We start from the raw sequence: 55784 nt of genomic DNA on the forward strand, positions 1-55784 counted from the left end.
GAGGGCTGCGGGCCCCTTGGGCGGCCTTGTCGGCGGAGGCGGCCTTCTTCCACGCCCAGCGGCGTGCCGGCCGGCCGCCGTCGTCTGGAGCCGCCCTGCCCTTCATGATCGAGGCGCTGGCCGAAGATGGCCAACCCTACGAGACCGAGTGCCCTTACCCGTCCGTCTCGCCGGATTCGGCGACCTGGAGCCTGACACCGTGGTCGGGCCCGACATTTCAATGTCTCGGCGCGCCTGTGACGGCGTCCTGGGACGGCCTGATCGCCGCCCTCGATGGCGGCCGCCTTGTCCTGATGCTGATGATGCTCTCGCCGGGCTTCTTTGCACCGGACGCCGCCGGCGTGGTCCAGCTTGCAGCGGGTTCGCCCGACCCGGCGATCCGCCACGCGGTGCTGGCCGTCGGTCACGGAGAGGTGGACGGCGAGCCCGCCGTCCTGATCCGCAACAGCTGGGGTGGCGCGTGGGGCCTTGAGGGGCATGGCTGGCTGCCCCGCTCCTATGTCATCACCGGCCTGTTCGGCATGGCCCTGTTTGAGGAGAATACCATTGTACCTGCCCGTCCCGTCGCAGCCTGACTGCGCCACAGCCTGGCGTGAGGGCCTGCGCGCGGTTCTAGCCGCCGGAGGCGACGCCAGCAACGTCGTGCTCGATATAGCCGACCCTCTCGCCGGCTCCACCCTCGCCGACCCGGTGGTCGCCGCCGTCGACGCCTTCCTCAGGGACAAAGACAAGAAACGCATAGAGACGGTGGCCAACACCATCTTCCCGCAGGCCCTCTATCGGCGCCACGGCGCCGAGGGCCTCTATGAGCACTTCATCACACAGGTTCTTCCGGTGGCCGGCAAGGGCGACAGGTGGTCCGGCTACTATTTCGAGCGAATGATCAACCTCGGCACGGGCAAAGGGGGGTCCGTCAACCAACTGGCCGACATCATTGACCGACTGTCCGATCCGGCGGTCACGGCGCGCAACAAGTATGAGTTCGCGATCTTCGACCCGGCCCGCGACGTCTCGCGCGTTTCTTACGGCGGCCAATGCCTGAGCCACGGCAGCTTCAAGCCTCGCCGTTCGGCTGACGGAGAACGCCTCGACCTGACCGTGATGTACCGCAATCACTATTATGTAGAGAAGCTGCTCGGCAATCTGATCGGCCTGGGGCGTCTGATGGCGTTCGTCGCCAAGGAGTCGGGCCGAGGCGTTGGGTCGCTCACCATCGTGTCGACCCACGCGGAAGCCGACCAGAAGCGCGGCGAGGTACAGGCCCTGCTGAAGGCCTGTGACGCCCTGGCCTAGGCGCAGCCGGCCGCGGCGAAGAGCGGCGGGGTTTCTGACAGGCCGTAGAGGGTCTGCATGCCGGCGATGAACTCTGACTGGCCGCCATAGCTGGGATGGCGCACGGCGTGCGCGTCAATGCCGAGATCGGTCAGGGCGTAACTGGCGTCCCGGCCGATGGCGACCATGCGTTCTGGCCGGATCATATCGATCAACGCCTCCAGCAGAGGCCAGGCGGCCTGCCTTTCCGCTCGCGTATGACACCGGTTTGACATCGGCTCTCCCGCCTCGTGAGGATGGAAGGGAAAGACGTTCCACAGAATGACTGGCTGTCGGACCTGCTCCAGCACTCGCCACACGACCGCTGCGGTGCGTTCGGCGACGATGGGCCCATGGGTCGCCCGAAGCAGGATGGCGTCGTTAAACAGGGCGCCGGCGGAGGCCAGGTGGACCTCGTCGGTAAGGGGGACGCCCGTTCGGCGCCCGCCCCGGTAGCCGAGATCTCTCCCAATCCACATCGTGGTCACCCCGCCCTCCAGAGCGTGGTCCAGCACAAGACGCAGATTCTCTCGGCGTCGGGCTGCCGCGTCCTCCAGGTCGTGTACTTCGCAGCGATCGCGCCACGGATTGAACACATGCGGCAGGATGGCGCTTTCAAGCGCGGAAACGAAGTCGGTCGGCGTCATGACGGCAGGGGCTCTATACGCAATTGCCGATTGTCGAAATCCACGATCACCCGGCCCTGGCGATGAATCCTGAGAAAACGGAATGCGGCGTAGCCCTGCAGGAGCGCTTCCTCCCACAACCACAGCGGACAGACCTCTGGTTCATAGCCCTCCGCGAACTGGCGCACCTGCTTGAGAACGCCGATCGGCATCTCGCCAGCCCGCATTCCCTCGAAATACTGCAGGGACGCCGCCTGACCGAACACCCAGGTGGAGATACCCTCCTCGATCAGGACGGCGCGCGCCCCGTCCTCGTTCTCATCCATCTTCGGGTCGCTCTTCCGCTTAAGCCGCAGAAGGGCGCGGATCACGGGCGACCACCCCAGCACAGCGACGAACGCGAAATGAAATACGTCGTGAAACCGATAGTCGTCCGGCTCATGGGCGTTGTCGGTCAGGCGGTCCCCGATGAAGAGGTTGTTGCACCGCTGGAAGACGAACGCCTGACCGCGGACGGTCTTCTCGAAAATCTCGATCACGAGGGTCCGCGGCAATCGTTCGTCCGCGTCGAACCTTTCATCGAACGCCTCGGGATAGGCCCGGATGTCAGGCCACCGATCCTGCGTCTTGTACAGATTCTTGATGGCGGCGCTTTCCAGCGTCATCCCCGCCTCCCGCGAAGCCTTCAGCATAAGTTTGAAAATGCGTGTCAGCGAAAGGGGAAGGACATCCCCACCTGAAACGATCTCGCCGGTCCGATGCGCCCTGACCAGCCCGCCGACCTCGTCGGCCAAGGCCAAAAGGGTTGTTTCGAACTGGGCGGGCGCTTGCCTCGTTCGGGGGATGTTATGCGACTGAAGGGCTTCAAAGCTGAGGTCCGGAATTTCCACGCCGGTCCATTCCGCGTCATCGCGCACCAAATGGGCCGCCACGGCGTTTAAGCTGACGCCGCCACGACTGGCGACGGCGGCCAAGTACCAGAGCACATCCCCCAACTCGTCCGCCACGGCGTCGGCATAGGCGCGTGAGGCGGCCTTATCTCTCTGCTTCTTCTTGAGCTCGCTCAGAAGGCTTCCGGTCTCGCCGAACAAGCCCAAGAGCGGGAAGGCCAGCGACTGACCCTCGACGCCCCGGTCTGTCCGAGCCGCTCCGTTCGCATAATCAGCGATGGTCAGGGTCGGATATTGTTCCTGCAACGGTCGCCCCTCCCAAGGTCGGTTTCGACCGTGACCGATTCCCAGGTGGGACGCCACGTTCGCCGAACCCTGATCGGATCAAAGTCTATGGTTGCGAGGAAAAGGACAATGTCAGAGCCGGGTGGGCGCAAACGGCCTGCACAGCCACGCGCCGTCCTGACCACGGCAAAACCCGCGAATCAGCGCTGTGCCCCATATGTGCCCCAAAACGGAATTGCGAAGGGGCCGCCAAAAGGCGACCCCTTCAAAACCATTCCAAATCAATGATTTAGATGGTCGGAGCGACAGGATTCGAACCTGCGACCCCTTGACCCCCAGTCAAGTGCGCTACCAGGCTGCGCCACGCTCCGAAGGCGCTCCCTATAGACGGGGGGACCGCTGTCCGCAAACGCTAAAACGACTTTTCCACCTACCGTGAAAGAACGGCGTCCAGACGCGCTTTGGCCTGCTCCAGATCGGCCAGAACCTGATGCAATTTCGAGGTTTCGGCCCGCGCGACATCGGAAGTCGCCGTAGCGAACGTGACATCGCCGTCGTCGATCAGTGCAGCGGCCTCCGCCCCGATCAGCTTTTTCAGCCCCTGTTCCTTGTGCAGACGCTGGACGCCGCGAATCGTCAGCCCATCGTCGTGCAGCAGGCGTTTGACCGCCTTCAGCACCGCGATGTCCTGGGGCCGATAGAAGCGACGCCCGCCAGCCCGTTTCACAGGCGTGACGAAATCGAACTTCGTTTCCCAGAACCTCAGGACATGCTGCGGCGCGCCGACCTCTTCGGCCGCTTCAGAAATGGTTCGGAAGGCGTCGGCGCTCTTGGCCACCGCGATCAGGCCTCGACGACGGCGTCGTGAACCCGGCTTTTCATGATCTGTGAGGCGCGGAAGCTGATGACCCGGCGCGGGTTGATCGCCGCCGGTTCGCCCGTCTTGGGATTGCGGCCCATCCGTGCGCGCTTCTCACGCACCTGAAAGACGCCGAAGCCGGACAGTTTCACCGTCTCGCCGCGCTCAAGCGATTCGACGATCAGTTCCAGGGTGCGCTCGACCAGGCTGGAGCATTCCTGACGCGACAGGCCGACCTCTTCATGCACGGCTTCGCACAAGTCGGCGCGCGTCACGGTCTGTTGGCCTGCCATCGTATCCCCGCTGTCATGCGATCCGCTCGCATCCATAGGGGCGCAAAGCCCCCGAAAAATCAATGCCTCGATGTCGATTACAGCCGAAGCGCGCAGGCACCCCAGGTCAGGCCGCCGCCCATGGCCTCAAGCAGCACCATATCGCCCTTCTTGATCCGCCCGTCTTGGATCGCAGCGTCCAGCGCCAGCGGGATCGAGGCGGCCGAGGTGTTGGCGTGGGTCGCGACGGTCGAGATCACCTTGTTCTCGTCCAGACCTAGCCGGTCGCCGACGCCCTTGATGATTCGCTGGTTGGCCTGGTGCGGCACGAACCAGTCGACGTCCGCGATCTGGATGTTTGCGGCGGCGCAGGCGGCGGTTATGCCTTCGGCAATATTCACGACGGCATGACGGAAGACCTGGTTTCCGGCCATGCGGAGGTGGCCAACGGTGCCGGTCGTCGCGGGGCCGCCATCGACATAGAGCAGGTCGGTCTTGGACCCGTCGGCCCGTAAGGCGAAGCCCAGCATGCCCTGGTCGTCCGATGTCCCCTGCCCTTCGCGCGGTTCCAGCACCACGGCGCCGGCCCCGTCGCCGAACAGGACGCAGGTGGTCCGGTCGGTCCAGTCCATCAGCCGCGTCATCTCTTCGGCCCCAATAACGAGGGCGCATTTCGACAGGCCGCGCGCCACGAATCCGTCGGCGACGCTGAGCGCATAGACGAAACCGGAGCAGACGGCCTGAACATCAAAGGCGATGCCGACGCCCGCGCCCAGCTTGGCCTGGACGATCGACGCGACCGCCGGGAAGGTCATGTCGGGCGTTGTGGTGGCCACGATAATCAGATCGACGTCGGACGCCGCCTTGCCCGCGTCGGCGAGCGCCTTCCTGGCGGCCTCGACCGCCAGATCGCTGGTCGGCTGGTCGTCGCGCGCCTTATGACGTTGCTTGATGCCGGTGCGCTCCTGAATCCATTCGTCGGATGTGTCGACGAACTTGGCCAGGTCGGCGTTGGTGACGATCTCCTCCGGCAGATAGGAGCCGACGCCGGTCACGGCGCTGCGGGTGACGGTCACTGGAGGGGTTCTCCCACGGCTGCGGCGGGCTTGGCGGCATGATCGAACACCGCGTCCAGCTTGCCCAGGTTGTCCCCCACCTTGCTCATATAGTCGCTGCGGGCCAGATCGACAGCGATGCGGATGGCGTTGCCGAAGCCCTTGGCGTCGGCGCCGCCGTGGCTCTTCACGACAATGCCGTTTAGGCCCAACAGAGGGCCGCCGTTGATGGCGCTGGGGTCGATCTTCTGGCGCATCTTCTTCAACGCCGGCATGGCGATGACGGCGCCCAGCTTGGATTGCAGGTTGGAGGTCAGGGCCTCTTTCAACAGGGCGGAAATATAGCGCGCCGTGCCTTCGGCGGTCTTTAGCGCGATGTTGCCGGTGAAGCCGTCGGTCACCACCACGTCCACCGTGCCCTTGGCGATATCGTCGCCCTCGACGAAGCCATGATAGTTCAGGTCGAACGGCCCATCGCGCAGGATGGCGTGCGCCTCCTTGACCTGTTCGTTGCCCTTCATGTCTTCCGAACCGACGTTCAACAGGCCGATAGTCGGGCGCGCGACGCCGCGCACGGCCGACTGGAAAGCTTCGCCCATGATGGCGAACTCGACCAGCTGCTCCGCATCGCTGCCGATGTTGGCGCCGACGTCCAGAACCGCCGTGTGGCCCTTGAAGGTGGGCCAGCTGGCGACGATGGCCGGACGCTCAAGCCCGGGCGCAGACATCCGCAGAATCAGTTTCGAGATCGCCATCAGGGCGCCGGTGTTGCCGGCCGAGACGACGCCGGCCGCCTGGCCCGTCTTCACCGCCTCGATGGCGTTCCAAAGGCTGGAGCCCTTGCCGCGCCGCATGGCCTGGGCCGGCTTTTCGTCCATGGCCACGACCTTGTCGGTGTGATGGATTTCGCAGACGTCCGCCGCCAGGCCGCAACGCGCCAACTCCGGCGCGATCTTGGCCTCGTCGCCATGCAGCAGGAAGCGCACCCCCTCGCCATCGTGGGTGCGGATATAGCTGCGGATGCCGGGAACGACGACGGAGGGCCCGTGATCGCCGCCCATGGCGTCAAGCGAGATCGTAACTGGGGCTGGCAAATGGACCTCTTATGGCCGCGTCGTCTTGTCGCGCGACGCTTGGCAGGATGCGCTGGACGATAGCGCCGAAGCCGGGGGATGCAACCACCCGGCCCCTACGTCAACCTCAGCCTTGGTCGTCTTTGGGCTTGAGCGCCTTCAGGGCCGCGAACGGCGAAATCTCCGTCGGCTCCTCAGGTTGCACGAACTCCGCGCCCGGCTTGCGCGGGAACGGATCAAGCGAGAGCACCAACTGTTCGACCGCATACTGGCCCAGGTCGATCTTGCCGTCCTCGATCACGTCGGCGTCGTCTTCATCCAGCGTGACCTCGATCTCGTCGGTTTCCTCGGGCTTGGCTTCGACAAGCTGAATGGAAAAACGCCGATCCACATCGACCGGCAAGGGTTCCAGGGTCAGGCCGCAAGTCTGCACCGCATGCGCGGTCACCCTGCCCTTCATCGTCCATTCGCTGGTCGACGGCGTCGGCTTGATCTCAAGATCGACGGCGAAATCATCCAGCCCCTGAAGATCCAGGCTACGGGCGATTCGCTTGCGGGTCTCCGCATCCGGTTCAAGCCGGCGGCTCAGGCCCGCGCCGATCTGATTGACCCGCACCGTTTCGCTGTAGGGGAGCGTCGCGCTCATCTCTTTCAAACTTCCGCCCATGCTGGCGTCGCCAGCACCTTGTTGAAATCCTGCGCCGCCAGGGCTGCGCGTGTCGTCAGCGCATAACGCGCCAATGTGTCCGCATGGGGCGCTTGCGGATCCGCGTAGACATTCTTCGCCATCGCCTCGGCCAGAACCGTCGCATCGCCGGCGCGCAGCGGCTGCTCATAGGCGTTCATCCGGCCATACAGGGCCTCTCCCAGTTTACGCATCTTCTTGCCGACGGCGACGTCGCCCACGCCTTCCTCCCGCAAGACGTGATCCAGCGCCGAGACATAGACGTCGAAGACCGCCTGAGCCGCATCTTGGCCCTGAGCCGTGTTTTCATCGCGTAGCCGCAGCACCAGCAACAGCACATGCAGCGTGTAGAGTTCGAATCGCGCGTCGATGCGGTCGTCGACCGCCAGGCGCGTGTAGAAGGCCGGATTGCGGGCCTGGCTGACGGCCTTGGCGTAGAGATCGTCGCCGAGACGGACGCCGGATCGGGGTTTGAACAGGTTTTTCAGCATGGGTTCCAACAGCCCCTTTTCCGCCGCGCCGTTGAACTAGGACGCAGGTCCGTCTAGGTCAAAGACCTTGTTCTCTCGCAGGCGCCCGACCATGTCCCGTTTCGTCCCGCTTTTCGTCGCTGTTTCGCTGGCCGGCCTGTCCGCCGCCTGCGCCCCGACCATCGGCTCCAACGGCTTCCAGGCCATCGACGCCAAGCCGCAAGACGTGGTCGCCGGCACGGACACCAAGGAAACCGTCCTCGCCAAGCTGGGTTCGCCTTCGACCACCTCGACGTTCGAGCCTGATCAGGTCTGGTATTACATCAGCCAGACGACTGAGAAATATACATACAACCTGCCCAAGGTTTCGACCCGCACGGTGACCGAGATCACCTTCGTCCCGCAGGGCGATCAGGTGGCGTCGGTGCGGACTCTCGGCCTGACGGACGGCGAGCAGATCGCCATGAACAGCAACGAGACGCCGACGCGCGGTCGCGAGCTGACCGTTCTGGAACAACTGCTGGGCAACGTCGGCCGTGGCCAACTGCCCCGCACCGAGGACGACACCCCCGGCCAGCGCCGCCCCGACTAAGGCGGCTCATCGCCCCAAAAGCAAAGACGCCCCGGAGATCGCTCTCCGGGGCGTTGTCGTAAGGGCTGTATGTTTCAGCCTAGCCGATGGTCCCGCTCGCCAGCACCGCCAGCAGCAGCAAGGCGACGATGTTGGTGATCTTGATCATCGGGTTCACCGCCGGACCCGACGTGTCCTTGTAGGGATCGCCCACCGTATCGCCGGTCACGGCCGCCTTGTGGGCCTCCGAACCCTTGCCGTGGACGACGCCGTTCTTGTCGGTGAAACCTTCCTCGATCACCTTCTTGGCGTTATCCCACGCGCCGCCGCCCGACGTCATGGAAATGGCGACGAACAGGCCGGTGACGATCACACCCATCAGCATGGCGCCGAGAGCGGCAAAGGCGTTCGCCTTGTCCGAAATGCCCAGCACCGCGACGAACAGGACGATCGGCGACAGCACTGGCAACAGAGACGGCACGATCATCTCGCGGATCGCCGCCTTCGTCAGGATGTCGACCGCCCGGCCGTATTCCGGCTTTACCTGATAGGTCATGATGCCGGGGTTCTCGCGGAACTGGCGCCGCACTTCCGCGACGACTGATTCGGCGGCGCGTCCCACCGCCATCATCGACATCCCGCCGAAGAGGAAAGGCAGCAGCCCCCCGAACAGCAGGCCGACGACGACGTAGGGATTGGTCAGATCAAAAGCGATCTCTCCCATACCTGCAAAGAAGGGATAGTCCGCCGGGTTGGCCGAGAAATACTGCAAATCCGACGTATAGGCGGCGAACAGCACCAGCGCGCCGAGGCCCGCCGAACCGATGGCATAGCCCTTGGTCACGGCCTTGGTCGTGTTGCCCACGGCGTCCAGGGCATCCGTCGAATGCCGCACATCGCTCGGCAGGCCCGCCATTTCGGCGATGCCGCCGGCGTTGTCGGTGACGGGCCCGAACGCGTCCAGCGCCACGATCATCCCCGCCACGCCCAGCATGGTCGTGGTGGCGATGGCGATGCCGAACAGGCCGGCCAGCTGGAAGCTGGCCACGATGCCGACGATGATCGTCAGCGCCGGCAGCGCCGTCGCCTCAAGCGAGACGGCCAGGCCCTGAATGACGTTGGTGCCGTGCCCGGACACAGAGGCGTTGGCGACCGATCGCACCGGACGGAAGCCGGATCCGGTGTAGTATTCGGTCACGACCACGATCGCCGCCGTCACCGCCAACCCGACCATGCCGGACCAGAACAGCGCCATCGGCTGGATCTCCAGACCGCTGGCCGTGACGATCGGCCCCGTCACCATCTGGTCGATCACCAACCAGACCGCGCCGATGGACAGGACGCCCGTGACGATCAGGCCCTGATAAAGGGCGCCCATGATGTTCTTGGACTTGCCCAACCGGACGAAGAAGCTGCCGACGATGGAGGTCACGATGCACACCGCGCAGATCGCCAGCGGCAGCACCATCATCAGATCCACATAGGGCTGCCCCCGGAAGAAGATCGCGGCCAGCACCATGGTCGCAACGGTCGTCACGGCATAGGTCTCGAACAGGTCGGCCGCCATACCGGCGCAGTCGCCGACGTTGTCACCCACGTTGTCGGCGATGGTCGCGGCGTTGCGAGGATCGTCTTCGGGAATACCCGCTTCGACCTTGCCCACCATGTCGCCGCCCACGTCGGCGCCCTTGGTGAAGATGCCGCCGCCCAGGCGCGCGAAGATCGAGATCAGCGAGGCCCCGAAGCCCAGCGCCACCAGCCCGTCGATCACCTCGCGGCCCGTTGAGGGCAAGCCCAGATGCTGGGTCAGCACGATGTAGTAGCCTGACACCCCAATCAGGGCGCCGCCTGCCACGAACATGCCCGTGATGGCGCCCGAGCGGAACGCCAGGTTCAATCCCTTGGACAGGCTTTCGGACGCCGCCTGAGCCGTGCGCACATTGGCCCGCACCGAGATCAGCATCCCGGCATAACCGGCCGCGCCGGACAGGACGGCGCCGATCAGGAAGCCGATGGCGGCGTAAGCGCCGATCAGGAAATAGGCGGCGATCAGGATCACGATCCCGACGATGCCGATGGTCAGATATTGCCGCTTCAGATAGGCCGAGGCGCCTTCCTGGATCGCGGCGGCGATCTCTCGCATCTTGTCGTTGCCGGTGCTCGCCTTCATCAGCACGGCGGTCTGAGCGGCGCCATACAGCACCGCCAGCACACCGGCCGCGAAGACCAGCGTAAGTGAGTTCGTCATTGGCGTTTCCATGCCCTTGCAAACAGGCGCGCAGGCCTTGGCGCGGTCGGGCGTTATCGCCTCTGTCCGCCTTCCGGTCCCCCCGCACGCGGCGAACGCGTCAGTGCGTTCTTTGGGATTTGCTAAGGGAGCCTGTCATGGCAGGCGGAGTGACGCAACAGCGGTCGGTCAGCCGGGTCAGCGGGCGGTCTGCATGCCCGTGCGGCGACGCGGCGACTGGCTGACCACCTCGACGCGCCGAACGGAGCCGCGCCCCGAGATCGCCGCAGACGCGGCCACCAGCGAGGCGGACAGGGCCCGCTCGTCCAGGCGTGTCCAGTCGCCGGGCACGGTGAAGGGCGTCTTGTGCGCCGCGCGGACGACGGCGTCGCGGAAAAAGGCCTCCTTGGGCTTCATCTGCTCGACGGTCTTGCCGGCGCCCAGTTCGAGCCGGAGGGCGACGAACACGTAATTGCGCAAACGCCCGTCCTCAATGACGGGCAGGCCGAGCCCTGCGATGCTCAGGGCTGCCGGCGCGGACTCCGTTTCGCTGCCGGACGCGGAAGCGCGACTGGCGACGGCGCCCGTCAGGGCGGCGGTTCCGGCTGCGATCAGGGTTCTACGGTCCATGACGACATCCTGCCCGACGGGCGTTAGGATTCCCTTGCCACGTCAGCCGTGGGTCCAGCCGTTTCTGGACATCGGCACGGGCTGACCGTCGTAAAGAACCGTCAGGCCCTGACCTGCGGTGACTTCGCCGACGCGGGTCAGGCGAATCAGTCGGCGCTCGGCCTCGCGACGCAGGGCGTCTCCGTGGCGAGGATGGGCGCTGAAGGCGATCTCATAGTCGTCGCCGCCGCTGGCGAGGTCTTCCAGCGACAGCTGCGGATCGACCCGGTCGTCGAACCAGGCCTGGGCGGCAGCGGACAGCGGCAGGACGTTCAGATTGAGCGACACGCCGACCCTGCTGGCCTGCGCAATGTGGGCCAGGTCGGCGGCCAGGCCGTCAGACACATCGACGGATGCTGTGGCGTACTCGCGCACAATGTCGGCGAAGTCGGTCCGGGGCGTGGGCATCCGGTAGTGGCTGACCAAGGCTTCCATCCGCTCGGGCGCCAGAGCCAACTGTCCTTGCGCCGCCTTGAGGCCCAGAAGGCCGTCGCCTATCACACCGGTGACGAAGACGAGGTCGCCGACCTGCGCGCCGGCGCGAGAAACGCTCTTGCCCGTCGGGGCCCACCCCAAGGCCGTCAGAGAGAAGGACAGCGAGCCGGGTGTCCTGACCGTGTCGCCGCCCAGCAGGTGAACGCCGAACCGCGCCTGATCTTCAGCCAGTCCGGCGGCGAAGGCCTCACGCTCGGGCCAGCCGCAGCGCTCGGACCAGAAGCAGGACAGCAGATAGCCGAACGGCTCTGAGCCCTTGGCGGCCAGGTCCGACAGATTGACCCGCAGCAGCTTCCTGGCGACCGTGTCCAGCGGATCGTCAGGCAGGAAATGCACCCCCTCGACGATGGCGTCTTTGGTCAGAACGAGGTCATAGCCGGGGCGTGACGGCAGCGCCGCCACATCGTCGGCCAGCCCCCTGCCCCACTCGGGATGGGCAAGAGGCTTGAACAGCCGCTCGATCGTCTCGAACTCGCCCGCGACGTCGAGCGCCGGCATTATTTGCGGGTGTCTTTGGCCACGCCGTCCAGCGCCGCATTGACGAAGCGCGCCTCGGCGTCGTCGAAGAAGGCCTTGGCCAGTTCGACATATTCGTCGATCACGACCTCGCGCGGCGTCTCGGGATGCTTGATCAGCTCCCAGGCGCCCGAACGCAGCAGGGCGCGCAGGGTGGCGTCGATCCGCTCCAGCTTCCAGTTGGAGGCCAGGCGGGCCTTGATAGCCGTGTCGATGTCGCGCTGGCTTTCGATCACGCCGCGCACGATGTCGGCGAAATAGGCCTCATCGGCCTCGGCCAGGGCTTGGCCCTCGATATCGGCGTCGAAGCGGAAGTTGGAGAATTCGGTGATCACCGTCTCCACGCCCTCGCCGGCCAGTTCCATCTGATACAGGGCCTGGACGACGGCGAGACGCGACACTGTGCGAGCGCGACGCTGTTTGGAGCTCAGATTGGGCTCGGCGCGCTGCTTTTCGGCTTCGGCGAGTTGTTCGAGGACGGCTTTGACGCTGTTCGGTTCAGTCATGCGCCGACGCCATGACGCAACCGCTTCTTCAATGCAATGAGGTCCAGGCACGCCTTGGCCGCGCCGCCGCCCTTATCCCCTTCCGAAAGACGGGCCCGATACCAGGCCTGATCTTCGTCCTCGGTCGTCAGGATGCCGTTGCCGATGATGACGCCCTTGACGCCGAGAGCCATGATGCCGGCCGCCGACTGATCGGAGACGATTTCGAAATGGTAGGTCTCGCCACGGATGATCGTGCCCAGCGCGACATAGCCGTCATAGCGGGGGGCGGTCGGAAAGCGGCCCGCCTCCTCGGCCAGGGCGATGGCCGGCGGCACCTCCAGCGCGCCGGGCACGGTGATGACATCGAAGTCGGCGCCACGCGCCTTCAGCGTCTCCTTGGCCCCTTCCAGCAGGGCGTCGGCCAGGTCGTCGTAGAAGCGCGCCTCGACGATCAGAATACGGGGGGCTTCGGTCACGCCTTGGTTTCTCCATCCATGTCGCGCCAGCCGACGATGCGCAGGCCGTAGCCTTCCAGCGCCGTCGGCTCGGGTCGCGTCGAACTCATCACGATCATATCCCTGACACCCAGATCCAGCAGGATCTGAGCTCCCACGCCATAGGCGCGCAACGAGCGATCCATCGCCGCCGGCTTGTCCGCGCCCGCCAGCCGTTCGGCCAGCGAGTTCAGCGACGGATCGCGCAGGAAGACGACGACGCCGGGACCGTCATGGTCGGTGATCTGTTTCAGGGCGCTGGGCACATAGTCCTGGCGCGCCTCGACGTGACCCAGCAGGTCGCAGGCGAAGTCCACCTGGTGCATCCGCACCAGAGTCGGTTTGGCCGGATCGATCCGTCCCTTGACCAGGGCCACGTGCTCGGCGCCCTCGATCGTGTTCCTGTACAGCATCAGGCGGAACGGTCCGCCGTGAACGCTCTCGAACGGCGTATCCATGATCCGCTCGACGAAGCGTTCGGTGCGACGGCGATAGGCGATCAGGTCGGCGATGGTGCCGATCTTCAGCCCGTGCAGCTGGGCGAAGGCGACCAGATCGGGCATCCGCGCCATGTCGCCGTCGTCCTTGATGATCTCGCAGATCACCCCGGCGGGGGTCAGGCCGGCCATGCGACTGATATCCACAGCCGCCTCGGTGTGGCCGGCGCGGACCAGAACGCCGCCGTCGCGGGCCACCAGGGGGAAGATGTGGCCGGGCGAGACGATGTCGTCCATGCCCTTGGACGCATCGGTCGCCACATGAATGGTGCGCGAGCGGTCGGCGGCCGAGATGCCGGTCGTCACGCCGTCCTTGGCCTCGATCGAGACGGTGAAGGCAGTCTTCATGCTCTCGCGGTTGTCGGCGGCCATCGGCGGCAGGCGCAGTTGCTGTGCGCGTTCGGCGGTCAGAGCCAGGCACACCAGGCCGCGCGCCTGGCGGATCATGAAGTTGATCTGGTCCGGCGTTGCGAACTGGGCGGGGATGATGATGTCCCCTTCGTTCTCACGATCCTCGGCGTCCACCAGGATGTAGGGCCGGCCGTTGCGGGCGTCTTCCAGAATGTCCTCAATCGGACTGATGGGGCTGTCGTTCATGTTGGCGGCCTGGGCTTGCATCACGCGGTCTCCTGCCACCGCGCGAGGTATCGCGCCAGCATGTCGATCTCCAGATTGACCGGATCGCCCACTTTCAAGCGCCCCAAGGTCGTCACGTCCCAAGTGTGCGGAATGATGTTCAGCGAGAAGACCTGACCCTCGACGGCGTTTACGGTCAGAGACACGCCATCCACCGTGATCGACCCCTTGGTGGCGATATAGCGATGTAGTGGCGCCGGAGCCTCGACCTCGATCCGGTGCGATCCGCCTTCGGGCGTGATCGAAATCACCCGGCCAAGACCGTCGACGTGGCCGGACACGACATGGCCGCCCATCTCGTCGCCCAGTTTGGCGGCCCGCTCCAGATTGACGCCGTCGCCGGTCTTCCAGGCGCCTAGGGTGGTCTTGGACAAGGTCTCGTTCGACACCTCGACGGCGAACCAATCGGCGCCTTTTTCGGTCACCGTCAGGCAGCAGCCCGCATGGCTGATGGAGGCGCCCAAGTCGATGCCGTCGGTGTTCCAGGCGGTCTCGATCTCGTAACGGCGGTCGCGATCGGTCTCGCGAACCTCGCGGACGCGGCCGATGTCGGTGACGATGCCGGTGAACATTTGGACTCTGGACCCCTTGGGAGAAAAATACCGTCTAATTCGTCTAATCGTCTAATTGGACGGCGTCAGAGACGGGCGTAGCGTTCCCACAGATCGTCCCCGACGGGCTCGACGCCCAGGCGACGGAACTTGGGGGCGTCGGCCAGCTTTGCAAGAGCCAGGGCGGCGATGCAGGGCCGCCCCTCCCCGCCCAGCAGGATCGGGGCGCGAAACCACTCCAACGCATCGACGGCATTGGCGCGAAGAAATGAGGCCGCGACCTGGCCGCCGCCTTCGATCAGAACAGATGTGGCGCCGGCGGCTTCCAGGGCTTTCAGCACGGCCGGGATGGTCGGACGACCATCCTCGGCGGCGACCTGCACGACCTTGGCGGCCCCGATATTGCGCGGTTCCGCGGCGGTCAGGATCAGGGTGTTTTCGCCCGCGACCTTCGCCGCCTGCGGCGTGCGCAGCCGGCTGTCCAGCACGACGCGCAAGGGCTGATCCACGCTGCGTCCCGGCAGGCGGGCGGTCAGTTCGGGATCGTCGTGCAGAACCGTCTCGACGCCGACCAGGATCGCATCGTGGGCGGCGCGCAGGCGGTGACCCTCAAGCCGCGCCGCCTCGCCGGTGATCCACTGGCTCTCGCCCGAGGCCGTGGCGATCCGCCCGTCCAGGGAGGTCGCCAGTTTCAGCGTGACCTGCATCAGGCCTTGCCGGACGGTTCGTCGAACCCTTCGTCGCCCAAGAATTTGGCGAAGTCGCCGGTGTGGCGGAAATCCTTGTAGACCGAGGCGTAGCGGACATAGGCCACCTCATCGACGCCCTTCAGCGCCTTCATGATGAAATCGCCGACCGTGCTGGACGGGATTTCGGTCTCGCCCAGGCTTTCCAGCTGGCGGACGATCCGGTTGACCATCTGCTCGACCTGATCGGCCTGAACCGGGCGTTTGCGCAGGGCCACGCCCAGCGAGCGTTCCAGCTTGTCGCGGTCAAAGGGCGTGCGCCGTCCGTTACGCTTCAGGATGACCAGTTCACGCAGTTGCACGCGCTCGAACGTCGTGAAGCGCCCGTTGCAGTTCGGGCAGGACCGGCGGCGTCGGATGGCCGAGCCGTCATCCGACGGCCGGCTGTCCTTCACCTGAGTGTCCTGATGACCGCAAAAAGGGCACTTCATCAGGCGCTTATCCGTAGATCGGGAAGCGGTGCGTCAACTCGCGCACCTGGGCCGCGACGCCTGCGACCACGGCCGGATCGGCTTCGTCGCCGCCGTTCATCGACGAGACGACGTCGGCGATCCAGTGACCGATCTGCTTGAACTCTTCCTCGCCGAAGCCGCGCGTGGTGCCAGCCGGGGTGCCCAGGCGGACGCCCGAGGTGACGGTGAAGGGGGCGGTGTCGAACGGCACGCCGTTCTTGTTGCAGGTCATCAGCGCCTTTTCGAGCTCATGCTCGGTCGCCTTGCCGGTCACGCCCTTGGGCCGCAGGTCGACCAGGGCCAGGTGGCTGTCGGTGCCGCCCGAGACGATGGCCAGGCCGCGCTCGATCAGAACGCCGGACAGGGCCTGGGCGTTCTTGACCACCTGTTGGGCATAGCCCTTGAACTCGGGCTTCAGCGCTTCGCCGAAGGCCACGGCCTTGGCGGCGATGACGTGTTCCAGCGGGCCGCCTTGCAGGCCGGGGAAGACGGCGGAGTTGATCTTCTTGCCCAGATCGACGTCGTTGGACAGGATCATGCCGCCACGCGGGCCGCGCAAGGTCTTGTGCGTCGTTGTGGTGACGACGTGGGCGTGCGGGACCGGGTCCGGATAGGCGCCGCCGGCGATCAGGCCGGCGTAGTGGGCCATATCCACCATCAGATAGGCGCCGACGCTGTCGGCGATCTCGCGGAAGCGCTTGAAGTCGATGTGGCGGCTGTAGGCCGAGGCGCCGGCCAGGATCAGCTTGGGCTTCTCACGCTCGGCCATTTCGGCGACGTGGTCGTAGTCGATCAGATGGGTATCTTCGCGCACCTTGTAGGTCACGGGGCGGAACCACTTGCCAGATTGGTTCGCGGGCGAGCCGTGCGTCAGGTGTCCACCACAGGCCAGGTCCATGCCCAGGAAGGTGTCGCCGGGTTGCAGCAGGGTGAAGAAGACCGCCTGGTTCGCCTGAGCGCCCGAGTGGGGCTGGACGTTGGCGAAGGCCGCGCCGAACAGTTGCTTGGCCCGCTCGCGCGCCAGATCCTCGGTCACGTCGACGAACTCGCAGCCGCCATAGTAGCGACGACCGGGATAGCCTTCGGCGTATTTGTTGGTCAGGACGGACCCTTGCGCGTCCAGCACCGCCTGGGAGACGATATTTTCGGAAGCGATCAGCTCGATTTGCTCACGCTGACGGCCCAGCTCGCCCTGAATGCCCTTGAAGACATCCGGGTCGGCGTCAGCGAGCGTCTTGGTGAAATAGGCGTCGTGGGTGAAGGCCGTCACGCTGGAATCCCCGGAAATCAGAAGCTGGCCTATCTATCCCCAGCCGGGCCCGACCACAACATCTTGTGGTCAGCCTTTGCCCAGAGCCCGCCTCAGCTTGGCGATCGCCACCCGTTCGACAGACTTGCGTTCGTTGACCGGCCCCATAGCGCTGACCTCCCGGCCCGTCGCGACATGGATGGCCGAGCATTTGAGGTAGGGGCCGTTGCGGGTGAACTCGACGATGACCTCCCCCAAGTCCAAGCGGGGGTCGTCGCCGTTCGTCATGCGGCGACGGGTCGGCGCGCCACGTTGCAGTGGGCGAACAGCTTGTCCATCGCCTGGACCAGATGATCCATCATGGCGTCGGTGTGGTTCGGCGACGGGGTGAAGCGCAGACGTTCGGTTCCCTTGGGCACGGTCGGATAGTTGATCGGCTGAACATAGACGCCGTACTCGTCCAGCAGCATGTCCGAGATCATCTTGCAGTGGATCGGATCGCCGACGTGCACCGGCACGATATGGCTCTCGCTTTCCATCACAGGGATGCCGGCGGCGGCGAAGCGGGCTTTCAGGGTCGCGGCGCGCTCCTGATGCTGGACGCGCAGTTCGGGATGGGCCTTCAGGTGACGCACCGAGGCCAACGCGCCCGCCGTCAATGCGGGTGGCAGCGAGGTGGTGAAGATGAAGCCCGAGGCCCAGCTGCGCACCGCATCGATGATCATGGCGTCGGCGGCGATATAGCCGCCCATGACGCCGATCGCCTTGCCCAGGGTGCATTCGATGATGTCGATCTGGTCCAGCACGCCGTCGCGCTCGGCGACGCCCGCGCCGGTCTCGCCATACAGGCCGACCGCATGGACCTCGTCCAGATAGGTCAGGGCGCCATATTTCTTGGCGAGCGCAATCGTGCCGGCCAGATCGGCGATGTCGCCGTCCATCGAATAGACGCTCTCAAACGCGATCAGCTTGGGCGCATCGGCCGGAGCCGCCGCCAGCAGGGCCTCCAGATGCGCCAGATCGTTGTGCATGAAGACGTGACGCTCGCCGCCGCCGTGGCGAATGCCGGCGATCATCGAGGCGTGGTTCAGCGAATCGGAGAAGGTGATCAGGCCCGGCAGGATTTTCTGCAGGGTCGACAGCGTCGCCTCGTTGCCGACATAGCCCGAGGTGAACAGCAGGGCCGCTTCCTTCTGGTGCCAGTGGGCCAGCTCGGCTTCGAGATCGACAGCGGAGCGAGTCGTGCCGGAGATATTGCGCGTGCCGCCGGCACCGGCGCCTACCGCGTCGATCTCATTATGCATGGCGTCGAGCACGACGGGGTGCTGGCCCATGCCGAGATAGTCGTTGGAGCACCAAATGACGACGTCCTGTTCGTAGCCATCCTCGCGGCGGCGCACAGCCTGCGGAAACTGACCGCGCACGCGCTTCAGATCGGCGAAGACGCGATAGCGCCCTTCGCTGCGAACCTGCTCCACGGAGCTATTAAAGGCGGCCTTATAGTCGAACAAACTACGCGTTCTTTCGCTTATGGCGATGTCTTTGCGTTGTTTGCTCTCCCGAAGCGGGCTTGTCCATGTCCGCCGCATGGACAAAACGCCCCAAACCCTTAATTGATAACGGTTCTCAGTATCGAGATCGATCAGCCCGGCTTGCGGAAGCGATAGACGAACTGGTCCGTCTTGCCGCGGATCTTCTCGTCGAAGACGTTCAGGCTGTGGTCGTCTGCGGGATTGGCGACGGCCTGGCTCTCGCCCTCGAAGACGAAGCCCGCCGCCTCGACCTCGCGCTTCAGATAGTCGCCTTCGATGCGGTGCAGGGTCTGAACCGCCGAGATGCCCGTGCCGGGCGCCGCCTCATGGTCGATCAAAATGTAGCGGCCGCCGGGCTTCAGCGCCGCGAACACCGCCGCATTCATCCTGGCCACGTCGGTGTTGAAACCGGGGATGTGGAAGTCGTGGTATTCCTGGCTCATGAAGATCATGTCCAGCGGCTCGGCGAAGGTCATGGAGTCCAGCAGGCCGTTGACGCGTGTCACGTTCGAATAGGCCGCGACAAGCGCATCGGCCCCGGCGTTCTCGCGCGCCATCGTCCGCTCGGGCACGAAGGCGTAGACGCGGCCGGTCGGGCCGACCACGTCGGAAAACAGGCGTGTGAAATAGCCGGCGCCGGGGCGAATGTCGGCGACCTTGTCGCCGGGCTCCAGTTGAGCGAAGGCAAGAATTTCGGCTGGGTGACGCAGCGGATCACGCGCGACCTCTTCGGCCGGACGCTTGGGATCGGCGACCGCATCGGCATAGAGACTGGAATAGCCCGCCGGCTGCGCGTCGGCCGCCGGGCTGACCACGGTCCGCTCTCCGCCGTCCGAGTCGATGATGATGCAGCCGGACAGACCTGCCGCCAGAACCAGGGCCGTTGCACCCACCGCCAATTTGCCGATCATCACCGTCTCCATCGATTTGTCGCGATAGGCTCGCATTTCGCCGATCCGCGCAAGCCGTCATCACGCACGAAACGATCCGACGCATCACGCGATTTGCGCCACGGTCGTTGCGGCGCTAGTCCGACGCTGGATTTTCCAAGGTCTCGCCATGCTTCCCTATCAGCCCGCCCCCTTCCCGCTCGCCCGTCCGCGCCGCCTGCGGTCCAGCCCGTGGGTACGGCGGCTGGTGGCGGAAACGACCCTGACGCCGACCGATCTGATCTGGCCGTTGATCGTCCATGACGGCGCTGAGGATCGCGTCCCGGTCGCCTCCATGCCCGGCGTGTCTCGGCTTTCCCCCAAGGCGGCGGCGGCGGCGGCTGTCGAGGCGCGCGACCTCGGCATTCCGATGGTGGCCCTGTTCCCCAATGTCGACGGCGCGATCAAGGATGCGGTCGGCACCGGCGCGACCGACCCCGACGGCCTGATTCCCGACTGCATCAAGGCGATCAAGGACGCCGCGCCCGAGATCGGCGTCATGACCGACGTCGCCCTGGACTGCTACACCGACCACGGCCACGACGGGGTGATGGAGGGCGACCGGATCGCCAACGACGCCTCGCTGGACCGTCTGGCCGAACAGGCCTTCATCCACGCCCACGCCGGCGCCGATGTCGTGGCCCCGTCGGACATGATGGATGGCCGCATCCAGGCGTTGCGGGAGGCGCTGGAGGCCAACGGGTTTCAGGACACGCTGATCCTGTCCTACGCCGCCAAGTTCGCCTCGGCCTTCTACGGCCCCTATCGCGACGCCGTGGGCTCCTCGGCGATGCTGAAGGGCGACAAGAAGACCTATCAGATGGATTACGCCAACTCCGACGAGGCGCTTAAGGAGGTGGCGATGGACCTGTCGGAAGGCGCCGATGCGGTGATGGTCAAGCCGGGCATGCCCTATCTGGATATCGTCCGTCGCGTGTCCGAGACCTTCCGCGTGCCCACCTTCGCCTATCAGGTGTCGGGCGAATATTCGATGATGCAGGCCTCCATCGCCAATGGCTGGCTGGACCGGGACCGTGCGATCCTTGAGACCCTGCACGGGTTCAAGCGCGCGGGATGCGCGGGCGTGCTGACCTATTTCGCACCGCAGGCCGCACGGCTGCTGGGCTGATGGGCGTGAAGACCCGGCCGATCACGGAGGCCGACTGGACGGGTCTTTGGCCGATCATCGAGACCGTCACCCGCTCAGGCGAGACCTATACCTATCCGTTGGACATGACCGAGGATCAGGCGCGCGCTCTGTGGACGCCGCCGGCGCCGGGAGGAACTCTAGTGGCGGTCGAGGACGGTCAGGTGCTGGGCGCCGCCAAGATCATTCCGAACCAGCCGGGAAACGGGGCCCACGTCGCCAACGGCAGCTTCATGGTGGCGCCCGAAGTGCGCGGGCGCGGCGTGGCCCGGGCGCTGGGCGAGGCCGCGCTGGCTTTCGCGCGGGATGCCGGCTTTCGATCCATGCAGTTCAACGCCGTGGTCGAGACCAATACTGTCGCCGTGGCGCTGTGGAAGAAGCTGGGTTTCGAGATCGTGGGCACGGTTCCCGAAGCGTTCGATCACCCGACGCACGGGCTGGTGGGCCTGCACATCATGCACCGCCGGCTCTAGGCGTCAGTCGCGGGGTTGCAGTCGCGCGGCCAGGCTGGACGTGTCCCAGCGGTTTCCGCCCAGGGCCTGAACCTCGGCGTAGAACTGATCGACCAAGGCCGTCAGAGACAGGCGGGCGCCGTTCGTGCGCGCCTCGTCCAGCACCAGACCCAGGTCCTTGCGCATCCAGTCGACGGCGAAGCCGAAGTCGAACTCGCCCCTGGCCGCCGTCTTCCAGCGATTGTCCATCTGCCAGCTTTGCGCGGCGCCCTTGGACACGGCCTCATAGGCGGCGTCGGTGTCCAGTCCCGCGACCTGAGCGAAATGGACCGCTTCGGCCAGACCCTGGACGACGCCGGCGATGGCGATCTGGTTGACCATCTTGGTCAACTGACCTGACCCGGCCGGTCCCATATGTTTGATGGCCTTGGAATAGGCCTTCAGCACGGGCTCGACCCTCGCCAGGGCGGCGGCATCCCCGCCGGCCATGACGCTGAGCTGTCCGTTCTCGGCGCCCGCCTGGCCGCCCGACACCGGCGCGTCGATGAACGACCGTCCCTGCCCGTTCGCCAGTTCGGCCATTTCGCGCGCAACCTTGGCCGAGGTCGTGGTGTGATCGACGATCACGGCGGCCTCCGACAGATGCGGCATGGCCTCGGTCACGACGGCGCGCACGTCGTCGTCATTGCCGACGCACAGGATGAGCAGGTCGACGCCCTGCGCCGCCTCAGCCACCGTCGCCGCCGCCTTGCCGCCCGTCGCCGCCGCCCAGGCCTCGGCCTTTGACGCAGTCCGATTGAAGCCGGTCACGTCGTGGCCCGTTTCGACCAGATGACGGGCCATCGGGGCGCCCATGACGCCCAGGCCGGCGAATGCGATCTTCATGACAGGCTCCTTGATCCTGCCGCCGGACTAGGCCGCGCCGCGCCGGGGTTCAAGGTCAACGCCCGGTTAACCTTGGCCAGCCCAGAATGGGACACCATTCGTCGGGGTGCGCGTCCATGTCCGTGAGCGATCGTCCGATCCTCATCAAGAAGGTCAAGAAGGTCTCCGGCGGAGGCCACCACGGCGGTGCGTGGAAAGTGGCCTACGCGGACTTCGTGACCGCCATGATGGCCTTCTTCCTGCTGATGTGGCTGATCAACACGACCGACCCGGAGCAGAAGCGCGGCATCGCCGAATATTTCGCACCCGCCAGCGTGTCCGAAACGACGTCGGGTTCGGGCGGCATTCTGGGCGGCACATCGCTGGGCGACGACGGCGTCAAGAGCGCCGGCTCGCAGTCGGTTTTGGAAGAACTGGCGCCCGAGGCGCCCGCGACCGATCAGACCGGCTCCAGCCTGTCGTCCGCCAGCGACGCCGCCCTTCAGGCCGAGATCCAGAAGCGCGAGGCCGCCGAGTTCGCCAGCGCCGCCGAATCGCTGCGCCAAGCCATGCAGTCGATGCCGGAACTGGCCGAACTGTCGAAACAGCTGATCGTGGACCAGACGCCCGAGGGGCTGCGCATCCAGCTGGTCGATCAGGAAGGTCGGTCGATGTTCGACAACAACTCTGCGCGGCCCAACGCCCGCGCCCAGGTGCTGCTGCGCGCCGTGGCCAAGGTGATCAATCAGTTGCCGAACCGTATCTCCATCACCGGACATACCAGCGCAGCGCCCGGCTCCAGCCGCGCCAGCGCCCCTGCCGACTGGAGCCTGTCGTCCGAGCGCGCGAACGGCTCGCGTCTGGTGCTGCAAGGTTCGGGCGTCGATCCCGACCGGGTCTATTCGGTGGCGGGCAAGGCGGGGTCCGACCCGCTCTATCCGGACGATCCAACCCTGGCCGGCAACCGTCGCATCGCCATCGTCCTGTTGCGCGAGGCGCCGGTCCTGCCGTCGGACACCTCGCTGTGACCCTAGTCGGCTGCAACGCGAACAGGCTTGCAGCCGGAAGGCGGATGACGCCAAATCGCGCGATGAGCGTTGTGTCGTCGCAATATTGGCAAGATCGGATGTGGACCTGAGGCCGTGACCCAGCACGTACCGACCCGACAGCTTCGCTTCTTCATGACTTCTGTCGCGCCCTGCCCGTATCTTCCGGGCAAGACGGAGCGGAAGGTCTTCGCCAACCTGCGCTTCTCGGACGGCGCGCACGTCAATGACGAACTGACGCTGGCCGGCTTTCGCCGCAGCCAGAACATCGCCTATCGCCCGGCCTGCGAAGCGTGTGACGCCTGTGTCTCCGTGCGGCTGCCGGTGCCGGAGTTCACGTTCAGCCGCTCGCAGCGCAAGGTGCTGGCCCGCAACGCCGACCTGTCGCGCGACCTGGTCGAAGCGGAGGCTACGACCGAACAGTTCCAGCTTCTGCGCCGCTATCTGACCGCGCGCCATCCGACCGGCGGCATGAGCGACATGGGCTGGCTGGATTACGTCGCCATGGTCGAGGATACGGCCGTGCGCACCCATCTGATCGAATACCGCCTGCCCTCCACCGACGGCGGACCGGGCGACCTGGTCGCCGTAACCCTGACGGACCTGCTGAAAGACGGCCTGTCGATGGTCTACAGCTTCTATGACCCGACGATGGAGCGGCGCAGCCTGGGCCGGTTCGCCATCCTAGATCATGTGCGCCAGGCCGCCATCGTCGGCCTCCCGTTCGTCTACCTCGGCTATTGGGTCCAGGGCTCGGCCAAGATGCATTACAAGGCCGACTTCCGCCCGATGGAAACCCTCGGCAAGCTCGGCTGGTCACGGCGCGACGCCTGAGGCGCCCCTTCGTCGCAGCCGGTTCAAATCGTCATCGAAGCATCCTATGTGGGCGGCGACATTACGGAGCCGCGTCTTGCTGATTGTTCTTTCCCCGGCCAAGCGCCTCGATTTCACCGAAGCCGATGCGGCCAGTCCGGCGACGGACCGGCGGTTCCTCGAAGACACCGCCAGCCTGTCCAAGACCGCCAAGCGCCAGACCAAGGCAGACCTGCGTCGGCTGATGGGGATTTCCGACGATTTGGCGACGCTGAACGCCGCGCGTTTCGAGGCTTTCGATCCTGAATCGACCGAGGGCGTTCAGGCCGCCTTCGCCTTTGCCGGCGATGTCTATGAGGGTTTGAAAGCGCGCGAACTGGACGCCGAGGCCTTGGCGTTCGCCCAGGATCACTTGCGCATTCTGTCCGGCTTTTATGGCCTGCTGCGTCCATTGGACCGGATCCAGCCCTATCGCCTGGAGATGGGCACGCGGCTGAAGACGCGTCGCGGGGCCAGCCTGTACGACTTCTGGGGCGACCGGATTTCCAAACAACTGAACGAAGACGCCGAAGGCCAGTCGGATCCGACGCTGGTGAACCTGGCCAGCCAGGAATATTTCGGCGCCGTCGATGCAAAGGCGCTGAAACTGCCTGTCGTCACGCCCCAGTTCCGGGAAGAGAAGAATGGCGAGAGCCGCATCATCTCGTTCTTCGCCAAGAAGGCGCGCGGGACCATGGCGCGTTTCGCGATCGACGAGCGCGTGGAACGGGTCGCAGACCTGAAGGCTTTCGACCGGGACGGTTATGCGTTCGACAAGGCCGCTTCGACCGACACCGAGTGGATATTCATCAGATCGGGAAATTCTTGATCCCGACATCGACCTCCCGCTAATCTCGCCAAAACAAACCAAGGGGCGGATTCATGTCGCAAGAGCCTAACTCCACGGGCGCTGACAGTCGGGCGGCACGCGGTATCGGCGATCTGAAAGGACAGGTCGCGGTCATCACGGGTTCGACCTCCGGCATCGGGCTGGCTCTGGCGCGGGCCGTGGCGGCAGGCGGCGGCGACGTCGTGCTGAACGGCCTGGGCGACCCGACGGAAATCGAGCGTACCCGCGCCGATCTGGAGGCCTCATCCGGCGTTCGCGTTCTCTATCATCCAGCCGATATGACGCGCGGTGACGAGATCGCCGACATGATCGCCTTCGCTGAACGCGAACTGGGCCGCCTGGACATCCTGGTCAACAACGCCGGCATCCAGCACGTCGAATCCGTCGAGAACTTCCCCACCGACCAGTGGGAGAAGATCATCGCCATCAACCTGTCCTCGGCCTTTTACGCCACGCGCGCGGCCATCCCGGTCATGAAGGCGCAGGGGCGCGGTCGGATCGTCAACATGGCCTCGGCGCACGGTCTGGTGGCCAGTCCGTTCAAGTCCGCCTATGTCGCGGCAAAGCATGGCGTCATCGGCTTCACCAAGACCACAGCGCTGGAACTGGCGCGCGACAACATCACCTGCAACGCCATCTGCCCCGGCTTCGTCGAGACGCCGATCGTGACCAAACAGATCGCGGATCAGGCGCGCACGCGAAACATGACCGAGGAGCAGGTGCTGACGGACGTCATTCTGGCGGCCCAGCCGACAAAGCGGTTCGTCACGACGGAGGAGCTGACCGGCCTCTTCCTCTACCTGGTCAGCGACCTCGGCGCCTCGGCCAACGGGGCCAGTTTCTCGATCGACGGCGGCTGGACCGCTCAGTAGCAAAGGAAGGCGGCGGTCATGGCGATTTTCAAGCGCAAGACCGCCGAGGCGGCGGACAACGTTCCCGCCGCTTCCGCCCGACGGCCCATATGCCTAGCGCTTCAAGGCGGCGGCGCGCACGGCGCGTTCCAGTGGGGTGTGCTGGATCATCTGTTGGAAGACGATCGTCTGGATATTCGCGCGGTGTCCGGAGTCTCAGCGGGAGCGATGAACGGAACTGCGTTGGTGTCGGGCCTCGCGTCAGGCGATGGCCGCGCCGCGTTGGACAAACTCTGGCGAGAGGTGAACCAGTCCGGCGGTCGCAACGTCTTTGGCGACAGCGCGATCTGGAATGCGGCGCGGACGCCCGACTGGATCAAGGACAACCCATTCTGGCGCGCGGGCGAGACGCTGGCGATGTCGATGAGTCCGTATGAATTCAATCCGCTGAACCATAATCCTCTGAAGCGGGTTTTGCAGGCCTCAGTCGATTTCAGCGCCGTTCAGGCCTCGGACATCCGGCTTTTCATCGCCGCCACCGCCGTGCGCCAGGCGAAGGCGCGCATCTTCCAGACGAATGAGATCAACGCCGATGTCCTGATGGCGTCGGCCTGCCTGCCCCATCTGTTCCAAGCCGTGGAGATCGACGGCGAGCCCTATTGGGACGGCGGCTATCTGACCAATCCGCCGCTGTGGCCTTTGACCGGAGACGACACGCCGGACGACGTGCTGCTGATCACACTCAACCCAATGGTCCGCGACGAGACGCCGAAAAGCGCAGGCGACATCGTCGATCGGCTGAACGAGATCGTCTTCAACGCCCCGCTGGTCGCCGAACTGCGCGCCATCGCCCTGGCGGGTGAACTGATCGAACACGGGCAGTTGAAAGGCGGCGGCGCGGGACCTTATCGGCACGTCCGGTTGCACGCGATCGAGGCGGACGGCTGGCTTTCGGACCTGTCGCTGCGATCCAAATTCAACACCGAGTGGAGCTTCCTCAACGATCTGAAGGCGCGGGGCCGTGCGGCTGCCGACGATTGGTTGAACGCGTGCCTGAACAGCGTCGGACGCCATTCCAGCGTCGATCTTCAGGCCCGCTTCGGCTAGCCGACGAAGCCTGCGGCGCGGCGTAGACGGTCGTTGATGGCTTCACCCAGTCCCGTCGTCGGGATCGGCGATACGGCGATACCTGTCGGCCGTGTGCGGTCGGCTTCGCGCAGCAGTCGGAACAGATTGGCGGCGGCTTCGCGCAGGTCGCCCGACGGGCTCAGGCTCCAGCGCGGCTCGCCAGCTTCTGGGCCAAAGCCAAGCAGTATCTCGCCGTCACGCGCCTGCTTCGCCTCGATCCGAACCGGCGCATCCGGCGCATAGTGCAGGGTCAGTCGCCCGGGCGAACGATGCCCCTCCCCGCTCTCATGAAGGGGACCGACGACCGCCTCGATCTCGGATCGGGTGATGGCGCCGGGACGCAGCAGGGCGACCCCGCCGCCCAGCACCGACACGACCGTGCTTTCCAGACCGACCTCACAAGGCCCGCCATCAACCGCCGCTGCGACTGCAAAGCCCGTCTCCTCGACAGCATCCGTGAAGGCCGTCGGGCTCGGGCGGCCGGAACGATTGGCTGAGGGGGCCACAACCGGGCCGCCGAACGCCGCTAACACTTCTCTGGCCACGGAATGCGCCGGAACGCGGATCGCGACGCTGTCCAGCCCCGCGCGCGCCAAGTCGCAAACCCTGCGCGTGTCCAAGATCGGCGTGATCAGGGTGAAGGGCCCAGGCCAGAAGGCGTCCGCCAAGGCCCATCCAAGCGGGCCCAACTCCCCAATCTTGGCGGCCGCATCGGCATCGACGACATGCGAGATCAGCGGATTGAACTTCGGCCGTCCCTTTGCGGCGAAGATGGCGGCGACCGCTTCGGCATTGCTGGCATCGGCGCCCAGTCCATAGACTGTCTCGGTCGGCAGCAGGATCAGATCGCCGTTCGCCAGCGCCTGTCCGGCTTGCAGCGGCGTTTGACTCACGGTCGGCGCGGGATGATCGGGATCATCCGGTGCAGCACATTGTCCCGATCAATGAACTGATGCTTCAGCGCCGCGATCACATGCAGGGCGATCAAGACATAGAGCCCCTTCACAGCCAGTTCGTGCAGCCCCATCAGGCTGCGCGCCGCTTCACGCCCGCCGCTGACGGGCAAGAGGGGCCAGGAGAAGAGACCGAACCACTCGATTGCGCGCCCGCCCGCCGATGATGCGAGCCAACCGGTCATAGGAATGACGATCAGGGCCAGATAGAACAGGACGTGCGTCGCGCGCGCCGCCACCTTCTGCCAGCGCGGCAAGGCCGACGGCAAAGGAATCGCCGGATGCGCCAGGCGCCATCCGATCCGTGCAAGGGTCAGCACCAGGATCGTCAGACCCAGCGACTTGTGCAGCATGACGAACTGGCCCGAAATCGGGCCTTCCGTATTCTCATGCGCGGTGATCAGCAGAACCTGCGTCAGAACGGCGGCGGCGATGCCCCAGTGCATCAGCAGGGAAACGACCGAATATCGATTGCGGGGCTCGCCCATGTCTTCCCTTCCGCGACGGCACGGCGTCACCATGCATTCAGCCACTTTGCACTGAGACGGGGCGCGTCGCCAAGACGCTTGCAGCGACAGACCCCGACGCGGCACTTAGGCCGCAAAGACGATTGAGGAAACCCATGACCTATCGCGCGCCCGTTCGAGACCTGGCCTTCACTCTGGAATCCGTCGCCGGCATGGCCGACGTGGCCGCAACCGGCGCCTTTCCCGACTATGACGCCGACGTCGCAGGCGCCGTTCTGGAGGCGGCGGGACAATTCTCGGAAGAGGTGCTGGCCCCGCTGAACCGGATCGGGGATCAGAAGGGCTCGACCTACGCCAACGGCGCCGTCACCGCCGCGCCCGGATTCGCCGACGCCTATCGCCAGTTCGCGGCCGGCGGCTGGACCGGGCTCTCGGCCTCGACCGAAGCCGGCGGACAGGCCTTGCCCAAGGCGCTGGAACTGGCGGCCTATGAAACCGTCCATGCCGCCAACATGGCGTTCGGCCTGTGCCCTATGCTGTCGCTGGCCTCGATCGAGGCGCTGGAGCAGGTCGGGACGGAAGAGCAGAAGGCCAAATATCTGACCAAGCTGGTCAGCGGCGAATGGACCGGCGCCATGGTGCTGACCGAGCCGGGCGCCGGATCGGATCTGGGTTCGCTGATCACCACGGCAACGCCGAACGGCGACGGGACCTATGCGCTGAACGGGCAGAAGATCTACATCACCTGGGGCGACCACGACGCGACCGACAATATCGTCCATCTGGTGCTGGCCCGCCTGCCGGACGCGCCCAAGGGGCCCAAGGGCATCAGCCTTTTCCTGGCGTCGAAGTATGCGGTGAAGGAAGACGGGACGCTGGGCGATCGCAACGCCTTCCGCCCCGTCGGCGTCGAGCACAAGCTGGGCATCCACGCCTCTCCGACGTGCGTCATGAGCTATGAAGGGGCGACTGCGGAACTGGTCGGTCAGCCGAACCATGGCCTGGCCCATATGTTCGTGATGATGAACGCGGCGCGTCTGGCCGTCGGCGTCGAGGGCGTCGGCATCGCCGAACGCGCCTATCAGCACGCCCTCGCCTATGCCCTGGACCGTCGTCAGGGGCGCTCGGTCTGGACCGGCGAGACCAACGCCCCGATCTTCGACCATCCCGACGTGCGCCGTATGCTCAGCGTCATGAAGGCCAAGATTTCGGCGGCGCGCGCCGTGTGCCTATCGACCGGCGTCGCCGCCGATCTGGCCCGCCACGCCGGGACGGAGGAGGAACGCCGTCGCTGGAAGGGACGCGAAGACCTGTTCACGCCGATCGCCAAGGCCTGGTCCACCGATATCGGCTGCGAGGTCGCCTCGATGGGCGTCCAGATCCACGGCGGCATGGGCTTCATCGAGGAGACCGGCGCGGCGCAATACTATCGCGACGCCCGCATCGCCCCGATCTACGAAGGCACCAACGGCATCCAGGCCATGGATCTGGTGGGTCGCAAACTGTCGATGGACGGCGGCGATTCGGCCAAGGCGCTGATCGCAGACATGAAGACGACCCTGGTCGATCTCGGAAAGCTCTACAGCGGCAAGCCGGTCGAACGCTTCGCCACCGCCATCGAGGCGGTCGAGGACGCGACCCTGTGGCTGCTGGATCAGAAGGCTGATCCGAATGCGGCGGCCGACGTGCTGGCGGCCGCCGACGCCTATCTGAAACTGCTGGGCGATGTGGCCGGCGGATGGATGCTGGCCAAGGGCGCGCTGGCGGCCAAGGCGAAGCTGGACGCCAATGACGGTGATCCGGATTGGCTGCAGGGCAAACTGGACCTCTACGAAGTCTATGCCGCCAATGTGCTGGGCCACGTCTCCAGCCGTCTGGCGGCCGTGGGTCAGGGCGGCGACCTGCTGCGGCGCATGACGGTGGACGCGCTGGCCGGATGATCGGCTTGTCGTTTCTTCGTTTGACGTCGATGGGGCCGGACCTTCAAGGTCCGCCCTTCAAACAAGCAGGGAGCGTCCGATGAATCGTCGGCAACTGATCATGTCCACGGCGGCGACCGCCCTCGCCGTTTCGGCCTCCCCCGCGCTCGCCCGTCAGTCCCCCGGATCCACGATGCCTCAACCGCCCGTTGCCAAAAAAATCCCTGTCGTCATCGAACAGTTGGGCCGCACCCGGACCGACGACTATCAATGGATGAAGGACGACAATTGGCAGGCGGTCCTGCGCGATCCGACCCTGATCAAGGCCGAGGTCAAGGAACACCTGACCGCCGAGAACGCCTACCGCGAGGCCATGATGGCCTCCACCCTGCCCTTGCAGGAGACGATGTTCAGCGAGATGCGCGGCCGCATCAAGGAAGACGATAGCTCGGTTCCGGCGCCGGATGGCGGCTGGAACTACTACGTCGAATACCAGACCGGCGATCAGCACCCCCGCTACATGCGCGTCGAGCGTCAGGGCACGTGGATGGTCAATGGTCAGCCGGTGACGAAAAACTTTGTCATGGCCCCGACGCCCCAGCTGCTGCTGGACGCCAACGAGCTAGCCAAAGGCAAGGCCTATTCGGAAGTGTCCGCCGCAAGCCACAGCCCGGATCACACGCTGTTCGCCTATGCCGAGGACGCCCAGGGTTCCGAGGTTCACAAGATCTACGTCAAGGATCTGGCGACAGGCGAGGTGCTGCCTGAAGTGATCGACAGCGCCACCGGCGACTTCGTCTTCTCGCCGGACAGCCAGTGGATCTTCTGGACTAACCGCGACGACAACGGCCGTCCGGACAAGATCTTCCGTCGCCCGGCGCGCGGCGGCGCGACCACCCTGGTCTATGAGGAAGCCGACGACGGCATGTTCATCGGCGTGGGCCGCACCGCCGACGACCAGTTCATCGTGATCGGCATTCAGAACCAGGAAACGTCGGAGGCGCGCTACATTCCCGCCGCCACGCCGACGGCCGAACCCGTCGTGCTGGAGCCGCGCGTGGTGGCGACCCGCTATGACGTCGATCACTGGGGCGACCGCTGGGTAATCCGCACCAATGCGGACGACGCCATCGATTTCAAGATCGTCCAGGCCCCGACCGCGACGCCGGCCAAGGCGAACTGGACCGATCTGGTGCCGCACACGCCGGGCCGCTTCATCGAAGGCCTGGATCTGACGAACGCCCATCTGGCGCGTCAGGAACGCGCAGACGCCAACACCCGCATCATCATCCGCGACCGGGCCGGCGCCGAGCATGAGATTGCGGTGGACGAACCGGCTTTCGCCCTCTCGCTGGCCGGCGCCTCCGAATATGAGACGACGACCACACGCTACACCTACAATTCGCCGTCCACGCCGACGCAGACGTTCGACTACGACATGGCGTCGCGCGAGCGGACCCTGCGCAAGACGCAGCAGATTCCGTCTGGTCACAATATCGAAGACTATGTCGTCGAGCGGCTGAACGCGCCCGCCTCGGACGGTCAGTTGGTGCCAGTCACGGTGCTGCGTCGCAAATCGACGCCGGTCGACGGTTCGGCGCCCCTGCTGCTCTATGGCTACGGCTCCTACGGCATCCCCATGCCGGCCAGCTTCTCGACAAACCGGTTGTCGCTGGTGGATCGCGGCTGGATCTACGCCATCGCCCATATTCGCGGCGGATCGGACAAGGGCTGGGGCTGGTTCCTCGACGCCCGGAAGATGACGAAGAAGAACACCTTCACCGACTTCATCGCTTCTGCGGAACACCTGATCGACAAGAAGTACGCCGCGGCCGGAAACATCGTCGCTCAGGGCGGATCGGCGGGCGGTCTGCTGATGGGCGCGGTCAACAATATGCGGCCCGACCTTTGGGCCGGGATCATCGGTCAGGTGCCGTTCGTGGACGTGATCAACACCATGTCTGACACCTCCCTGCCGCTGACGCCGCCGGAATGGCCCGAGTGGGGCAATCCGATCGAGGACCCGGCCGCCTACGACTACATGATGAGCTACAGCCCCTACGATCAGGTCGAGCCGAAAGCCTATCCGGCGGTGCTGGCGACGGGTGGCCTGTCCGATCCGCGCGTCACCTACTGGGAGCCGGAGAAGTGGGTCGCCAAACTGCGACCCGCCACCACCTCTGGTAAGCCTGTGCTGCTGAAGATCAATATGGAGGCCGGTCACGGCGGCGCGGCCGGACGGTTCGACTATCTGAAGGAAGTCGCCCACGACTACGCCTTCGCCGTCTGGGCTATCGACAAGGGATGGGAGCAGGCGTGAGCGGACTGACGGTTCGCGACGCCCGTCCCGACGACATTGCGGCGATCACGGCCATCTATGCAGAAAGCGTCGCCAATGGGCGCGGCACCTTCGAGCTGGAAGCGCCCGACGAGATCGAAATGGCGTTCCGGCTGGCCGGGGTCGAAGCTCTCGGCCTGCCGCGGCTTGTGGTCGAGATCGAGGGCGCGATCGCGGGCTATGCCTACGCCGGGCCGTTCCGCACGCGTCAGGCCTATCGCTACATGGTCGAGGACTCCATCTACGTCGCGCCTTGGGCCCGGGGGCGCGGCGTCGCCGGCGTCCTGCTCGATGCGTTGATCCTTCGGTGCGAAGTGATGGGTCTTCGTCAGATGGTCGCGGTCATCGGTGATGCGGAGAACGTCGGCTCAATCGCCCTGCACCGAACGCGCGGCTTCACCGACGCCGGCGTGTTCAAGGCGGCCGGCTGGAAGCACGACGACTGGCGCGACGTGGTGTTCATGCAGCGGGCGCTAGGCGACGGCGGCGCGACAGCGCCCGACGCCCCGGGTCTGCCCCTTGTCGACAAGAAGCCGCTGCGCTGACGCATTGCGGCGCCGTGACCCGACGCCTATCCTGACGCCGTGAAGATCGTTCAATCCCTGTTGCTGCTGATCGGCGCCCTGTCGGTGCTGGCGCTCGGCGCGGTCGGCGCCTCGGCGTCGCCGGCGACCGCCGCGCTCTGCCATCAGACGGGTCAGTCTTCGCCCGACCAGACCCCGAACCAAGCGCCCAAGGCCATGAAGGCGATGATCTGCTGCGTCGCCTGCGTGGCGACGCCCACTCTGGCCCCTGCGCCGGTTTCCCGTTTGACCCTGTCGCCGTCGCGCGTCGTCGCTGTTCCGGCCGCTCTGCCGGCCGGTCGCCTGCTGGCGCCGGACCCCGGACCACCCCGCCTCCTGATCGTCTGACACATCTCGCGCCCCTCGCAGGGCGCACTCCGTCAAGATCATCAGAGGAGGCCTTGAATGGCTATCCGTACTCTCGTCGGCGTCTGCGCCGGCGCTTCCCTGCTCGCCCTGGCTCAGGCCGCGGCGGCGCAGGATCACTCCCACCACGCGTCGACCAAGCCCGCTGCCGATCCGCACGCAGGTCACGACATGCCCATCTCATCTGACGAACCCATGGCGGATCACGCCAGCATGGGTCACACGATGACCAGCCCCTACGGCCCCTGGCCCATGAGCCGCGACGCCTCCGGCACAGGCTGGCAACCCGACGCCAGCGAACACGGCGGCATCCACAGCGTCCGTGGCGACTGGATGGTGATGACGCACGCCATGCTGAACCTGGTCTATGACACCCAGTCCGGGCCTCGCGGCGGCGACAAGACCTTCGTCGCCGGCATGTTGATGACCTCGGCGCGGCGCGATTTCGACGACGGTTCGAAACTGAACCTGCGCGCGATGCTCAGCCCCGATCCGCTGATGGGCAAGTCCGGCTATCCGCTGCTGCTGGCGGCGGGCGAGACGGCGGACGGCGTCAATCCGCTGGTCGATCGTCAGCACCCCCACGACCTCTTCATGGAGCTGTCAGCCAGCTACTCGAAGCGTCTGTCGGACAAGGACAGCGTCTATGGCTACATTGGCCTGCCCGGCGAGCCCGCTTTCGGCCCGCCCGCCTTCATGCACCGCATGAGCGCGATGGACAGTCCCGAGGCGCCGATCACCCACCACTGGCTGGATTCGACCCATATCGTCTTCGGCGTGACGACCCTGGGTTGGGCGCACGACCGGTTCAAGATCGAGACCTCGGCCTTTAAGGGTCGTGAGCCGGACGAGGAACGCTAGGGCATCGATTCGCCCCGGCTCGACAGTTGGTCGGTGCGGGCTGCCTGGAATCCGAGCGATCAATGGTCGCTGCAGGCCTCCTACGCCGATGTCTCCGCGCCGGAACAGCTGGAGCCTGACGAGGACGAGACCAAATGGTCGGCCAGCGCCATTCATACGCGGCGACTAGGCGAAGGCGGCTGGTGGTCCTCGACCCTGGCCTGGGGTCGAAAGACTAACGACCACGGCGAATCGAAGGACGGCTGGTTGCTGGAATCCGCCGTCCACCCCAACGACCGCTGGACCGTCTTCGCCCGCGCCGAGCGGATCGAGACGGATGAACTGGTTCCCGGCGTCGGCGGCGGCCACGGCCCGCTCTATACGGTCGGAAAGGCCTCGGTCGGCGTGGTCCGCGACTGGCGGATCGCCGAACACGTCCGTTTCGGTCTCGGCGGTCTCTATGCCATGAATCGCGTGCCGACGGCGTTGGAGCCGCTGTACGGCGGCGATCCCGACGGGGCGATGCTCTTCGTGCGGCTGAAGATCGACTAATCTAGCTCAAGGCCTGTCCGGCTTCGGCCGGGCGGGCCGGCGGCTGGTCCAGAAGGCGCAGCGCTTCATAGCCGACCAGGACCACGCCGAGCACGAGCATCAGCGCTCCGGCGATCAGCACCAGGCGTACGTGCCGGTGCAGGTGATAAAGCAACTCGCCGATCATCGACGGTCCCGCCGCATTCGGATCGTGCCAATTCGATCCGTTCCGGACAGTCTACTGCAAAACGCGGACCCGATGGAGTCCGTGAGAACCGCGTTCCGTCAGACGAGGCGGCTCTGCACCACGGCCGCGCCGATGAAGCTGGCGAACAGCGGATGCGGCGCGAACGGACGGCTCTTCAGCTCGGGGTGATACTGAACGCCGATGAACCAGGGGTGGTCGGGGCGTTCGACCGTTTCGGGCAGCACACCGTCGGGCGACAGGCCGGCGAAGACCAGTCCGCCCTTCTGCTCGATCGCCTCGCGATAGTTGATGTTGACCTCGTAGCGGTGGCGGTGACGCTCACTGATCGCGGTCGAGCCGTAGATCTCGGCGATCTTGGAACCGGCAGCCAGAGTCGAATCATAGGCGCCCAGCCGCATCGTGCCGCCCAGGTCGCCGCCCTGCTGACGCAGGACGCGTTGATTGCCCTGGGTCCATTCGGTCATCAGGCCGACGACCGGCTCGGCGGTCGGGCCGAATTCGGTGGACGAGGCCTTGGGATAGCCGGCCAGGTTCCGCGCCGCCTCGATCACCGCCATCTGCATGCCGAAACAGATGCCGAAGTAAGGGATGTTGCGCTCACGGGCGAAGCGGGCCGCCTCGATCTTGCCTTCCGAGCCACGCTCGCCGAAGCCGCCCGGCACCAGAACGGCGTGCGCGCCCTGAAGACGCTCCTCACAGGCCTCGGGATCGCCTTCGAAGGTGTCGGCCTCGACCCAGTCGATGTTGACCTTGACGTTGTTGGCCACGCCGCCGTGATGCAGGGCCTCGATCAGCGACTTATAGGCGTCCTTCAGGACGGTGTACTTCCCGACCACGGCGATGGTGACTTCGCCGTCGGGCTGCAGGCGGCGACGCGCGATCTCTTGCCAGCCGGTCAGATCCGGCTCGGGCGCATCGTTGATGCCGAAATGCGCCAGCACTTCGCGGTCCAGACCCTCGCGGTGATAGTCCAACGGCACGGCATAGATGTCGGCGGAGTCCATCGCCTGGATGACGCCGCTTTCGCGCACGTTGCAGAACTGGCCGATCTTGCGCTTTTCCTCAGCCGGGATCGGCTGCTCGCAGCGGCACAGCAGGATGTCCGGCTGAATGCCGATGGAGCGCAGTTCCTTCACCGAGTGCTGGGTCGGCTTGGTCTTCATCTCGCCGGCCGTCTTGATGAACGGCAGCAGCGTTAAGTGGACGAAGCAGCTCTGGCCGCGCGGGAGGTCTTGCCCCAACTGGCGGATCGCCTCGAAGAAGGGCAGGCCCTCGATGTCTCCGACCGTGCCGCCGATCTCGACCAGCACGAAGTCGACGTCTTCGCCGGCATCGGTCAGGGCGGGCGTCAGGCAGAAGGATTTGATCTGGTCGGTGACGTGCGGAATGACCTGCACCGTCGCGCCCAGATAGTCGCCGCGACGCTCCTTCTCCAGAATGGTCGAATAGATGCGGCCGGTCGTGATGTTGTCGGACTTTGCCGCCGACACGCCGGTGAACCGCTCGTAGTGGCCCAGGTCCAGGTCGGTCTCGGCGCCGTCGTCGGTCACGAAGACCTCGCCGTGCTGATACGGGCTCATCGTGCCCGGATCGACATTCAGATAGGGATCGAGCTTGCGCAGACGGACCTTGTAGCCGCGCGCCTGTAACAGAGCGCCGAGAGCGGCGGAGGCGAGGCCTTTTCCTAGCGAGGAAACCACGCCGCCGGTGATGAACACATAGCGAGCCATGGGGGGACACCTTACTCCATGATTCGCGGCTCGGTCATGCCGCCGTCGAATCGAACTGTTGATCAAAAGAAGAAAGCGCGCCCTGCGGCGCGCTTTCTGAAACTCGGGTCTCTGTCGGAGCCTTACTGGGCGGGCTGTTGGGCCGGCGCCGGAGCGGTGGAGGCCGACGGCAGGCTGGCTTCCAGATCATCCAGCGAAGGCGTCGCCGGCTTGGCCGGCGCAGCAGGCTGTTGCTGGGCGGGCTGCTGCGTCTGGGTCTGCGGCGTCGTGGCCAGCGAACCCACGGCCTCGGCGTCGATGCCGGACACCGAAGCGCGGTCCATATTGCCGACCACCGTCAGAATGATCGTCAGGGCGAACAGCGCGGCCGCGAGCCACCAGGTGGTGACGGTCAGAAGATTGCCGGCCCCGCGTGCGGTCATGAAGCCCGACGGACCGCCGCCCATGCCCAGGGCGCCGCCCTCGGACTTCTGAAGCAGGACAATGCCCGTCAACGCGATGGCGACGATGATGATGGCGACGAGCAGGATGGTCTGGAGCATGGCGTCATTCATGTGGGCGCGGATCTGCGCCGATCAAGCGGCGGCCTCTATCATCGAAGCGCGCCAGGGGCAAACGTCACGCGGCGGCGTTGACGATCGGCATGAAGTCCTCGGCCTTCAAGGACGCGCCGCCGACCAGGGCGCCGCCGACTTCCGGCGTAGCCAGAATGTCGCGCGCATTCTCGGGTTTGACCGAACCGCCATACAGAATGGGCGCGGTGCGAGCGCCGTCTCCCAGCTTTGCGACGATGGCGGCGCGCACGGCGGCATGCACCTCGGCGATCTGGTCCAGTGTCGGGGTCAGGCCCGTCCCGATGGCCCAAACGGGTTCATAGGCCACTGCGAAATCGCGCTCGGCCAGGCTCGATGGCAGCGAGCCCGCGACCTGGTCCGACACCACGGCGATGGCGTCGCCCGCTTCCCGCTGCTGCAGTGTTTCACCGACGCACACGATGGGCTCCAGCCCGGCGGCGATGGCGGCCTCGACCTTGGCGGCGACGACCGCATCGGTCTCACCGAACGCAGAGCGGCGTTCGGAATGTCCGAGAATCACGAAGGTCGCGCCGGCGTCGACCAGCATTTCGGCCGATACCGAGCCGGTGAAGGCGCCGGCGGCCTTCTCATGGCAATCCTGACCGCCCACGGCCACGCCGCTGCCCGCCAGGGCGGACTGCATGCGGTCGATCAGCGTCGCCGGCGGGCACAGCACCACACGGCAGCCCTGCCCCGTCGTGCCGACGGCGTCCCTGATCGCCTCAGCCTGCGCCAGGGCGGCCGAGACGCCGTTCATCTTCCAATTGCCGACGATCATCTTCACGGATTGTTTCATGGCCGCCTGTCTAGAAGGCGAAAACCGCCAAGCCAAGAGGCGCCGCCGCAATCCGGACACGAAGCCATCCTTGCAGCGGCGGCCCCGGCCCGACTATACGCGACGATTGACGCCAATATCGGCCAGTCCCGGGTTTTCGAATGCTCACCGCCTTCCGCGCCTTCTCTCGATCCAAATGGGCGGCCGCCCTGCTTGTCCTGATCGCGATCAGCTTCGTGATCGTCGGCGCGCGGATGGATGTCTTCTCCAACCTGGGACCGAAGCACGTCATCGACGCAGGCGACCGCTCGATGAACGAGGCCGAGTTCCGCACGGCCTTCGATCAGGTGCGTGAGCGGCTACAGCAGCAGGTCGGCCGTCCCCTGACCAACCAGGAGTTGGTTGCGGAAAACATCCACGTGCGCTTCCTGACGGAGCAAACGCAGCAACTGGGCTTCCTGAACTGGGCCTACAAGGCCGGCATCCGCCCGGGCAAGGAACTGATCGTCAAGCAGATCCGCCAGATCCCGGCCTTCTTCAACTCGGTCACCGGCCAGTTCGACGAGCAGGCCTATGAGGCGGCTCTCGCGCAGCAGAACCTGACGCCCGCCATGCTGGAGCAGGACCTGCGCGACCAGTACGCCACGGAGCATTTCGGCGCCGCCGTCTTCGCCGGCGCCCGCGTGCCGCGCATCTATGGCGCGCTGCTGGCCGGATCCGCCTTCGAAAGCCGCGACGGTCGTTGGTTCGAGGTGACCCCGGCGATGGCCGGACAGGTGCCCGCCCCGACCGACGCCCAGTTGAACGCCTTCATCCAGGAGAACGCCGACCGCTTGCGCGCGCCCGAGTTCCGCATGGTGTCGGTGGTTCTGTTCACGCCTGAGGCTTCGGCCAATGCGCCGATCTCGGAAGACCGCATCCGCGAGCGTTTCGAGTTCAAGAAGGACACGCTGAGCAAGCCCGAGACGCGGTCCTTCGTCACCCTGACCGCGCCGAACCGGGAGACGGCCCAGAAGATCGCCGCCGCCCTGCGTGCAGGCCAATCGCCCGCCGACGTCGGTCGCGCCAACAACATCACGCCGGCCGCCTTCAACGAGACCCCTCGCTCGGCGATCGGCGACGCCGCGACCGCAGCCGCCGTCTTCGGCCTGCAAGCCAATCAGGTGTCCAACCCGGTCCAAGCTGGTGTCGGCTTCGCCGTCGCCAAGGTCACGGCCGTTCAGCCCGCCGCGCCCGCCACGCTGGACAGTGCTCGCGAGGAACTGATCCAGGAACTGCGCGCCGAGGACGTGAAGACCCAGACCTACGCCAAGGTCGAGAAGTACGAAGCCGCCCGCACGGCCGGCAAGAACCTGGCTGACGCCGCGCGTGAGGCCGGCGGTCGCATCGTCGATCTGCCGCCCTTCACCAAGGACGGCAAACTGCCGAACGGTCAGGCGCTGAACGCCCCGCCGCAAATCTTCGAGACGGCCTGGAGCCTGACCAAAGGCGGCGAGAGCGACGTCATCGACGCCGGTCAGGGCCAGTATTTCGCCGTGCGCGTCAACGACATCCGCCCGTCGGCCCTGCCGACCCTGGCCGAAGTGCGCGAGCCCCTGGCCGCCCAATGGATCCAGCGGGAGACCATGCGTCGCCTGTCGTCCAAGGCTGAAGAGCTGACGACCCGTGTGCGCAATGGCGAAGACATCGCTGCGGTCGCCCGCTCGGTCAATGCGCCGCTGACCGTGCGCACCGGCGTCATCCGCAACCAGCAGACCCAGGAAGCCTTGGGTCAGGGCGTGCTTCAGGGCCTGTTCGGCCAGTCCAAGGGCCAGGCCTTCTCGCAGCCGGCGTCGCAGACCGCCTATGTGGTCGGCCGCGTCGACAACGTCCGCGCCGCCAGTCCGGCCGTAGCCGGTCCCCTGGCCGAGCAGGGCCGTCCGCGCCTGACTCAGGAGTTGGTCCAGGCCATGGTCGAATCGTCGGTCTCGGCGGGCGCCCAGCGCTCCAAGGCCAAGAACGACCCGGCTCAGGCGCTGTCGGCCCTGGGTCTGTCGAGTGGCGCAACGCCCGCCGCACCGGCGCAATGACCGACGACGCTTCGCGCGACCTCACGTTCGACGCCTTCGCCGCCGGCCTTTCGGCCGGTCGGCCGCAGGTCCTGGTTCGGCGGGTCATCGACGACCTGGAAACCCCGGTCTCGGCCTATTTGAAGCTGGGGCGCGATCGGCCGTACGCCTGTCTGCTGGAGTCGGTCGAGGGGGGCGCGGTCAAGGGACGCTACTCCATCCTGACGCTGAATCCTGATGTGGTCTGGCGTTGTCGCTCCAATACGGCGGAACTGTCGCGCGGCTCGGCTATAGCGGAGGGTCGCTTTACAGCTGACCCCCTGCCGGCGCTGCAATCGCTGCGCGCGCTGATCGCGGCGTCGAAGTTCGATCTGCCGGAGGGATTGCCGCCGATGGCCGCCGGTCTGTTCGGCGTCTTCGGCTACGACATGGTGCGCCTGCTGGAACCGCTGGGCGCGCCGAATCCTGATCCGCTCGATCTGCCCGACGCCGTGCTGACGCGGCCGTCGCTGGTGGCCATCTTCGATTCAGTCCGCCACGAGATCGTTCTGGTGTCGGCCGCCTATCCCGACGCCGGCATCGCCGCGCAAGAGGCGTTCGACGCCGCGACGGCGCGGCTGGACGCGTTCGAGACGGCGTTGCGCGAACCCCTGCCCGTCCGCGCCGCTCCGCAGCCAACGCCGCCTCCCGTCTTCACCTCGCCGGTGGACGAGCCGGCCTTCGGCGAGATGGTCGCCAGGGCCAAGGACTACATCGGCGCCGGCGACATCTTCCAGGTCGTGCTCAGCCATCGGTTCTCAGCCCCGTGGACGGACGATCCCTTCGCCTTCTATCGCTCGCTGCGTCGCCAGAATCCGTCGCCCTATCTGTTCTATCTGAACTTCGAAGGCTTCCAGCTCGCCGGCTCCAGCCCCGAGATCCTGGTTCGGCTGAAGGACGGCGAGGTCACGATCCGGCCGCTGGCCGGCACCCGCATGCGCGGCGCAACGCCAGAGGCGGACAAGGCGCTGGAAGTCGAATTGCTGGCCGATCCGAAGGAGCTGGCCGAGCATCTGATGCTGCTGGACCTGGGCCGCAACGATGTGGGCCGCGTCGCGGCGCCTGGCACGGTCGAGGTCACCGAGAGCTTCGTCGTCGAACGCTATAGCCAGGTCATGCACATCGTCTCCAACGTGCGGGGCAAGGCTGACCCCAGGCTGGATGCGGTCGACACGCTGCTGGCCGCCTTGCCCGCCGGCACCCTGTCGGGCGCGCCCAAGGTGCGCGCGATGGAGATCATCGACGAACTGGAAAGCGAAAAGCGCGGCGTGGGTTACGGCGGCGGCGTCGGCTATATTTCGGCCAGCGGCGAGGCGGACATCTGCATCACCCTGCGCACCGCCCTTTTCGCCGACGATCGGATCTTCGTTCAGGCCGGGGCCGGCGTCGTCGCCGACAGCGACCCTGCGGCCGAATATGCCGAGACCCAGCACAAGGCGCGGGCGCCGATGCGGGCGGCGGAAGACGCCTGGCGGTTTCGGACCGGCAATCGCTAGCGCGAAATCGTCATCGCCGGGTCGTTGAACTGCACGCCGGGGCCGATGATGACGACGCCCGCCATTAGAACCGCCGCAGTCGCTGCGAGCGCAGCTGCGCCAAGTGCGGCGACGGGGTTGGGCCTGGTTTCGACCACGACCAGCTTCGCCTTGGCGGCGGCGATCTTGGCGGCGATGTCTTTTTCAGCGGCGAGTTTCACCCGCCCAGTCCTAGTCCCGTCGAGTTAAAATGCGCTTTAAGGCCGCGCCCGCTTGGCGCGGACGCGCGTCACGCCTAGAAGCCAAGCCATGATCCTCGTCGTCGATAACTACGACAGCTTCACCTACAATCTCGTCCACTACCTCGCGGAGTTGGGCGCGCCGACGCATGTGGTGCGCAACGACGACCTGACGGTGGACGAGGCGTGGGCGCTGAACCCCGCCGCCGTTCTGCTGTCGCCCGGCCCGTGCGCGCCCGATCAGGCGGGCATCTGCCTGCCGTTGATCACGACCGCGCCAGAATCGATGCCGATCCTGGGCGTGTGCCTGGGTCATCAGGCCATCGGCCAGGCCTTCGGCGGCGACGTGATCCGCGCCAAGACCCTGATGCACGGCAAGACCTCGCCGATCCTGCATGAGGGCCAGAGCGTCTTCGCCGGCCTGCCCTCGCCCTTCACCGCCACACGCTATCACTCGCTGGCGGTCAGGCGCGAAACCCTGCCGGACGACCTGGAGGTCACCGCCTGGACCGCCGACGGCGAGATCATGGGTTTGCAACATCGCACCCGCCCGATCCACGGCGTGCAGTTCCACCCCGAATCCATCGCCACCGAACACGGTCACGACATGCTGGCCAACTTCCTCGAGATCGCCGGCGTAAAGCGCCTCGCGGCCGCCTGACCGTGGGCGACGGATTCAAGCCGATCCTCGCCCGGCTGGTCGAGGGCCATCCGCTGACGTCGCAACAGGCGCACGACTTCTTCGCCGCCTGCCTGCGCGGCGAGCCGACCCCCTCGCAGGTCGCCGCCGCCGTCACCGCCATGCGGATGCGCGGCGAGACCGTGGACGAGATCGCCGCCTTCGCGGGCGCCATGCGCGAGGCCGCCCTGACGCTGGATCATCCCTATGAGGTGATCGACACCTGCGGCACCGGGGGCGACGGTCAGCACACCTACAATATCTCGACCGCCGCAGCCCTGGTTCTAGCCGGAGCCGGTCTGAAGGTCGCCAAGCACGGCAATCGGGCGATGTCATCGAAATCGGGCTCTTCCGACGTCCTGTCGATCCTGGGCGTGAACCTGATGGCGTCGCAGGCGCAGCAGAAGAAGGCGCTGGACGAGGCCGGGATCTGCTTCCTGTTCGCCCCGGCTTATCACGGGGCGATGCGTCATGTCGGGCCGGTGCGGGCCGAGATCGGTTTTCGCACTGTCTTCAACCTGTTGGGACCGCTTTCGAACCCGGCGTCTGCAAGGCGACAGGTCATGGGCGTCTATGATCCGCGCCTGCTGGAGCCGCTGGCCGAGGTGCTGGGCCGGCTCGGCGCCACCCGGGCCTGGACCGTTCACGGCCAGGGCCTGGACGAACTGGCGACTTCCGGACCCACGGACGTCGCCGAATGGAAGGACGGCGCGGTTCGCCGCTTCCAGATCACGCCCGAGGACGCCGGCCTGCCGCGCGCCTCTATCACAGACATTCGTGGCGGCGACGCCGAGGAGAACGCCGTGGCCCTGCGCGCGCTTCTGGCCGGCGCGGCTGGTCCTTACCGCGACATCGTGCTGCTGAACGCCGCCGCCGCCCTCGTTGTGTCAGACCGCGCGACCGATCTGGCCGAGGGCGCCGCGCTCGCCGCTGCCGCGATCGACGACGGTCGAGCCGCCGAGGCGCTGGATCGCCTGGCCCGCATCACCTCCACACCGCTGGAAAGCGAAGAGCCCGCATGACCGACGTTCTGGACCGCATCGCCGCCTACAAGCGCGAGGACGTCGCCGCCCGCAAGGCAGCGACCTCGCACGACGCGATCGAAGCCCTGGCCCGCGCCGCATCGGCTCCGCGCGGCTTTCGCGCCGCCTTGGAACGTATAGGCGAGGAAACCGGTCGTCCCGCCCTGATCGCCGAAATCAAGAAGGCCAGCCCCTCAAAGGGCCTGATCCGGCCCGATTTCAATCCGCCGGCTCTGGCCCGCGCCTATGAGGCCGGCGGCGCGGCCTGTCTGTCGGTGCTGACCGATGGCCCCAGCTTCCAGGGCGACGACGCCTATCTGGGCCAGGCCCGCGAGGCCGTCGCCCTGCCCTGCCTGCGCAAGGATTTCCTGGTCGATCCCTGGCAGGTCGCCGAAAGCCGCGCCCTGGGCGCCGACTGCATCCTGATCATCCTGGCCATGGTCGATGACCGGTTGGCCGCCGAGCTGCTGTCGGAAGCCGGGCGGTTCGGCATGGATGCGCTCATAGAGACGCACGACGAGGAAGAAATGGCGCGCGCCTGTGCCCTCGGCGGCGATCTGGTGGGGGTCAATAATCGCTCGCTGCGCACGTTCGAGGTCGATCTGGAAACCACGGAGCGGCTGTCGATGCTCAGCCCCGTTCGGGCTCTGCTGGTCGCCGAGAGCGGCATCTTCACGCCCGAGGACGTGGCGCGGGTTTCGGCCGCGCATGCCCAGGCGATCCTCGTCGGCGAGAGCCTGATGCGGCAGGCCGATGTCGAGGCGGCGACCCGTCAGTTGCTGGCCACCTGACCGACACGCGGCGGCAAGCCTCGCCGTTAAGTTGACATTAGCAAGGAACACTTACAGAACATCGACAAATGTTCACGGCCCGTTCCGATTCGTCGGCGGGCGCATGAGGGCCTGGCGATGCTCACGCGCAAACAGCACGAACTGCTGATGTTCATTCATGAACGCATCCAGGAGACCGGCGTCTCCCCTTCGTTCGACGAGATGAAGGAGGCGCTCGATCTGGCCTCCAAGTCCGGCATTCACCGTCTGATCACCGCGCTGGAGGAACGCGGCTTCATCCGCCGTCTCGCTCACCGCGCTCGCGCTTTGGAAGTCACGAAACTGCCCGAACAGGCGACGGCCGGCGCGCCGCGCGGTCGCGCCGGGTTCAAGCCCGACGTCATCGAAGGCGGCGGCGGTGTCAGACCTGCGGCCCCGATGGCGGCCAACGACACACGCGAACTGCCGCTGATGGGCAAGATCGCCGCCGGCACGCCGATCGACGCGATCGAGTATGAAACCGCCCGCTACCCGGTTCCGGAATCGATGCTGGGTTCTGGCGAGCACTATCTGCTGGAGATCGAAGGCGACTCCATGATCGAGGCCGGCATCCTGAACGGCGATATGGTGGTGATCAAATCGACCGACAACGCCGCCTCCGGCGAGATCGTGGTGGCTCTGGTCGAGGGCGAGCAGGCGACGCTGAAGCGCCTCCGCAAGAAGGGGGCCTCGATCGCGCTGGAACCCGCCAACCGCAACTACGAGACCAAGATCTACGGTTCGGATCAGGTCGCCGTTCAGGGCAAGCTGGTCGGCCTCATGCGCCGGTATCACTGACCTCCGGATCGGACTGACGCGTCCAGGGGCGGTCGCCGCGAACGTCGGCCGTCCACACCGCGCGCCACCGGTTCGGCTCGCCCGAACTGTCGCGCCACAACTCCACCGCGCCACCCCGCGCAAAGTCCACGCCGTCCAGAACAAGGCGATTCTGACAGGCGCTTGGGATTGAGATGACGACGGCGCGGACGCTGACGACGGGCGCCGCGCGGCATAACATCTCCATCTGATCGGAGCTCGGCGACTTTCGCCCCCACCAGATTGCTACGGGCCCGGCCTCATCGGTGTCCGGTCGACAGGAGAAGCGGTCGCAGACCCAGCCCGTCTCCGACCGGTCCGTCATCGTCAGCCCCCGTCTTCGTGACCAGAGATCGACTGCAAATTCGCGCACGCCAGGCCGCACGACGACCCCCGCCTGACCACGATGAAAGGCGGCGTTCGTCCCGCCATCGCCAATCCAGAGGTCCGGCGTCGGCGCACGCGGCCAGATCAGGACCGCAGCTGCGAACGGCAATCCCAACCATCGTAGGCGGCCCTGCCACAGGCAGACGAACAGCACGCCCAGAAAGGCGATCGGCAGGACATAGTTCGGCGCGCTGGCGACGGTTCTGACCGCGCCGGGCAGTCCCGCCGTCCACGTGCCGATCGCCAGCATCAGATCCACGCCCCATCCCGCGACCGCCAAGAACGGTCCCCCCAGCCCCAAGGGCTCGAACGCTGCGCCTAAGGCCAGCGCCGGCATCAGGATGAAGTCCGCCACGGGCGACGTGCCGAGATTGGCGAGCAGTCCGTACATGGCGGTGCGGTTGAAATGCTGCATGGCGAACGGTCCCGTCGCCAATCCTGCGACGACGCTGGCCGCCACAGCCGCCGTCAACCAACCGCCCAGCCGTTGGACTGCCAGGATCGGCCAGGGCGCCGATATTTCGCGCGGGCGCTTCGGCCAGGCCTCGACCAGGGCGACCAAGGCCGCCGTCGCCGCGAACGACATCTGAAAGCCCGGCGTGACGATGGCTTCAGGCTGTATCGCCAAAACGATGAAGGCCGCGACCGCCAGGCCGTGCATCGTCACAGCTTGCCGATCCAGCAGGATGGCGAGAAAGGCGATGGAGGCGGTGATGGCCGCCCGCTCGGCCGGCGGCGGCGCGCCCGACACCACCAGATAGACCCCGACCGCCGTCAGGCCCGCCAAGGCCGCGACCTTCTTGCCGTGAACTCGCAGGGCCAACCAGGGCCAGGCCGCGACGCCCAGCCGCACGGCGAAGAAGACGAAACCGCCGACGATGGCCATATGCAGCCCTGACACCGAAAGGATGTGCGCCAGGCCGGAATCGCGCATCACATCCATGTCCTCCTGACTGATCCAGGTTTCATGGCTGGTGGTCATTGCCGCCGCGATCCCGCCGGTTCGTTCGCCAAGCCGCGCCACGATCCGTTCGGCCAATGCGAAGCGGGCGCCATTGATCGCCATTTCAAGTCGAAGCCGCCACGGCGGCGGGGCCAGATCGGCTGTACGCGTGTCGCCCAAGGCGAACGCCACGCCGCCCATGCCCTGAAAGAAGGCGTTGCGCCCGAAGTCGTAGGCGCCGGGGCTGGCCGGCGCAGGCGGCGGATTCAGAATGCCGAACAGGCGGATCGCTTCGCCAGGCCGCGGCGGGTCGCCTCGCACCGTCGCCCGCAAGCGCACCGGCGTCTGTTCGGGCGTCAGTCCGCGGATCCAGACCGGCGCGATCACGACCCGCGCGCCGCGCTGCCCTGGGCTGTCGACATCGACGACCCAGGCTTCGATCACGGTCGGTTCGCTGAGGGCAGGCGCGATCGGTGCGGCGACAGCTTCGGTGCGCACCTTGGCCGCCGCCAGCCCGCCTGAAACGCAGGCCAGCATCAAGAGCAGCCAGGTCAGGCGCCGCGACCCGCCGCGCCGGCGCGCCAGGACCCACAGCCCAAAGGCCAAGGCGGCGCCCAACAACAAGGGCCACAAGACCGGCTCGGCTCGCAGGGCGAAATAGACGCCGCCGCCCGCGCCGAATGCGACCGGCGCCCATAGCCGCCATCTCAGGGTCTGTGCAGCTACCTCGGCGTGCAGCCAGGCGCGCAATCGCGCAGCGGGGGTAGGTTTTGCCGCATCGGGGCGTATAAGGGCCTCGCTTACGGACCCCTCCCCCATGACCTCACCTTCCTCGACTGTCGTCACCCGCTTCGCCCCCTCGCCGACAGGCTATCTGCATATCGGCGGGGCGAGAACCGCTTTATTCAACTGGTTGTACGCCAAGAGACACGCAGGGCGTTTTCTGATCCGGGTCGAGGATACCGACCGCGAACGTTCGACCGACGAGGCGGTGAAGGCCATCTTCGACGGTCTGAGCTGGCTGGAACTGTTCGCCGACGAAGAGCCGGTGTTCCAGTACAGCCGCGCCGACCGCCACCGCGAGGTGGTCGATCAACTGCTCGAAACTGGCCACGCCTACCGCGACTTCACCTCGGCCGAGGAGACCGGTCGTCTGCGTGACGAGGCCAAGGCTGAAAAGCGCACCTTCGAATCGCCTTGGCGCGACCGTGAGCCGACCGTGGACGATCTGGCCCTGCCGCACGTCGTGCGCTTCCGTCGGCCAAAGGCGACGACGGTCACGGTGGCCGATGAGGTCCAAGGCGACGTGAACTGGTCGACCGACGACCTGGACGATCTGGTGCTGCTGCGTTCGGACGGCGCGCCGACCTATAATCTCGCCGTCGTCGTGGACGACCATGACATGGCCGTGACCCACGTCATTCGCGGCGACGATCATCTGAACAACGCCGCGCGCCAGAGCCTGATCTACGATGCGCTGGGCTGGACGCGCCCGACCTTCGCCCACATCCCCCTGATCCACGGACCGGACGGCGCCAAGTTGTCGAAGCGTCACGGCGCCCAGGCGGTGCATGAATACGCCGAGATGGGCTATTTGCCCGAGGCCATGCGCAACTATCTGGCCCGCTTGGGCTGGGCGCACGGCGACGACGAACTGTTCAGCGACGCCCAGGCTATCGCATGGTTCGATCTCGGCGGCATCGGCAAGGCGCCGGCCCGTCTGGACTTCGACAAGCTGGCCCACGTCAATTCGCACTGGCTGCGCCTCGCCGACGATGAAAGGCTCGCCAAGCTGACGCTGGATGCGCATCTGCAGAAGGGCCACGCCCTGGCGGAGGCGGACGAAGCCCGTCTCCAGCGCGCCATGCCGTTCGTCAAGGACCGCGCCAAGACGATCCTCGATCTGGCCGACCAAACCGCCTTCGTCCTGAAATCGCGCCCGCTGACCCTGGACGACAAGGCGAAGGCGCTGCTGTCCGGTGAAACGCTGGATCGCCTCGCCCGCTTGCGCGAGCGGCTGTCCCTGTTCCAATCCTGGGATGTCTTCGCACTGGAAGCCGAGCTCAAGGCCTTTGCGGAATCCGAGGGCATCGGGTTCGGAAAAATCGGCCCGCCGATGCGCGCGGCGCTTACCGCAGGGTCAACATCACCTGATATTGCACTAACTTTGTCGGCTCTTGGGCGCGACGAAAGTCTCGGGCGCTTGGATGATGCGCTGCAACAGACTAAGTGATCACCCACAAACCAAAAAGCGGCCGACGCCTCCCCGCGCCTGGACGTGTGATGCAAAGGGGCATTCATGACTGAACAAGCCAAACCCGCCGGCTCGGCGACCCTGTCCTTCGAGGACAAGACGATCGAGTTGCCGGTCCTTTCGGGCTCTACCGGCCCGGACGTCATCGACATCCGCAAACTCTATGCGGGAACGGGCGCCTTCACCTTCGATCCCGGCTTCACCTCGACGGCGGCCTGTGAATCGGCTCTGACCTATATCGACGGTGACGCCGGCGTGCTGCTGCACCGCGGCTATCCGATCGACCAACTGGCGTCGAAGTCGAACTTCGTGGAGGTCTGCCACCTGCTGCTGCACGGCGAACTGCCGACCGCCGCTCAGTTCGAGAAGTTCGAAAACAGCATCACCACCCACACGATGCTTCACAGCCAGTTCGATCGCTTCTTCGAAGGCTTCCGCCGCGACGCCCACCCGATGGCGATCATGGTCGGCACCGTCGGCGCCCTGTCGGCCTTCTATCACGACAGCCTGGACATCCACGATCCGATCCAGCGCGACATCTCGGCCATTCGCCTGATCGCAAAGATGCCCACGATCGCGGCCCGCGCCTACAAATACCATATCGGCCAGCCGTTCGTTTCGCCGCGCAACGACCTGTCCTATGCCGAGAACTTCCTGCGCATGTGCTTCGCCGTGCCGGCCGAGGACTATCACGTCGATCCGGCCCTGGTTCGCGCCATGGACCGCATCTTCACCCTGCACGCCGACCACGAACAGAACGCCTCGACCTCGACCGTGCGTCTGGCTGGTTCGTCGGGCGCCAATCCGTTCGCCTGTATCGCCGCCGGCATCGCCTGCCTGTGGGGCCCGTCGCACGGCGGCGCCAACGAAGAAGCGCTGACGATGCTCAAGGAAATCGGCACCCCGGACAAGATCCCGGAGTTCATTCAGGGCGTGAAGGACCGCAAGTACAAGCTGATGGGCTTCGGCCACCGGGTGTACAAGAACTACGACCCGCGCGCCAAGGTCATGCAGCAGTCGGCCTATGAAGTGCTGGCCGCCACGGGCCGCGAAAACGACCCGCTGTTCCTGGTCGCCAAGGAGCTGGAGAAGGTCGCCCTTTCGGACGAATACTTCACCTCGCGCAAGCTGTTCCCGAACGTCGACTTCTATTCGGGCATTACCCTGTCGGCGATGGGCTTCCCGACCACCATGTTTACCGTCCTGTTCGCCCTGGCCCGCACCGTGGGCTGGATCTCGCAGTGGCAGGAAATGATGGCCGATCCGTCGCAGAAGATCGGTCGCCCGCGTCAGCTCTACACGGGCCCGACTCAGCGCGATTATGTGCCGATCGAACAGCGCGGCTGAGACGAAGGCTAGAATGCAGAACGCCGGGGACACATCCCCGGCGTTTTTCTTTGTCGTCAGACCAGCTTCAAATCCGCGAAACGCGCGGCCAGGTCATCCAGATCACGGTGCATATGGGCCACGCCGATCGCAGCAGCGCCCAGAGCCACATCGTCCCCTTCGACGGCCATGGACAGGGCCAGGCTTTGGTCGATCGCGCCCATGGGCTGGGCGGCCCTGCCTTGCGACAGCGCTTTGAGTTGCTCCACCGCGCGCTCGGCGTCCTGCGACCAGGGATCCAGCCGGGCGCCCGCGCCCTCGGCCTGGAAACCGCGCCCCAGGATGACGATGTCGCTGCGCACGCGCCAGAAGGCGCGCACGAGCGCAGCCCGGTCGGCGGTCTCGCGTTGTGGGCCAGGCAGATCGATGACGTTCTTGGCGGCCTGACCCAAGGCATCCAGCCGCCGCTTCAGATCGGCATGACGGCGCGAGATCTCGGCCGCATCCTCCGGGGAGGCCTTGGAGACCAAAGCCAGCAGCACCGCCGCCTCGCCCGCAGCCTCGCGCGCCTGAAGTTTGAAGGATTGCCTGGCATGGCGCGGGAACAGGGCCAGGATCGCCAGCACGCCGACGCCACTGCCGACCAGGATTTCCATCACCCGATCCAGCGCGAGGGACGCCGGCCCCTCTGCGCCGGTCCCGCCAGCAATGACGATGGTCGCCGTTACGGGCGCGACCTTCAGCCAAGGCCGCCCGGCTGCGAAAAAGGCCAGCAGGCCTGCCAAGACCGCGATGCTCAGCGCCATGCTTTCCAGACCCGGCGGACGAAGGAAGGCGAACACCGCGCCCGCCAGCGCCCCCGTCGCCGTGCCGATGGCCCGGTCGCGCGCAACGGTCAGGACGCCGCCGCCGACGCTCGCCTGGATGACGACGATGGCGGAAATCACGCTCCAATACGGGTGCGGCAGGTTCAGCCAGGTCGCCAGATAGAGCGCGGCCATCGCGCCCACCGCCATCTGCAGCGCGGCGCGGACCTCGGCCGCACGTCGCGGACTGAGCGCCCGCGCCATCGTCAGCGCGCAGACTTGGCGGCGATGACCCTGAGCACGGCGTCGGCAGCCAGTTCGGACGGGTCCGGACCTCCGCGCCCCATCAGGTCCAATGCCGCCGTCTGGCGACGCGCCTGTTCGGCCGCCAAGGCCGGGTCGGCCAGCAGCCGCCCGACCGCCGCCGTCAGGATGGCCGGCGTCGCCTCATGCTGGATGAACTCGGGTGCGATCCGATCGTCAGCCGCGACATTGAACAGGGTGATGTGTTTGGCGGTCACGAACCGCTTCATCAGCTGATAGCTGAGCCCGTCGATCTTGTAGGCGATGACCATCGGCGCGCCCGCAAGCGCAAGTTCGGTCGACACGGTGCCGCTGGTGGCCAGGGCGACGGTCGCGGCGCGCATGGCATCATACTTTTCGGCTTCATCGACCAGGTGAACGCGGAAGGGCCATGCGGCGACGCGAGCCGCAACATCGTGAGCGACCGTCCCTGCGGCGACCACGGCGACTTCCAGGCCGGGATTCGTGGTCTTCAGTTTTCTGACCGTCGCCTCATAGACGGGGGCCATTCGGATGATCTCGCTGGGCCGACTGCCGGGCAAAACCAAGAGAAGCTGCGCATCGGCGGCGATCCCACGGCGCGCGCGAAACGCTGCGCCGTCCGCAGCATCGACGTTCACGTGAAGCGCAGACGAACCGACCACAGTCGTCGGCAGGCCCTCGCGCTCGAACCAGGGCGCGTCGAAGCCATAGAGGGCCAGAAGATGATCGACGGCGCCCGCCAAGGTCTTGGCCCGGCCCGGCCGTGAGGCCCATACTTGAGGCCCGACGTATTTGATCAGCGGCAGGTCCGGCCGCGCGGCCCGGATCGCCTTGGCCACACGGATGGTGAAGCCCCAACTGTCGATCAGCACCACAGCGTCGGGCTTTTCCCGCTCGGCCAGCGCCGCCGTCTGCTCGACGCGCCGCTTGACCTTGCCATAGGCGCGCAAACCCTCGATCCAGCCCAGGATCGACAGTTCAGCGATATCAAACGGGCTGACCACGCCTTCGGCCGCCATCCTGGGCCCGCCGACGCCGACAAAGGCCACATCGCCCCCCAACCGCGCCTTCAACGCCTTGGCCAGACCGGCGCCCAGCGCATCGCCCGAAGCCTCAGCCGCCACCAGCATGATCTTCAGCGGACGGCTCACCGATCCTCGCCCCAGACGAACAGACCCAACCGATCGGCCGTCTCAACGATGGCCGGACGGTCGATCAGAATCAAACGTCCGGCCACACCGCCGATGCCCGCCAGACCCGCCGCCGCCGCCATTTCGACGGTGCGCGGCCCGATCACGGGCATATCGACGCGCAGATCCTGAATGGGCTTGGGCGCCTTGCCGAGCGCGCCCCTGGGACTATCGACCACTCCACGCAAGTCGGCGGGCAGATTGGCGACGCGGGTCAGCATCGCGTCCGTGCCTTCCTGCGCCTCGACCGCAAGGACCAGGCCGTCACAGACCACGGCGCCCTGTCCGATATCCAGTTCACCTGATTTTTCGGCGACATGCAGCGCCTTCTTCAGATCGGCTAGCTGCTCCTCGGTCGGCGAGACGGCGCCCAGCGCGCCAGCGCCAAGCGTGTCGCCGCCCAGAATGTCGTCCGCGCCCTCGACGGCGAAGCCTTCGGCCTCGAACACCGACAGTATCTTGCGCAGCAGGGCGTCATCGCCCTTGGAGGCGGCGGCGACGATGCCCGGCAACAGGGTCGCCCCTTTGAAGTCAGGCTTTAGCGTCTTGAAATCCGGCCGATTGACGATGCCCGCCAGACACACGGTGGTGCAGCCCTCGGCCTTCAACGCCTTCAAGATCGCGCCGATCTGCGCCATACCGAACTCGGCGCCGGGCCAGCGCGCCAGATGCTCATCCGCGAACCCCGCCAGACGGATCAAGAAAACCGGTCGCCCGAGCGCATCGCAACGCGCCGCGACAGCCGCCGGCAGATCGCCGCCGCCCGCGATCAGACCCAGCTTTCCAGCCGCGCTCATTCCGCGTTGGGCAGGCACAGCGGACGCCGCCCGCCGTCGCGGATGAAGGCGATGATCTCCACGATCTCCGGCAGGTCGGCATAGCGTTCCGCTACGCCATCGATCCGACCGGCGAACTCGCCGTCGCCCTCGAACAGATCGCGATAGGCTGCAAGCAGACGCCGTACCTGATCCTTGCCGTAGCCCTTGCGCTTAAGGCCGATCAGATTCAGCCCACGCAGCCGCGCATGATTGCCCCAGGCCGAGCCATAGGGGATGACGTCGCGCGTCACCGCCGCCAGGCCGCCGATGATCGCGCCCTGCCCGACGCGGCCGTTCTGGTGCACCGCGCACAGTCCGCCCAGAAACACCTTGTCACCGACCTGAGCATGACCGCCCAAGGTCGCGTTGTTGGCCATGACCACATTGTCGCCGACGACGCAGTCGTGACCGACATGGGCGCCGGTCATGAACAGGTTGTTCGAACCAACGACCGTCACGCCCGTCCCCTGCGGCGTGCCTCGATTGAAGGTGCAGTGCTCGCGGATCAGGTTGTTCTCGCCGATCTCCAGCCGGACCGTCTCGCCCTTGTAGCCATTGTGCTGCGGGTCGCCGCCAATGACGGCGAAGGGATGGATGATCGTTCCGGCCCCGACCGTCGTGTCCTGCTGGACCACGACATGACTGACCAGACGCACGTTGTCGCCCAGCACCACATTCGGCCCGACCGTGCACCAGGGGCCGACCTCGACCCCCTCGCCCAGGGTCGCCGTCGCGTCGATCAGAGCCGTGGGATGAACGGTCATCAGGCCGCCGGCCCAGGCGCTGGGGCAGGCACAGTCACGACCATCGCCATGAACTCGGCTTCGGCCGCCAGCTTGCCGTCGATGAAGGTCTCGCCCCGGAACTTGTAGGCGTCACCCCGCGCGCGGATCACCTTGACCTCCATACGGAGCTGGTCGCCTGGCCGCGCGGGCTTTCTGAAGCGAACTCCGTCGATCGACATGAACATGATGACCTTGTCGGCCACGGCGACATCCAGCGTCTTGGACATCAGCAGGGCGCCGGTCTGGGCCATGGCCTCGACGATCAGCACGCCGGGCATGACGGGATCGATCGGGAAGTGACCGGGGAAGAAGGGCTCGTTGTGGGTAACGTTCTTGATGCCGACGATCGACGTCGCGGGCACGAAGTCTTCGGCCTTGTCCACCAGCAGGAAGGGATAACGGTGCGGCAGCCGCCGCATCACCTCGGCGTAATCGATCTTGCCTTCGACGGCAGTCGTGTCGCTCATCCCTATGATTCCTTCGGAGCCTTCTTCGATGAGGCCTGTTTGGCGAGCCAGACCGTCTCGCGCAAGAACTGTCGGATCGGACGCGCCGGATAACCCGACCAGGTCTCGCCGGCAGGAACATCGGCCAGCACGCCGGCGCCGGCCGCGACGCGCGCGCCGTCGCCGATCGTGATGTGGTCTCCGATCCCCGCCTTGCCGCCGAAGATGACATTGTCGCCCACGGTCACAGAGCCCGAGATGCCGGTATTGGCGACCAGCAGGCAGTTGCGACCAATGACGCAGTTGTGGCCGACCATGACCAGATTATCGATCTTGGTGTTCTCGCCGATGACCGTGTCGTCATAGGCCCCGCGGTCGATGCACGAGTTGGCGCCCACCGTCACGCCGTCCTGAAGGATGACGCGGCCCAGTTGGGGAATATCCATGACCCCCGCCGCCGTTCCCGTGGCGCCGAAGCCCGCTTCGCCGATCCGGGCGCCGGCATACAGCTTCACCCGGTCGCCGATCAGCGCAAAGGCCACGCTGACGTTGGCCCCGATCACGCAATCGCGGCCGATCTGCACGCCGGGCGCGATGACGCTGTTGGCGCCGATGCGAGACCCGCGACCGATGCGGACGCCCTGCCCCAGGATCGCGCCGGGTTCGACCACGACGCTGTCGTCCTCGGCCGCCTCGTCGCGGCTGATCGCTTTATCCAGGAGTATGGGCCGATGCAGCGCCAACGACGCCTTGGCCCAGGCGGCTTGAGGCGTGCGCGAGGCGATGACGGCGGCGGACGACGGCGCGGCGTCCTTGGCCTCAGCCGGCACGATAACGCAGCCGGCCTGGGTCGTCGCCAGCGCGGCGGCGAACTTGCGGTCACCCAAAAACGCAACCGCGCCCCCGTCCGCAGAGGACAAGGGCGCGACGGAGGCGATCATGCGATCCCCGCCCCGCTCGACCTCGCCGCCGATCTTCGCCGCCAGATCGGCGACGCTGAGGGGCGACAGGGTTTCGAAGAAGCGCGGATCAGGCATCGAGACTTAGCGGGCGGCGGCCGGTTGAGCCTGCGTCTGAGCCGGCACGGCCATACGGTTGAAGCTCAGCGTCGGCAGGGCCGTGTTCAGGCGCTGGATCGCCAGATCAGTGACGTCCATGGCCGGGTTCATCATGAAGACGCTCTCGCGGTCCAGCAGCAGGCCGCAGCCCTTTTCCTGATACAGGGCGGTCAGGATCGGCGAGACGGCCTCGGTGATGGCCTGACGCTGCATGCCCAGGGTGTAGCGCAGCTCGTTTTCACGGGTGGCTTCCAGTTGTTGCGCCTCTTGCGCGCGTTGCTGCAGGGCCTGACGGCGCTGTTGCAGTTGGTCGGCCGGCAGGCTGG

The 55784-nt window shown here is 66.2% G+C and carries 61 protein-coding genes and 1 tRNA gene (2 of these 62 cut by a window edge); 24 read left to right on the forward strand and 38 right to left on the reverse strand.

Annotated features, from left to right (window positions below; translation table 11 throughout):
- Window positions 1-575, forward strand: partial view of a C1 family peptidase gene (locus HF680_RS04490; protein ID WP_185224190.1) — the 3' portion only. It extends 103 nt beyond the left edge of the window; only the last 575 of its 678 coding nucleotides appear in the window; the start codon falls outside the window, past its left edge; the stop codon is at window positions 573-575.
- Entirely contained in the window at window positions 547-1293 is a 747-nt protein-coding gene (locus HF680_RS04495) for a thymidylate synthase family protein (protein WP_185224191.1), read from the forward strand. The genes HF680_RS04490 and HF680_RS04495 overlap by 29 nt, the downstream gene beginning before the upstream one ends.
- On the opposite strand, the gene HF680_RS04500 is transcribed toward HF680_RS04495, so the two are convergent.
- From HF680_RS04500 to HF680_RS04540, 9 genes are all read right to left on the reverse strand, one after another.
- Window positions 1290-1958: a uracil-DNA glycosylase gene (locus tag HF680_RS04500; RefSeq protein ID WP_185224192.1), complete on the reverse strand. Its 669-nt coding sequence runs from the start codon at window positions 1956-1958 to the stop codon at window positions 1290-1292. The genes HF680_RS04495 and HF680_RS04500 overlap by 4 nt on opposite strands.
- A complete protein-coding gene (locus tag HF680_RS04505; protein ID WP_235968826.1) occupies window positions 1955-3028 on the reverse strand; it encodes a nucleoside triphosphate pyrophosphohydrolase family protein in 1074 nt (357 codons plus the stop codon). Before HF680_RS04505 ends, HF680_RS04500 begins: the two co-directional genes overlap by 4 nt.
- A gap of 378 nt (window positions 3029-3406) precedes the next feature.
- A tRNA-Pro gene (locus HF680_RS04510) sits at window positions 3407-3483 on the reverse strand.
- A gap of 59 nt (window positions 3484-3542) precedes the next feature.
- On the reverse strand, window positions 3543-3950 hold the full coding sequence (locus HF680_RS04515; RefSeq protein WP_045811158.1) for a MerR family transcriptional regulator: 408 nt from the start codon (window positions 3948-3950) through the stop codon (window positions 3543-3545).
- Between the two features lie 5 nt (window positions 3951-3955).
- Window positions 3956-4264, reverse strand: a complete 309-nt coding sequence (locus tag HF680_RS04520) for an integration host factor subunit alpha (protein ID WP_026108237.1) — start codon at window positions 4262-4264, stop codon at window positions 3956-3958.
- 77 nt (window positions 4265-4341) lie between these two features.
- Window positions 4342-5319: a beta-ketoacyl-ACP synthase III gene (locus tag HF680_RS04525; RefSeq protein WP_045811159.1), complete on the reverse strand. Its 978-nt coding sequence runs from the start codon at window positions 5317-5319 to the stop codon at window positions 4342-4344.
- Entirely contained in the window at window positions 5316-6359 is a 1044-nt protein-coding gene (plsX, locus tag HF680_RS04530; RefSeq protein ID WP_045811160.1) for a phosphate acyltransferase PlsX, read from the reverse strand. Before plsX ends, HF680_RS04525 begins: the two co-directional genes overlap by 4 nt.
- 139 nt (window positions 6360-6498) lie before the next feature.
- The gene (locus tag HF680_RS04535) at window positions 6499-7017 is read right to left on the reverse strand and encodes a YceD family protein (protein WP_045811161.1); all 519 of its coding nucleotides are present in this window, start codon (window positions 7015-7017) and stop codon (window positions 6499-6501) included.
- Window positions 7018-7022: 5 nt separating this feature from the next.
- Complete coding sequence (locus tag HF680_RS04540; protein WP_045811162.1) at window positions 7023-7547, reverse strand: ubiquinol-cytochrome C chaperone family protein; 525 nt, start codon at window positions 7545-7547, stop codon at window positions 7023-7025.
- A 91-nt stretch (window positions 7548-7638) separates the two neighbouring features.
- On the opposite strand from HF680_RS04540, the gene HF680_RS04545 reads away from it, so the two are divergent.
- A complete protein-coding gene (locus tag HF680_RS04545; protein WP_045811163.1) occupies window positions 7639-8118 on the forward strand; it encodes an outer membrane protein assembly factor BamE in 480 nt (159 codons plus the stop codon).
- Window positions 8119-8197: 79 nt separating this feature from the next.
- Here HF680_RS04545 and HF680_RS04550 read toward each other — a convergent pair whose 3' ends face one another.
- The 13 genes from HF680_RS04550 to HF680_RS04610 all read right to left on the reverse strand — a co-directional run bounded on the left by HF680_RS04550 (window position 8198) and on the right by HF680_RS04610 (window position 19596).
- Window positions 8198-10345 (reverse strand): sodium-translocating pyrophosphatase, encoded by a 2148-nt coding sequence (locus HF680_RS04550; RefSeq protein ID WP_185224194.1) that lies wholly within the window; start codon window positions 10343-10345, stop codon window positions 8198-8200.
- Between the two features lie 177 nt (window positions 10346-10522).
- Complete coding sequence (locus HF680_RS04555; RefSeq protein ID WP_185224195.1) at window positions 10523-10954, reverse strand: hypothetical protein; 432 nt, start codon at window positions 10952-10954, stop codon at window positions 10523-10525.
- A gap of 42 nt (window positions 10955-10996) precedes the next feature.
- On the reverse strand, window positions 10997-11986 hold the full coding sequence (gene thiL / locus HF680_RS04560; RefSeq protein WP_185224196.1) for a thiamine-phosphate kinase: 990 nt from the start codon (window positions 11984-11986) through the stop codon (window positions 10997-10999).
- The gene (gene nusB, locus HF680_RS04565) at window positions 11986-12510 is read right to left on the reverse strand and encodes a transcription antitermination factor NusB (protein WP_185224197.1); all 525 of its coding nucleotides are present in this window, start codon (window positions 12508-12510) and stop codon (window positions 11986-11988) included. The genes thiL and nusB overlap by 1 nt, the downstream gene beginning before the upstream one ends.
- Window positions 12507-12968 carry a 6,7-dimethyl-8-ribityllumazine synthase gene (gene ribH / locus HF680_RS04570; RefSeq protein WP_161639139.1) on the reverse strand — a complete coding sequence of 154 codons (462 nt, stop codon included), beginning with the start codon at window positions 12966-12968 and terminating at the stop codon, window positions 12507-12509. Before ribH ends, nusB begins: the two co-directional genes overlap by 4 nt.
- Window positions 12965-14101, reverse strand: a complete 1137-nt coding sequence (ribB, locus tag HF680_RS04575) for a 3,4-dihydroxy-2-butanone-4-phosphate synthase (protein ID WP_185224198.1) — start codon at window positions 14099-14101, stop codon at window positions 12965-12967. Before ribB ends, ribH begins: the two co-directional genes overlap by 4 nt.
- Entirely contained in the window at window positions 14101-14691 is a 591-nt protein-coding gene (locus HF680_RS04580; protein WP_185224199.1) for a riboflavin synthase, read from the reverse strand. The genes ribB and HF680_RS04580 overlap by 1 nt, the downstream gene beginning before the upstream one ends.
- Window positions 14692-14756: 65 nt before the next feature.
- Window positions 14757-15377, reverse strand: a complete 621-nt coding sequence (locus HF680_RS04585) for a RibD family protein (RefSeq protein ID WP_185224200.1) — start codon at window positions 15375-15377, stop codon at window positions 14757-14759.
- The gene (gene nrdR, locus HF680_RS04590) at window positions 15377-15847 is read right to left on the reverse strand and encodes a transcriptional regulator NrdR (protein ID WP_039245113.1); all 471 of its coding nucleotides are present in this window, start codon (window positions 15845-15847) and stop codon (window positions 15377-15379) included. The genes HF680_RS04585 and nrdR overlap by 1 nt, the downstream gene beginning before the upstream one ends.
- Window positions 15848-15854: 7 nt before the next feature.
- A complete protein-coding gene (glyA, locus tag HF680_RS04595; protein ID WP_039245111.1) occupies window positions 15855-17138 on the reverse strand; it encodes a serine hydroxymethyltransferase in 1284 nt (427 codons plus the stop codon).
- Window positions 17139-17207: 69 nt separating this feature from the next.
- Window positions 17208-17405: a DUF6898 family protein gene (locus HF680_RS04600; protein ID WP_185224201.1), complete on the reverse strand. Its 198-nt coding sequence runs from the start codon at window positions 17403-17405 to the stop codon at window positions 17208-17210.
- Window positions 17402-18628 (reverse strand): 5-aminolevulinate synthase, encoded by a 1227-nt coding sequence (gene hemA, locus HF680_RS04605; RefSeq protein WP_185224202.1) that lies wholly within the window; start codon window positions 18626-18628, stop codon window positions 17402-17404. Before hemA ends, HF680_RS04600 begins: the two co-directional genes overlap by 4 nt.
- A gap of 131 nt (window positions 18629-18759) precedes the next feature.
- On the reverse strand, window positions 18760-19596 hold the full coding sequence (locus HF680_RS04610) for a class I SAM-dependent methyltransferase (protein ID WP_185224203.1): 837 nt from the start codon (window positions 19594-19596) through the stop codon (window positions 18760-18762).
- A 112-nt stretch (window positions 19597-19708) separates the two neighbouring features.
- Between HF680_RS04610 and hemB the strand changes: the two genes are divergently transcribed.
- A complete protein-coding gene (hemB, locus tag HF680_RS04615; RefSeq protein WP_185224204.1) occupies window positions 19709-20707 on the forward strand; it encodes a porphobilinogen synthase in 999 nt (332 codons plus the stop codon).
- The gene (locus HF680_RS04620; protein WP_045811175.1) at window positions 20707-21198 is read left to right on the forward strand and encodes a GNAT family N-acetyltransferase; all 492 of its coding nucleotides are present in this window, start codon (window positions 20707-20709) and stop codon (window positions 21196-21198) included. Before hemB ends, HF680_RS04620 begins: the two co-directional genes overlap by 1 nt.
- Window positions 21199-21201: 3 nt before the next feature.
- Here the strand turns inward: HF680_RS04620 and HF680_RS04625 are convergent, their stop codons facing one another.
- Window positions 21202-22062: an NAD(P)-dependent oxidoreductase gene (locus HF680_RS04625; RefSeq protein WP_045811176.1), complete on the reverse strand. Its 861-nt coding sequence runs from the start codon at window positions 22060-22062 to the stop codon at window positions 21202-21204.
- 116 nt (window positions 22063-22178) lie between these two features.
- On the opposite strand from HF680_RS04625, the gene HF680_RS04630 reads away from it, so the two are divergent.
- The 5 genes from HF680_RS04630 to HF680_RS04650 all read left to right on the forward strand — a co-directional run bounded on the left by HF680_RS04630 (window position 22179) and on the right by HF680_RS04650 (window position 26747).
- On the forward strand, window positions 22179-23069 hold the full coding sequence (locus HF680_RS04630; protein WP_045811177.1) for a flagellar motor protein MotB: 891 nt from the start codon (window positions 22179-22181) through the stop codon (window positions 23067-23069).
- 114 nt (window positions 23070-23183) lie between these two features.
- Window positions 23184-23921 carry an arginyltransferase gene (locus HF680_RS04635; RefSeq protein WP_045811178.1) on the forward strand — a complete coding sequence of 246 codons (738 nt, stop codon included), beginning with the start codon at window positions 23184-23186 and terminating at the stop codon, window positions 23919-23921.
- A 76-nt stretch (window positions 23922-23997) separates the two neighbouring features.
- Window positions 23998-24768 (forward strand): peroxide stress protein YaaA, encoded by a 771-nt coding sequence (gene yaaA / locus HF680_RS04640; protein WP_185224205.1) that lies wholly within the window; start codon window positions 23998-24000, stop codon window positions 24766-24768.
- Window positions 24769-24821: 53 nt separating this feature from the next.
- Window positions 24822-25661, forward strand: coding sequence for a 3-hydroxybutyrate dehydrogenase (locus HF680_RS04645; protein ID WP_185224206.1), 840 nt, complete (start codon window positions 24822-24824; stop codon window positions 25659-25661).
- 18 nt (window positions 25662-25679) lie between these two features.
- Complete coding sequence (locus HF680_RS04650; protein ID WP_185224207.1) at window positions 25680-26747, forward strand: patatin-like phospholipase family protein; 1068 nt, start codon at window positions 25680-25682, stop codon at window positions 26745-26747.
- Here the strand turns inward: HF680_RS04650 and HF680_RS04655 are convergent.
- Window positions 26744-27661, reverse strand: a complete 918-nt coding sequence (locus HF680_RS04655) for an L-threonylcarbamoyladenylate synthase (protein WP_185224208.1) — start codon at window positions 27659-27661, stop codon at window positions 26744-26746. The genes HF680_RS04650 and HF680_RS04655 overlap by 4 nt on opposite strands.
- The gene (locus tag HF680_RS04660; protein WP_185224209.1) at window positions 27658-28209 is read right to left on the reverse strand and encodes a cytochrome b; all 552 of its coding nucleotides are present in this window, start codon (window positions 28207-28209) and stop codon (window positions 27658-27660) included. The genes HF680_RS04655 and HF680_RS04660 overlap by 4 nt, the downstream gene beginning before the upstream one ends.
- 134 nt (window positions 28210-28343) lie before the next feature.
- Between HF680_RS04660 and HF680_RS04665 the strand changes: the two genes are divergently transcribed.
- From HF680_RS04665 to HF680_RS15960, 6 genes are all read left to right on the forward strand, one after another.
- Window positions 28344-30128, forward strand: coding sequence for an acyl-CoA dehydrogenase (locus tag HF680_RS04665; RefSeq protein WP_185224210.1), 1785 nt, complete (start codon window positions 28344-28346; stop codon window positions 30126-30128).
- Between the two features lie 79 nt (window positions 30129-30207).
- Window positions 30208-32427, forward strand: coding sequence for a S9 family peptidase (locus HF680_RS04670; protein ID WP_185224211.1), 2220 nt, complete (start codon window positions 30208-30210; stop codon window positions 32425-32427).
- A gap of 5 nt (window positions 32428-32432) precedes the next feature.
- The gene (locus HF680_RS04675; protein WP_235968866.1) at window positions 32433-32990 is read left to right on the forward strand and encodes a GNAT family N-acetyltransferase; all 558 of its coding nucleotides are present in this window, start codon (window positions 32433-32435) and stop codon (window positions 32988-32990) included.
- A 39-nt stretch (window positions 32991-33029) separates the two neighbouring features.
- On the forward strand, window positions 33030-33356 hold the full coding sequence (locus HF680_RS04680; protein WP_185224212.1) for a hypothetical protein: 327 nt from the start codon (window positions 33030-33032) through the stop codon (window positions 33354-33356).
- Window positions 33357-33413: 57 nt separating this feature from the next.
- Window positions 33414-34235 (forward strand): hypothetical protein, encoded by an 822-nt coding sequence (locus HF680_RS15955; protein WP_235968827.1) that lies wholly within the window; start codon window positions 33414-33416, stop codon window positions 34233-34235.
- 33 nt (window positions 34236-34268) lie between these two features.
- The gene (locus HF680_RS15960) at window positions 34269-34766 is read left to right on the forward strand and encodes a hypothetical protein (RefSeq protein WP_235968828.1); all 498 of its coding nucleotides are present in this window, start codon (window positions 34269-34271) and stop codon (window positions 34764-34766) included.
- Window position 34767: 1 nt separating this feature from the next.
- Here HF680_RS15960 and HF680_RS04690 read toward each other — a convergent pair whose 3' ends face one another.
- From HF680_RS04690 to tpiA, 4 genes are all read right to left on the reverse strand, one after another.
- Entirely contained in the window at window positions 34768-34932 is a 165-nt protein-coding gene (locus HF680_RS04690) for a hypothetical protein (RefSeq protein WP_165116665.1), read from the reverse strand.
- Between the two features lie 98 nt (window positions 34933-35030).
- Window positions 35031-36683: a CTP synthase gene (locus tag HF680_RS04695; protein WP_045811188.1), complete on the reverse strand. Its 1653-nt coding sequence runs from the start codon at window positions 36681-36683 to the stop codon at window positions 35031-35033.
- Window positions 36684-36805: 122 nt separating this feature from the next.
- Window positions 36806-37237 carry a preprotein translocase subunit SecG gene (gene secG / locus HF680_RS04700; RefSeq protein ID WP_055753529.1) on the reverse strand — a complete coding sequence of 144 codons (432 nt, stop codon included), beginning with the start codon at window positions 37235-37237 and terminating at the stop codon, window positions 36806-36808.
- Between the two features lie 64 nt (window positions 37238-37301).
- The gene (tpiA, locus tag HF680_RS04705) at window positions 37302-38054 is read right to left on the reverse strand and encodes a triose-phosphate isomerase (protein WP_185224213.1); all 753 of its coding nucleotides are present in this window, start codon (window positions 38052-38054) and stop codon (window positions 37302-37304) included.
- 140 nt (window positions 38055-38194) lie between these two features.
- On the opposite strand from tpiA, the gene HF680_RS04710 reads away from it, so the two are divergent.
- Together HF680_RS04710 and trpE are read left to right on the forward strand one after the other, a co-directional pair.
- Window positions 38195-40102 (forward strand): peptidylprolyl isomerase, encoded by a 1908-nt coding sequence (locus tag HF680_RS04710; protein WP_185224214.1) that lies wholly within the window; start codon window positions 38195-38197, stop codon window positions 40100-40102.
- Complete coding sequence (trpE, locus tag HF680_RS04715) at window positions 40099-41616, forward strand: anthranilate synthase component I (protein ID WP_185224215.1); 1518 nt, start codon at window positions 40099-40101, stop codon at window positions 41614-41616. The genes HF680_RS04710 and trpE overlap by 4 nt, the downstream gene beginning before the upstream one ends.
- On the opposite strand, the gene HF680_RS04720 is transcribed toward trpE, so the two are convergent.
- Window positions 41613-41816: a hypothetical protein gene (locus HF680_RS04720; RefSeq protein WP_055809137.1), complete on the reverse strand. Its 204-nt coding sequence runs from the start codon at window positions 41814-41816 to the stop codon at window positions 41613-41615. The two genes, trpE and HF680_RS04720, sit on opposite strands and share 4 nt — an antisense overlap.
- A gap of 88 nt (window positions 41817-41904) precedes the next feature.
- Between HF680_RS04720 and HF680_RS04725 the strand changes: the two genes are divergently transcribed.
- From HF680_RS04725 to lexA, 4 genes are all read left to right on the forward strand, one after another.
- Complete coding sequence (locus HF680_RS04725; RefSeq protein ID WP_185224216.1) at window positions 41905-42495, forward strand: anthranilate synthase component II; 591 nt, start codon at window positions 41905-41907, stop codon at window positions 42493-42495.
- Between the two features lie 2 nt (window positions 42496-42497).
- The gene (trpD, locus tag HF680_RS04730) at window positions 42498-43535 is read left to right on the forward strand and encodes an anthranilate phosphoribosyltransferase (protein WP_185224217.1); all 1038 of its coding nucleotides are present in this window, start codon (window positions 42498-42500) and stop codon (window positions 43533-43535) included.
- Window positions 43532-44326, forward strand: a complete 795-nt coding sequence (gene trpC / locus HF680_RS04735; protein WP_185224218.1) for an indole-3-glycerol phosphate synthase TrpC — start codon at window positions 43532-43534, stop codon at window positions 44324-44326. The genes trpD and trpC overlap by 4 nt, the downstream gene beginning before the upstream one ends.
- Window positions 44327-44443: 117 nt before the next feature.
- The gene (lexA, locus tag HF680_RS04740; RefSeq protein WP_185224219.1) at window positions 44444-45142 is read left to right on the forward strand and encodes a transcriptional repressor LexA; all 699 of its coding nucleotides are present in this window, start codon (window positions 44444-44446) and stop codon (window positions 45140-45142) included.
- On the opposite strand, the gene HF680_RS04745 is transcribed toward lexA, so the two are convergent.
- A complete protein-coding gene (locus HF680_RS04745) occupies window positions 45123-47240 on the reverse strand; it encodes a ComEC/Rec2 family competence protein (RefSeq protein WP_185224220.1) in 2118 nt (705 codons plus the stop codon). The genes lexA and HF680_RS04745 overlap by 20 nt on opposite strands.
- A 67-nt stretch (window positions 47241-47307) precedes the next feature.
- Here HF680_RS04745 and gltX point away from each other — a divergent pair, with 67 nt between their 5' ends.
- A complete protein-coding gene (gene gltX / locus HF680_RS04750; RefSeq protein WP_185224221.1) occupies window positions 47308-48723 on the forward strand; it encodes a glutamate--tRNA ligase in 1416 nt (471 codons plus the stop codon).
- Between the two features lie 66 nt (window positions 48724-48789).
- Window positions 48790-50091: a citrate synthase gene (gene gltA, locus HF680_RS04755; protein ID WP_091746993.1), complete on the forward strand. Its 1302-nt coding sequence runs from the start codon at window positions 48790-48792 to the stop codon at window positions 50089-50091.
- A 56-nt stretch (window positions 50092-50147) separates the two neighbouring features.
- Here the strand turns inward: gltA and HF680_RS04760 are convergent, their stop codons facing one another.
- The 7 genes in view from HF680_RS04760 to HF680_RS04790 are tightly spaced (at most 6 nt apart) and all read right to left on the reverse strand, a layout consistent with a single transcriptional unit that may run on beyond the window.
- Window positions 50148-51140 (reverse strand): FUSC family protein, encoded by a 993-nt coding sequence (locus HF680_RS04760; RefSeq protein ID WP_185224222.1) that lies wholly within the window; start codon window positions 51138-51140, stop codon window positions 50148-50150.
- A gap of 2 nt (window positions 51141-51142) precedes the next feature.
- On the reverse strand, window positions 51143-52312 hold the full coding sequence (gene lpxB, locus HF680_RS04765) for a lipid-A-disaccharide synthase (protein WP_185224223.1): 1170 nt from the start codon (window positions 52310-52312) through the stop codon (window positions 51143-51145).
- Window positions 52309-53148 (reverse strand): UDP-2,3-diacylglucosamine diphosphatase, encoded by an 840-nt coding sequence (gene lpxI, locus HF680_RS04770; protein WP_185224224.1) that lies wholly within the window; start codon window positions 53146-53148, stop codon window positions 52309-52311. Before lpxI ends, lpxB begins: the two co-directional genes overlap by 4 nt.
- Window positions 53145-53933 (reverse strand): acyl-ACP--UDP-N-acetylglucosamine O-acyltransferase, encoded by a 789-nt coding sequence (lpxA, locus tag HF680_RS04775; RefSeq protein WP_185224225.1) that lies wholly within the window; start codon window positions 53931-53933, stop codon window positions 53145-53147. Before lpxA ends, lpxI begins: the two co-directional genes overlap by 4 nt.
- Window positions 53933-54427, reverse strand: a complete 495-nt coding sequence (gene fabZ, locus HF680_RS04780) for a 3-hydroxyacyl-ACP dehydratase FabZ (RefSeq protein ID WP_045811203.1) — start codon at window positions 54425-54427, stop codon at window positions 53933-53935. Before fabZ ends, lpxA begins: the two co-directional genes overlap by 1 nt.
- Window positions 54424-55437 (reverse strand): UDP-3-O-(3-hydroxymyristoyl)glucosamine N-acyltransferase, encoded by a 1014-nt coding sequence (gene lpxD / locus HF680_RS04785; protein WP_185224226.1) that lies wholly within the window; start codon window positions 55435-55437, stop codon window positions 54424-54426. Before lpxD ends, fabZ begins: the two co-directional genes overlap by 4 nt.
- Before the next feature lie 6 nt (window positions 55438-55443).
- Window positions 55444-55784 carry the 3' portion of an OmpH family outer membrane protein gene (locus HF680_RS04790; RefSeq protein ID WP_185224227.1) on the reverse strand. 265 nt of this gene lie beyond the right edge of the window, so only the last 341 of its 606 coding nucleotides appear in the window; its start codon lies off the right edge, out of view; the stop codon is at window positions 55444-55446.

This window comes from Brevundimonas huaxiensis, from assembly GCF_014218725.1.
In the GTDB taxonomy this organism is placed as follows: Bacteria; Pseudomonadota; Alphaproteobacteria; order Caulobacterales; family Caulobacteraceae; genus Brevundimonas; species Brevundimonas huaxiensis.

What these genes read in the sequence shown, in the direction of transcription:
- HF680_RS04710 (WP_185224214.1), top strand. Translation starts at nt 38,195, where the DNA reads ATGCTCACCGCCTTCCGCGCCTTCTCTCGATCCAAATGGGCGGCCGCC.
- nrdR (WP_039245113.1), bottom strand. Translation starts at nt 15,847, where the DNA reads ATGAAGTGCCCTTTTTGCGGTCATCAGGACACTCAGGTGAAGGACAGC.
- HF680_RS04670 (WP_185224211.1), top strand. Translation starts at nt 30,208, where the DNA reads ATGAATCGTCGGCAACTGATCATGTCCACGGCGGCGACCGCCCTCGCC.
- HF680_RS04650 (WP_185224207.1), top strand. Translation starts at nt 25,680, where the DNA reads ATGGCGATTTTCAAGCGCAAGACCGCCGAGGCGGCGGACAACGTTCCC.
- HF680_RS04500 (WP_185224192.1), bottom strand. Translation starts at nt 1,958, where the DNA reads ATGACGCCGACCGACTTCGTTTCCGCGCTTGAAAGCGCCATCCTGCCG.
- HF680_RS04600 (WP_185224201.1), bottom strand. Translation starts at nt 17,405, where the DNA reads ATGACGAACGGCGACGACCCCCGCTTGGACTTGGGGGAGGTCATCGTC.
- HF680_RS04760 (WP_185224222.1), bottom strand. Translation starts at nt 51,140, where the DNA reads ATGGCGCGGGCGCTCAGTCCGCGACGTGCGGCCGAGGTCCGCGCCGCG.
- secG (WP_055753529.1), bottom strand. Translation starts at nt 37,237, where the DNA reads ATGAATGACGCCATGCTCCAGACCATCCTGCTCGTCGCCATCATCATC.
- HF680_RS04540 (WP_045811162.1), bottom strand. Translation starts at nt 7,547, where the DNA reads ATGCTGAAAAACCTGTTCAAACCCCGATCCGGCGTCCGTCTCGGCGAC.
- lpxD (WP_185224226.1), bottom strand. Translation starts at nt 55,437, where the DNA reads ATGCCTGATCCGCGCTTCTTCGAAACCCTGTCGCCCCTCAGCGTCGCC.
- HF680_RS04620 (WP_045811175.1), top strand. Translation starts at nt 20,707, where the DNA reads ATGGGCGTGAAGACCCGGCCGATCACGGAGGCCGACTGGACGGGTCTT.
- HF680_RS04630 (WP_045811177.1), top strand. Translation starts at nt 22,179, where the DNA reads ATGTCCGTGAGCGATCGTCCGATCCTCATCAAGAAGGTCAAGAAGGTC.
- HF680_RS04690 (WP_165116665.1), bottom strand. Translation starts at nt 34,932, where the DNA reads ATGATCGGCGAGTTGCTTTATCACCTGCACCGGCACGTACGCCTGGTG.
- hemB (WP_185224204.1), top strand. Translation starts at nt 19,709, where the DNA reads ATGCTTCCCTATCAGCCCGCCCCCTTCCCGCTCGCCCGTCCGCGCCGC.
- plsX (WP_045811160.1), bottom strand. Translation starts at nt 6,359, where the DNA reads ATGGGCGGCGATCACGGGCCCTCCGTCGTCGTTCCCGGCATCCGCAGC.
- HF680_RS04520 (WP_026108237.1), bottom strand. Translation starts at nt 4,264, where the DNA reads ATGGCAGGCCAACAGACCGTGACGCGCGCCGACTTGTGCGAAGCCGTG.
- ribB (WP_185224198.1), bottom strand. Translation starts at nt 14,101, where the DNA reads ATGCAAGCCCAGGCCGCCAACATGAACGACAGCCCCATCAGTCCGATT.
- HF680_RS04580 (WP_185224199.1), bottom strand. Translation starts at nt 14,691, where the DNA reads ATGTTCACCGGCATCGTCACCGACATCGGCCGCGTCCGCGAGGTTCGC.
- HF680_RS04645 (WP_185224206.1), top strand. Translation starts at nt 24,822, where the DNA reads ATGTCGCAAGAGCCTAACTCCACGGGCGCTGACAGTCGGGCGGCACGC.
- thiL (WP_185224196.1), bottom strand. Translation starts at nt 11,986, where the DNA reads ATGCCGGCGCTCGACGTCGCGGGCGAGTTCGAGACGATCGAGCGGCTG.
- HF680_RS15955 (WP_235968827.1), top strand. Translation starts at nt 33,414, where the DNA reads ATGGCTATCCGTACTCTCGTCGGCGTCTGCGCCGGCGCTTCCCTGCTC.
- lexA (WP_185224219.1), top strand. Translation starts at nt 44,444, where the DNA reads ATGCTCACGCGCAAACAGCACGAACTGCTGATGTTCATTCATGAACGC.
- trpE (WP_185224215.1), top strand. Translation starts at nt 40,099, where the DNA reads ATGACCGACGACGCTTCGCGCGACCTCACGTTCGACGCCTTCGCCGCC.
- gltA (WP_091746993.1), top strand. Translation starts at nt 48,790, where the DNA reads ATGACTGAACAAGCCAAACCCGCCGGCTCGGCGACCCTGTCCTTCGAG.
- HF680_RS04660 (WP_185224209.1), bottom strand. Translation starts at nt 28,209, where the DNA reads ATGGGCGAGCCCCGCAATCGATATTCGGTCGTTTCCCTGCTGATGCAC.
- HF680_RS04545 (WP_045811163.1), top strand. Translation starts at nt 7,639, where the DNA reads ATGTCCCGTTTCGTCCCGCTTTTCGTCGCTGTTTCGCTGGCCGGCCTG.
- HF680_RS04625 (WP_045811176.1), bottom strand. Translation starts at nt 22,062, where the DNA reads ATGAAGATCGCATTCGCCGGCCTGGGCGTCATGGGCGCCCCGATGGCC.
- lpxI (WP_185224224.1), bottom strand. Translation starts at nt 53,148, where the DNA reads ATGAGCGCGGCTGGAAAGCTGGGTCTGATCGCGGGCGGCGGCGATCTG.
- nusB (WP_185224197.1), bottom strand. Translation starts at nt 12,510, where the DNA reads ATGACTGAACCGAACAGCGTCAAAGCCGTCCTCGAACAACTCGCCGAA.
- HF680_RS04725 (WP_185224216.1), top strand. Translation starts at nt 41,905, where the DNA reads ATGATCCTCGTCGTCGATAACTACGACAGCTTCACCTACAATCTCGTC.
- HF680_RS04695 (WP_045811188.1), bottom strand. Translation starts at nt 36,683, where the DNA reads ATGGCTCGCTATGTGTTCATCACCGGCGGCGTGGTTTCCTCGCTAGGA.
- tpiA (WP_185224213.1), bottom strand. Translation starts at nt 38,054, where the DNA reads ATGAAACAATCCGTGAAGATGATCGTCGGCAATTGGAAGATGAACGGC.
- gltX (WP_185224221.1), top strand. Translation starts at nt 47,308, where the DNA reads ATGACCTCACCTTCCTCGACTGTCGTCACCCGCTTCGCCCCCTCGCCG.
- HF680_RS04535 (WP_045811161.1), bottom strand. Translation starts at nt 7,017, where the DNA reads ATGAGCGCGACGCTCCCCTACAGCGAAACGGTGCGGGTCAATCAGATC.
- lpxA (WP_185224225.1), bottom strand. Translation starts at nt 53,933, where the DNA reads ATGACCGTTCATCCCACGGCTCTGATCGACGCGACGGCGACCCTGGGC.
- HF680_RS04585 (WP_185224200.1), bottom strand. Translation starts at nt 15,377, where the DNA reads ATGCAGGTCACGCTGAAACTGGCGACCTCCCTGGACGGGCGGATCGCC.
- HF680_RS04610 (WP_185224203.1), bottom strand. Translation starts at nt 19,596, where the DNA reads ATGCGAGCCTATCGCGACAAATCGATGGAGACGGTGATGATCGGCAAA.
- HF680_RS04555 (WP_185224195.1), bottom strand. Translation starts at nt 10,954, where the DNA reads ATGGACCGTAGAACCCTGATCGCAGCCGGAACCGCCGCCCTGACGGGC.
- HF680_RS04665 (WP_185224210.1), top strand. Translation starts at nt 28,344, where the DNA reads ATGACCTATCGCGCGCCCGTTCGAGACCTGGCCTTCACTCTGGAATCC.
- HF680_RS04550 (WP_185224194.1), bottom strand. Translation starts at nt 10,345, where the DNA reads ATGACGAACTCACTTACGCTGGTCTTCGCGGCCGGTGTGCTGGCGGTG.
- trpC (WP_185224218.1), top strand. Translation starts at nt 43,532, where the DNA reads ATGACCGACGTTCTGGACCGCATCGCCGCCTACAAGCGCGAGGACGTC.